The organism is Methylobacterium ajmalii (assembly GCF_016613415.1).
Taxonomy (GTDB): domain Bacteria; phylum Pseudomonadota; class Alphaproteobacteria; order Rhizobiales; family Beijerinckiaceae; genus Methylobacterium; species Methylobacterium ajmalii.
In genome coordinates, this window is the sequence record NZ_JACWCT010000142.1 from 1 (window position 1) to 56,272 (window position 56,272).

Annotated in this window: 49 protein-coding genes, 1 tRNA gene and 4 pseudogenes; 32 read left to right on the forward strand and 22 right to left on the reverse strand. The window is 69.3% G+C overall.

Annotation, left to right across the window (positions count from 1 at the left end):
• The 3 genes from HPY23_RS25915 to fliL all read right to left on the reverse strand — a co-directional run.
• Positions 1 to 500 (reverse strand): DUF6468 domain-containing protein (locus tag HPY23_RS25915; protein ID WP_200649696.1); only part of this gene is annotated, 500 nt, incomplete at its 3' end.
• Positions 501 to 562: 62 nt separating this feature from the next.
• Positions 563 to 1,777 (reverse strand): flagellar motor switch protein FliM, encoded by a 1,215-nt coding sequence (gene fliM, locus HPY23_RS25920; protein WP_091889785.1) that lies wholly within the window; start codon positions 1,775 to 1,777, stop codon positions 563 to 565.
• A gap of 27 nt (positions 1,778 to 1,804) precedes the next feature.
• Positions 1,805 to 2,320, reverse strand: a complete 516-nt coding sequence (gene fliL, locus HPY23_RS25925; protein ID WP_060847290.1) for a flagellar basal body-associated protein FliL — start codon at positions 2,318 to 2,320, stop codon at positions 1,805 to 1,807.
• 281 nt (positions 2,321 to 2,601) lie between these two features.
• Between fliL and flgF the strand changes: the two genes are divergently transcribed.
• From flgF to flgH, 4 genes are read left to right on the forward strand one after another with little or no spacing between them, the layout of a single operon-like run.
• On the forward strand, positions 2,602 to 3,348 hold the full coding sequence (flgF, locus tag HPY23_RS25930; protein WP_060847289.1) for a flagellar basal-body rod protein FlgF: 747 nt from the start codon (positions 2,602 to 2,604) through the stop codon (positions 3,346 to 3,348).
• Between the two features lie 15 nt (positions 3,349 to 3,363).
• Positions 3,364 to 4,155, forward strand: coding sequence for a flagellar basal-body rod protein FlgG (flgG, locus tag HPY23_RS25935; RefSeq protein WP_048431285.1), 792 nt, complete (start codon positions 3,364 to 3,366; stop codon positions 4,153 to 4,155).
• An 8-nt stretch (positions 4,156 to 4,163) separates the two neighbouring features.
• Complete coding sequence (gene flgA, locus HPY23_RS25940; protein ID WP_060847288.1) at positions 4,164 to 5,225, forward strand: flagellar basal body P-ring formation chaperone FlgA; 1,062 nt, start codon at positions 4,164 to 4,166, stop codon at positions 5,223 to 5,225.
• Between the two features lie 11 nt (positions 5,226 to 5,236).
• The gene (gene flgH, locus HPY23_RS25945) at positions 5,237 to 5,983 is read left to right on the forward strand and encodes a flagellar basal body L-ring protein FlgH (RefSeq protein ID WP_091754694.1); all 747 of its coding nucleotides are present in this window, start codon (positions 5,237 to 5,239) and stop codon (positions 5,981 to 5,983) included.
• A gap of 500 nt (positions 5,984 to 6,483) precedes the next feature.
• On the opposite strand, the gene dksA is transcribed toward flgH, so the two are convergent.
• From dksA to HPY23_RS25970, 5 genes are all read right to left on the reverse strand, one after another.
• Positions 6,484 to 6,903: an RNA polymerase-binding protein DksA gene (gene dksA / locus HPY23_RS25950; RefSeq protein WP_060847286.1), complete on the reverse strand. Its 420-nt coding sequence runs from the start codon at positions 6,901 to 6,903 to the stop codon at positions 6,484 to 6,486.
• A 160-nt stretch (positions 6,904 to 7,063) separates the two neighbouring features.
• Positions 7,064 to 8,101, reverse strand: coding sequence for a hypothetical protein (locus HPY23_RS25955; RefSeq protein WP_091889783.1), 1,038 nt, complete (start codon positions 8,099 to 8,101; stop codon positions 7,064 to 7,066).
• A 12-nt stretch (positions 8,102 to 8,113) separates the two neighbouring features.
• The gene (locus HPY23_RS25960; protein ID WP_091889781.1) at positions 8,114 to 9,490 is read right to left on the reverse strand and encodes an MBOAT family O-acyltransferase; all 1,377 of its coding nucleotides are present in this window, start codon (positions 9,488 to 9,490) and stop codon (positions 8,114 to 8,116) included.
• A 112-nt stretch (positions 9,491 to 9,602) separates the two neighbouring features.
• Positions 9,603 to 11,282, reverse strand: a complete 1,680-nt coding sequence (locus HPY23_RS25965; protein ID WP_091889779.1) for a methyl-accepting chemotaxis protein — start codon at positions 11,280 to 11,282, stop codon at positions 9,603 to 9,605.
• A gap of 167 nt (positions 11,283 to 11,449) precedes the next feature.
• Complete coding sequence (locus HPY23_RS25970; protein ID WP_060847282.1) at positions 11,450 to 11,866, reverse strand: flagellar assembly protein FliX; 417 nt, start codon at positions 11,864 to 11,866, stop codon at positions 11,450 to 11,452.
• Between the two features lie 234 nt (positions 11,867 to 12,100).
• Here HPY23_RS25970 and HPY23_RS25975 point away from each other — a divergent pair, with 234 nt between their 5' ends.
• From HPY23_RS25975 to HPY23_RS25985, 3 genes are read left to right on the forward strand one after another with little or no spacing between them, the layout of a single operon-like run.
• Positions 12,101 to 13,216, forward strand: coding sequence for a flagellar basal body P-ring protein FlgI (locus HPY23_RS25975; protein WP_091889777.1), 1,116 nt, complete (start codon positions 12,101 to 12,103; stop codon positions 13,214 to 13,216).
• Positions 13,217 to 13,269: 53 nt separating this feature from the next.
• The gene (locus HPY23_RS25980; RefSeq protein WP_048431051.1) at positions 13,270 to 13,611 is read left to right on the forward strand and encodes a rod-binding protein; all 342 of its coding nucleotides are present in this window, start codon (positions 13,270 to 13,272) and stop codon (positions 13,609 to 13,611) included.
• Entirely contained in the window at positions 13,604 to 14,080 is a 477-nt protein-coding gene (locus HPY23_RS25985) for a hypothetical protein (RefSeq protein ID WP_091753125.1), read from the forward strand. Before HPY23_RS25980 ends, HPY23_RS25985 begins: the two co-directional genes overlap by 8 nt.
• 7 nt (positions 14,081 to 14,087) lie before the next feature.
• Here HPY23_RS25985 and HPY23_RS25990 read toward each other — a convergent pair whose 3' ends face one another.
• Entirely contained in the window at positions 14,088 to 14,426 is a 339-nt protein-coding gene (locus tag HPY23_RS25990; protein ID WP_091889775.1) for a porin family protein, read from the reverse strand.
• Between the two features lie 480 nt (positions 14,427 to 14,906).
• A complete protein-coding gene (locus HPY23_RS25995; protein ID WP_091889771.1) occupies positions 14,907 to 16,112 on the reverse strand; it encodes an iron-containing alcohol dehydrogenase in 1,206 nt (401 codons plus the stop codon).
• A 301-nt stretch (positions 16,113 to 16,413) separates the two neighbouring features.
• Here HPY23_RS25995 and HPY23_RS26000 point away from each other — a divergent pair, with 301 nt between their 5' ends.
• From HPY23_RS26000 to HPY23_RS26015, 4 genes are all read left to right on the forward strand, one after another.
• Positions 16,414 to 17,637: an ABC transporter substrate-binding protein gene (locus HPY23_RS26000; protein WP_060847277.1), complete on the forward strand. Its 1,224-nt coding sequence runs from the start codon at positions 16,414 to 16,416 to the stop codon at positions 17,635 to 17,637.
• A gap of 15 nt (positions 17,638 to 17,652) precedes the next feature.
• Positions 17,653 to 18,243, forward strand: a complete 591-nt coding sequence (locus HPY23_RS26005; protein ID WP_091889769.1) for a glutathione S-transferase family protein — start codon at positions 17,653 to 17,655, stop codon at positions 18,241 to 18,243.
• 110 nt (positions 18,244 to 18,353) lie between these two features.
• On the forward strand, positions 18,354 to 19,256 hold the full coding sequence (locus HPY23_RS26010; protein WP_091889767.1) for a LysR substrate-binding domain-containing protein: 903 nt from the start codon (positions 18,354 to 18,356) through the stop codon (positions 19,254 to 19,256).
• A 111-nt stretch (positions 19,257 to 19,367) separates the two neighbouring features.
• Positions 19,368 to 19,556 (forward strand): hypothetical protein, encoded by a 189-nt coding sequence (locus HPY23_RS26015; RefSeq protein ID WP_091889807.1) that lies wholly within the window; start codon positions 19,368 to 19,370, stop codon positions 19,554 to 19,556.
• A 193-nt stretch (positions 19,557 to 19,749) separates the two neighbouring features.
• Here the strand turns inward: HPY23_RS26015 and HPY23_RS26020 are convergent, their stop codons facing one another.
• The 3 genes from HPY23_RS26020 to HPY23_RS26030 all read right to left on the reverse strand — a co-directional run bounded on the left by HPY23_RS26020 (position 19,750) and on the right by HPY23_RS26030 (position 24,946).
• Positions 19,750 to 21,543 carry a flagellin family protein gene (locus tag HPY23_RS26020; RefSeq protein WP_091889765.1) on the reverse strand — a complete coding sequence of 598 codons (1,794 nt, stop codon included), beginning with the start codon at positions 21,541 to 21,543 and terminating at the stop codon, positions 19,750 to 19,752.
• Positions 21,544 to 21,558: 15 nt separating this feature from the next.
• Positions 21,559 to 23,430: a flagellar hook-associated protein FlgK gene (flgK, locus tag HPY23_RS26025; RefSeq protein WP_091889763.1), complete on the reverse strand. Its 1,872-nt coding sequence runs from the start codon at positions 23,428 to 23,430 to the stop codon at positions 21,559 to 21,561.
• Positions 23,431 to 23,572: 142 nt separating this feature from the next.
• The gene (locus HPY23_RS26030; RefSeq protein WP_091889761.1) at positions 23,573 to 24,946 is read right to left on the reverse strand and encodes a flagellar hook protein FlgE; all 1,374 of its coding nucleotides are present in this window, start codon (positions 24,944 to 24,946) and stop codon (positions 23,573 to 23,575) included.
• A gap of 232 nt (positions 24,947 to 25,178) precedes the next feature.
• Between HPY23_RS26030 and HPY23_RS26035 the strand changes: the two genes are divergently transcribed.
• Positions 25,179 to 25,649 carry a BLUF domain-containing protein gene (locus HPY23_RS26035; RefSeq protein WP_060847271.1) on the forward strand — a complete coding sequence of 157 codons (471 nt, stop codon included), beginning with the start codon at positions 25,179 to 25,181 and terminating at the stop codon, positions 25,647 to 25,649.
• A gap of 57 nt (positions 25,650 to 25,706) precedes the next feature.
• Positions 25,707 to 26,159 (forward strand): response regulator, encoded by a 453-nt coding sequence (locus HPY23_RS26040; protein WP_060847270.1) that lies wholly within the window; start codon positions 25,707 to 25,709, stop codon positions 26,157 to 26,159.
• Positions 26,160 to 26,199: 40 nt separating this feature from the next.
• On the opposite strand, the gene HPY23_RS26045 is transcribed toward HPY23_RS26040, so the two are convergent.
• A complete protein-coding gene (locus HPY23_RS26045) occupies positions 26,200 to 27,813 on the reverse strand; it encodes a peptide chain release factor 3 (protein ID WP_091889759.1) in 1,614 nt (537 codons plus the stop codon).
• Between the two features lie 262 nt (positions 27,814 to 28,075).
• Entirely contained in the window at positions 28,076 to 28,831 is a 756-nt protein-coding gene (locus tag HPY23_RS26050; RefSeq protein WP_060847268.1) for an SDR family oxidoreductase, read from the reverse strand.
• A gap of 200 nt (positions 28,832 to 29,031) precedes the next feature.
• Between HPY23_RS26050 and HPY23_RS26055 the strand changes: the two genes are divergently transcribed.
• The 3 genes and pseudogenes from HPY23_RS26055 (at position 29,032) to HPY23_RS26060 (ending at position 31,240) form a co-directional block, all read left to right on the forward strand.
• A tRNA-Gln gene (locus tag HPY23_RS26055) sits at positions 29,032 to 29,106 on the forward strand.
• Between the two features lie 100 nt (positions 29,107 to 29,206).
• Positions 29,207 to 29,383: pseudogene (locus tag HPY23_RS34145) on the forward strand (DUF6538 domain-containing protein); the annotation flags it as partial.
• A 39-nt stretch (positions 29,384 to 29,422) separates the two neighbouring features.
• Positions 29,423 to 31,240: a site-specific integrase gene (locus HPY23_RS26060; protein WP_167350808.1), complete on the forward strand. Its 1,818-nt coding sequence runs from the start codon at positions 29,423 to 29,425 to the stop codon at positions 31,238 to 31,240.
• A gap of 437 nt (positions 31,241 to 31,677) precedes the next feature.
• On the opposite strand, the gene HPY23_RS26065 is transcribed toward HPY23_RS26060, so the two are convergent.
• The 3 genes and pseudogenes from HPY23_RS26065 to HPY23_RS26075 form a co-directional block, all read right to left on the reverse strand.
• The gene (locus HPY23_RS26065) at positions 31,678 to 32,832 is read right to left on the reverse strand and encodes an IS110 family RNA-guided transposase (protein ID WP_048447862.1); all 1,155 of its coding nucleotides are present in this window, start codon (positions 32,830 to 32,832) and stop codon (positions 31,678 to 31,680) included.
• Between the two features lie 167 nt (positions 32,833 to 32,999).
• A pseudogene (locus tag HPY23_RS26070) lies at positions 33,000 to 33,197 on the reverse strand (recombinase family protein); the annotation flags it as partial.
• A complete protein-coding gene (locus HPY23_RS26075; RefSeq protein WP_048447860.1) occupies positions 33,184 to 33,363 on the reverse strand; it encodes a hypothetical protein in 180 nt (59 codons plus the stop codon). The gene HPY23_RS26075 and the pseudogene HPY23_RS26070, both read right to left, overlap by 14 nt.
• A 306-nt stretch (positions 33,364 to 33,669) precedes the next feature.
• Between HPY23_RS26075 and HPY23_RS26080 the strand changes: the two are divergent.
• Positions 33,670 to 33,903: pseudogene (locus HPY23_RS26080) on the forward strand (transposase domain-containing protein); the annotation flags it as partial.
• A 336-nt stretch (positions 33,904 to 34,239) separates the two neighbouring features.
• On the opposite strand, the pseudogene HPY23_RS26085 reads toward HPY23_RS26080, so the two are convergent.
• The 3 genes and pseudogenes from HPY23_RS26085 to HPY23_RS26095 all read right to left on the reverse strand — a co-directional run.
• Positions 34,240 to 34,413 (reverse strand): annotated as a pseudogene (locus HPY23_RS26085) (histidine kinase); the annotation flags it as partial.
• Positions 34,404 to 34,745, reverse strand: coding sequence for a hypothetical protein (locus HPY23_RS26090; RefSeq protein WP_048447858.1), 342 nt, complete (start codon positions 34,743 to 34,745; stop codon positions 34,404 to 34,406). The gene HPY23_RS26090 and the pseudogene HPY23_RS26085, both read right to left, overlap by 10 nt.
• A 955-nt stretch (positions 34,746 to 35,700) precedes the next feature.
• Positions 35,701 to 36,234, reverse strand: a complete 534-nt coding sequence (locus HPY23_RS26095; protein ID WP_048447857.1) for a hypothetical protein — start codon at positions 36,232 to 36,234, stop codon at positions 35,701 to 35,703.
• 215 nt (positions 36,235 to 36,449) lie between these two features.
• Between HPY23_RS26095 and HPY23_RS26100 the strand changes: the two genes are divergently transcribed.
• From HPY23_RS26100 to HPY23_RS26160, 13 genes are all read left to right on the forward strand, one after another.
• Positions 36,450 to 38,036, forward strand: a complete 1,587-nt coding sequence (locus HPY23_RS26100; RefSeq protein WP_200601882.1) for an ISL3 family transposase — start codon at positions 36,450 to 36,452, stop codon at positions 38,034 to 38,036.
• Positions 38,037 to 38,144: 108 nt separating this feature from the next.
• Positions 38,145 to 39,188 (forward strand): IS21 family transposase, encoded by a 1,044-nt coding sequence (gene istA, locus HPY23_RS26105; protein ID WP_091889757.1) that lies wholly within the window; start codon positions 38,145 to 38,147, stop codon positions 39,186 to 39,188.
• Positions 39,185 to 39,979 carry an IS21-like element helper ATPase IstB gene (gene istB / locus HPY23_RS26110; protein WP_091889755.1) on the forward strand — a complete coding sequence of 265 codons (795 nt, stop codon included), beginning with the start codon at positions 39,185 to 39,187 and terminating at the stop codon, positions 39,977 to 39,979. Before istA ends, istB begins: the two co-directional genes overlap by 4 nt.
• 319 nt (positions 39,980 to 40,298) lie before the next feature.
• Positions 40,299 to 40,535 (forward strand): DUF2171 domain-containing protein, encoded by a 237-nt coding sequence (locus tag HPY23_RS26115; protein ID WP_048447856.1) that lies wholly within the window; start codon positions 40,299 to 40,301, stop codon positions 40,533 to 40,535.
• A 65-nt stretch (positions 40,536 to 40,600) separates the two neighbouring features.
• Complete coding sequence (locus HPY23_RS26120; protein ID WP_048447855.1) at positions 40,601 to 42,946, forward strand: heavy metal translocating P-type ATPase; 2,346 nt, start codon at positions 40,601 to 40,603, stop codon at positions 42,944 to 42,946.
• Positions 42,947 to 43,140: 194 nt separating this feature from the next.
• The gene (locus HPY23_RS26125; RefSeq protein ID WP_048447854.1) at positions 43,141 to 44,055 is read left to right on the forward strand and encodes a cation diffusion facilitator family transporter; all 915 of its coding nucleotides are present in this window, start codon (positions 43,141 to 43,143) and stop codon (positions 44,053 to 44,055) included.
• Between the two features lie 70 nt (positions 44,056 to 44,125).
• A complete protein-coding gene (locus HPY23_RS26130) occupies positions 44,126 to 44,812 on the forward strand; it encodes a ZIP family metal transporter (protein ID WP_091889752.1) in 687 nt (228 codons plus the stop codon).
• Between the two features lie 94 nt (positions 44,813 to 44,906).
• Positions 44,907 to 45,467, forward strand: coding sequence for an MgtC/SapB family protein (locus HPY23_RS26135; RefSeq protein WP_091889750.1), 561 nt, complete (start codon positions 44,907 to 44,909; stop codon positions 45,465 to 45,467).
• Between the two features lie 589 nt (positions 45,468 to 46,056).
• A complete protein-coding gene (locus HPY23_RS26140; RefSeq protein ID WP_091889747.1) occupies positions 46,057 to 47,340 on the forward strand; it encodes an efflux RND transporter periplasmic adaptor subunit in 1,284 nt (427 codons plus the stop codon).
• A 15-nt stretch (positions 47,341 to 47,355) separates the two neighbouring features.
• Positions 47,356 to 50,613, forward strand: a complete 3,258-nt coding sequence (locus HPY23_RS26145; protein WP_048447851.1) for an efflux RND transporter permease subunit — start codon at positions 47,356 to 47,358, stop codon at positions 50,611 to 50,613.
• A 214-nt stretch (positions 50,614 to 50,827) separates the two neighbouring features.
• The gene (locus HPY23_RS26150) at positions 50,828 to 51,244 is read left to right on the forward strand and encodes a threonyl-trna synthetase (protein WP_236012818.1); all 417 of its coding nucleotides are present in this window, start codon (positions 50,828 to 50,830) and stop codon (positions 51,242 to 51,244) included.
• A 356-nt stretch (positions 51,245 to 51,600) separates the two neighbouring features.
• Positions 51,601 to 51,927, forward strand: coding sequence for a hypothetical protein (locus tag HPY23_RS26155; RefSeq protein WP_135419748.1), 327 nt, complete (start codon positions 51,601 to 51,603; stop codon positions 51,925 to 51,927).
• Positions 51,921 to 52,649 carry a class I SAM-dependent methyltransferase gene (locus tag HPY23_RS26160; RefSeq protein ID WP_091889745.1) on the forward strand — a complete coding sequence of 243 codons (729 nt, stop codon included), beginning with the start codon at positions 51,921 to 51,923 and terminating at the stop codon, positions 52,647 to 52,649. The genes HPY23_RS26155 and HPY23_RS26160 overlap by 7 nt, the downstream gene beginning before the upstream one ends.
• A 210-nt stretch (positions 52,650 to 52,859) precedes the next feature.
• Here the strand turns inward: HPY23_RS26160 and flgB are convergent, their stop codons facing one another.
• Positions 52,860 to 53,258, reverse strand: coding sequence for a flagellar basal body rod protein FlgB (gene flgB, locus HPY23_RS26165; RefSeq protein WP_210329328.1), 399 nt, complete (start codon positions 53,256 to 53,258; stop codon positions 52,860 to 52,862).
• Positions 53,259 to 53,474: 216 nt separating this feature from the next.
• Here flgB and tnpC point away from each other — a divergent pair, with 216 nt between their 5' ends.
• Both tnpC and HPY23_RS26175 read left to right on the forward strand, forming a co-directional pair.
• Positions 53,475 to 54,755 (forward strand): IS66 family transposase, encoded by a 1,281-nt coding sequence (gene tnpC / locus HPY23_RS26170; RefSeq protein ID WP_048447848.1) that lies wholly within the window; start codon positions 53,475 to 53,477, stop codon positions 54,753 to 54,755.
• Between the two features lie 288 nt (positions 54,756 to 55,043).
• Positions 55,044 to 55,412 (forward strand): hypothetical protein, encoded by a 369-nt coding sequence (locus tag HPY23_RS26175; RefSeq protein WP_083469526.1) that lies wholly within the window; start codon positions 55,044 to 55,046, stop codon positions 55,410 to 55,412.
• Positions 55,413 to 56,272: the final 860 nt, after the last annotated feature.

Below are 56,272 nucleotides of genomic sequence, written 5' to 3' on the forward strand. Positions count from 1 at the left end.
GCCTGCGGCGGCACGGCGCGCGGCGGCATCTGGACGGCGGCGGGCGCCGCGGTGGGCGCCGACACCGGCGCGAAGGCGGCCTGCACCATGGCGGCCTGGGCGGCCGGCGTCATTCCGGGGTGACTCATCCCGGGCTGGGAGGTCATGCCGGCGGCCTCGCCGGGCACCGAGGCGCGGGCCTGGGCCAGGATGCCGCCGATGCGCGAGAGCACCTCGTCGCCGGCCCGGAGCTGGGTGGCGAGGTCGGCGTTGGTGCGCTCGGCGATGCGCAGGCGCTCGGCCAGGGTGCGGTCGCACTCGGCGAGGGTGCTGCGCAGGCCCGAGATCGCCCGCTCGGCGGATTCGGTCGCCACCATCAGGTCGCCGATGGTCTGGCGCATCGCCGCCTCGTCGCCCTTGAGGCGGGTGATGCGGCGGCCGAGACCGACCGACGTGGCGATGCAGGCGACGAGGAGGACCGCGACCAGGAGGTCGGCCAGGATGCTGACGATCAGGCTCACGACGCGGCCTCGCTCCGGTTTGTCGGCGACGGGATGGACGGGGATGCGGGGACGGGCATCGGCTAGCCGTCCTTGCGGTTCTGCATCGAGGCCTCGAAGGCCGCGAAGGTGGTGCGCGAGCGGCGCAGGGGCCGCGTCACCTGCACGGCGATCGAATCGTCGAGCCGGCCGATCCGCCCTTGCGTCGTCGCCCAGTCGCCGCAGCGCAGGGTGATGAGGTCGGCGGGCTTGGCATCGAACATGATGGTGTCGCCGACCTCAAGCGACAGGACCCGGCGCAGCGGCAGCGACATCTCGTGCAGCACCGCCTCGACCGCGACGTCGGCCTGGAAGATCTCGGTGGCGAGGTGGCCTTCCCAGATGTGGTCGCGGCCGAGCTTCTCGCCCATGAAGCTCTGCAGCAGCAGGTCGCGGATCGGCTCGATCGTGGCGTAGGGAAACAGGATCTGCAGGAGGCCGCCGCGGCCTTCCATGTCGAGCTTGAGGTCGATCAGGATCGCGGCGTTGGCCGGCCGGGTGATGGTGGCGAAGCGCGGGTTGGTCTCGATCCGGTCGATGAGGAAGCGCACCGGCGAGAGCGGCTGGAACGACGCCTCGAGGGCGCCCAGGATGATCTCGACCATGCGGCGCACGAGCTGCATCTCGATCGGCGTGAACGGCCGCCCGTCGAGGCGGATGCTCGTGCCGCCGCGCTTGCCGCCGAGCAGGAGGTCGAGGGTCGAGTAGGCGAGGTTCGACTCGACCGTGACGAGGCCCGAATTCTCCCAGGCGTCGGCCCGGAACACGCCGAGCAGGGTCGGCAGCGGGATCGCGTTCAGGTAGTCGCCGAAGCGCACCGAGGTGATGTTGTCGAGGGTGACCTCGACGTTGTCCTGGAAGAAGTTGCGCAAGGACGTCGACAGCAACCGGATCATCCGGTCGAAGACGATCTCGAGCATCGGCAGGCGTTCGTACGAGACGACGCCCGAATCGACGATGGCCCGGATGCCGCCCGCGCCCGAGGCCGAGAGCTCGCGCAGCGAGAACCCGAGGACCTGGTCGATCTCCTCCTGGTTCAGGATGCGGTCGTTGCCGGCGAGCTCGGGGAGGTTCTCGGTCTCCCCCTCGTCGATCATGTTGGCCCATTCGGCCGCCATGTCGCTCGCCTGGGTGGCGGTGCCCTGCTCAGCGAGCGCCGCACCCCACTCGTCGGCGAGCGAGGCGTCGCCGCCTCCGCCCTGCTCGATCAGGGCGGAGGCCCAGTCGTCTTCGTCGATGGTGTCGTCGGGTCCGGCCACGGAAGCACCAAATCCTGCGAGAGAGGCCTATTGGATGATGAAGTCCTTGAAGAGCACGGCGTCGACCTTGGCGGGGTAGACCGCCACGTTGACCCGCCGCAGCAGCTCCTCGCGCAGGCGATAGGTGCCGCCGGCGGCCTCGAAGTCGCCGACGCGCAGCTCGCGCACGAAGACCTGGAACGTGTCCTCGACCCGCGGCATCAGCGGCTGGATCTCGGCCGCCACCTTGGAGTCCCGCACCTCGAGGGCGACCTTCAGGCGCACGAAGCGCGGCTGGGTCTGCCCGGGCTCGGGCATCAGGTTCATGCTCATCTCGCGCACGTCCATGAAGGCGACCGGCAGCTTCTGCTCGGCGGCCGGCTTCTCGGCATGCGCGGCGCGGCTGCGCATCACCATGAAGCCGCCGCCGCCGGCGCCCGCGACCAGCAGCACCGCCGCGCCGATCACGATCAGCTTCTTCTTGGAGCCGCCGGCGGGGGCGGCGCCGTCCTGGCCCTCCGCCTCGCCGTCGCCGGCCGGCGCATTCTTCGGCTTCCTGGCCATCGCCCGCCGTCCAAATCCTTCGGAATGACCCGTTGCCGGGACAGGGCCGCAGAATGCGAGAAGACGGTTAACGCGCCGTTAAGGCGGCAATTTCTGCCTGGTCGAAACTGCCGGGTCGGCACGAAACGACCCGTCCGGGCCGGCGCTCCGATTAACCAAGCATTTGCCTTAACTGAAGAAATCCCGGTGCCCCGGCCTGGCACGGTGCCTGCGATCACCATCCCGGGTCCGCCGCTGGGGAGCGGGGTGGCCCGCCACCACGCATCGTCGGGGAGTAGCCGGTGCAGAATGCTCAGTTGATCGGGCTCTCGTCCCAGATGGCCCTCGGGCGCGAGCTCGAGGTCATCGCCAACAACATGGCCAACGTCACCACGACGGGCTTCAAGGCGCGCACGACGCGCTTCCAGGAATACCTGATGCCGAAGGCGAGCGCGGAGACCTTCCAGCGCCCCGACCGGCGTCTGTCCTACGTCATCGATTCGGGTACGCCGCTCGACCTGTCGCAGGGGCCGGTCGAGGCGACCGGCAACCCGCTCAACGCGGCGATCCGCGGCGAGGCGTTCTTCGCGGTGCAGACGCCGCAGGGCGAGCGCTACACCCGTAACGGCGCCTTCGAGCTGAACGCGCAGGGGCAGATCGTGACGAGCGACGGCTACCCCGTCCTCGGCGAGGGCGGGCCGATCCAGATCGGCCAGCAGGAGACCGGCCTCGGCCTCGGGCCCGACGGCACCGTGTCGACCAACCAGGGCACCCGCGGCAAGTTGCGCCTCGTCACCTTCGCCAACCCGCAGGGTCTGACGAATGCCGGGTCGAACCTCTATTCCTCGAACACCCCGGCCCAGCCCGCCGGCCCGCAAGGGCGGATCGAGCCCGGCGCGCTCGAGCGCTCGAACGTCCGCCCGGTCGTGGCGATGAGCCGGATGCTGGAGGTGAACCGCACCTACCAGCTCGTCTCCGACACGGTGTCGCGGCTCGATTCCCTGCGCGGCCAGGCGATCCAGCGCCTCGCCGACGTCGGCAACGCTTGAAGGGGAGCCTGAACGATGCGCGCGCTCTACGCCGCCGCCACCGGCATGGCGGCCCAGGAACTCAACGTCCAGGTCATCTCGAACAACATCGCGAACCTGCGCACCACCGGCTACAAGCGCCAGCAGGCGCATTTCCAGGATCTGCTCTACCAGAACCTGCGCCGGGCCGGCACCGCGACCTCGGACCAGAACAACCAGCTGCCGGCGGGCCTCGCCATCGGCTCGGGCGTGAAGACGACCTCGACCGCCCGGGTGATGTCGCAGGGCACCCTGACCTCGACCGAGAAGACCTACGACATCGCCGTGCGCGGCGAGGGCTTCTTCCAGGTCACGATGCCGGACGGGCGCACCTCCTACACCCGCGACGGGTCGTTCGACCTCGACGCGCAGGGGCAGATCGTGACCCGCGAGGGCTACCTGATGAACCCGAACATCACGGTGCCGAACAACGCCACCGCGGTCACCATCAGCGCCTCGGGCATCGTGCAGGCGCAGATCCCGGGCCAGACCGCGCCGCAGAACCTCGGCCAGATCCAGATGGCGCGGTTCGTCAACAAGGTCGGCCTCGAATCGATCGGCGACAACCTGTTCGTCGAGACCCTGGCTTCGGGCCCGGCGATCACCGGCAATCCCGGCACCGACGGGTTCGGCAACCTGCAGCAGAGCTACCTCGAGGAGGCCAACGTCAACGCGGTCTCGGAGATCTCGTCGCTGATCGCCGCGCAGCGCGCCTACGAGATGAACTCGAAGGTCGTGACCGCCGCCGACCAGATGCTCTCCACCACCTCGCAGATGTTCCGCGGATGAGCGCCCCGATGACCCACACGGCTCTTCCCGCCCCCACCCTGCGTTCGCCCGCAGCGCGCCGCGCCCTCCTCGGCGCCGGCATCCTGTCGCGCACCGCGCTGACGCTGGTGGCGCTCGGGTTCCTCACCCTGCCGGTCCTGGCCGTCGAGGTCCCGCGCCTCGCGATCAAGGGCGACATCACCGCCGAGCGCGACGTGATCACCCTGGGCGACCTCGTCTCCGGCGCCCCCCCGGCGCTCGCCCAGAAGGCGCTGTTCCGGGCCCCGGCGCTCGGCACCTCCGGCACCATCCAGGTCCGGCGCATCGTCGAGGCCACCGCCGGCCTCGGGCTCGACGCGCCGGAGAGCGGCGGCCGGCTGCAGATCTCGGTCCAGCGCGCGGCCCGCCGCATCGGCGCCCCGGAGATCGAGGGCGCCGTGAAGGCGGTACTCGCCAAGCAGCGCGGCTTCGACGTCGGCTTCGTCACCATCGCGTTCGACGGCGAGGCCCCGGTCCTGACCGTGCCGCCGGACCTCGTGAGCGCGGTGACCGCCCAGGAGGTCACCTACGATCCGCGCAGCCGCCGCGTCACCGCGCTGGTGGTGGTGGGCGAGCGCCAGTCCTCGCTGCGCGTCGCCGGCCAGGTGGTCGAGATGGCCGACGTCGCGGTGCTGACCCGCGCCATCGCCCGCGGCGAGACCCTGAACGCCGCCGACGTGGCGGTGGAGCGCCGGCCCCGCGACGGCCTGCCGGCCGACATCGCCGCCGACCCGGCCGCCTTCCTCGGCCAGGTGGCGCAGAAGCCCCTCGGCGCCGGCACGGCGTTGCGCGCGGCCGAGCTGACCCGGCCCGACCTCGTCGCCCGCGGCGAGGCGGTGACCATCGTGTACGAGACCCCGGGCGTCGCCCTGGCGCTGCGCGGCCAGGCCCGCGAGGGCGGGCCCCTCGGGGCGGTGATCGGGGTGGTCAACCCGGTCTCCAAGAAGGTGATCCAGGCCACCGTGATCGGCCCCGGCCGCGTCACCGTGGCGCCGATCGTGCCGGTGACGGCGGCGGCCCCGGCCGCCCGCCTCGCCGCGGCCCAGCCGTGAGGAGGCACGCCGTGACCGTCTCCCGCCTCTCGCGCCTCGCCCTCCTGGGTCTCGCCGGCGCGCTGCTCGCCGGCTGCAACACCGTCGACCGCCTCCAGAACATCGGCGCGACGCCGACCCTCTCGGCGATCGACGACCCGACCGCCCAGCCCGGCTACCGCCCGGTGCGGCTGCCGATGCCGGACGTCCAGCCGGTCTCGTACGCGTCGAACTCGCTGTGGCGCACCGGCTCGCGCGCCTTCTTCAAGGACCAGCGCGCCGCCAAGGTCGGCGATCTCGTGACGGTGAAGATCAACGTCACCGACAAGGCCAACCTCAACAACGAGACCAAGCGCTCGCGCTCGAACAGCGAATCGTTCGGGATGCCCAACGCCTTCGGCCTCGAGACCAAGACCAAGCTCCTCGCCGGCATGGACCCGGCCAAGATGCTCGCCACCGACGCCACCACCACCAACGACGGCGCCGGCTCGGTCCAGCGGGCCGAGACCGTGACCACCAACGTGGCGGCGATCGTCACGCAGGTCCTGCCGAACGGCAACCTGGTGCTGGAAGGCCGCCAGGAGATCCGCATCAACTTCGAGGTACGCGAACTGATCGTCGGCGGCGTGGTGCGGCCCGAGGACATCGAGTCCGACAACACGATCGATTCGAGCAAGATCGCCCAGGCCCGCATCGCCTATGGCGGCCGCGGCCAGATCACCGACGTGCAGCAGCCGCGCTACGGCCAGCAGTTCCTCGACGTCGTGCTGCCGTTCTAGCGAACGGTTGCCGGTCCGGCGAAAGGTGCCGTCCCACCCGGACGGTCCCCGAGAATCCCGCACCGGGGGGCACGCTCCCCCCTTGAGTCCCCCGGTCGCGGCGCGGCCCCGGCACTTCCCGCCGGGGCCGCTCTCGTTTCCATGGCCGGCTTCAGCGTGGCCTGAACGCGAACGGCCGGGATGCCGGCTTGCGCCCGGCCCCGGCCGTCGGATCGTCATGCCTAATGGACCAGACCGCGCTGCAGCTCTCCCCTGCAGCAAGGCTGTCCGGGGGGAAACACGAATGCCGCGTCCGCCCGCTCCCTTTTGAGAGAGGGGCCTGGCGATCAATTCTCAGCGAGAATTGTTCCTGGACAGCCCTGCATTCTTGCGGGCGAGCGGCGCGCGAGGAAATCCCGCTGCGCCTGCTCCGTCCCGAATCGGGCTTGCATACCGGCATACCGGCATGGAACGGGCCTGCCCGTGCTCCATTGGGACGCGCGCCTCGGGGGCGCGGAGCCTCAATCGTCCCGGTACACCCGCTCGCGCCGCTCGTGGCGCTCCTGGGCCTCGAGCGACAGCGTCGCGATCGGGCGGGCTTCCAGGCGCTTGAGCGAGATCGGCTCGCCGGTCTCCTCGCAGTAACCGTAGGACCCGTCCTCGATGCGCGAGAGCGCGGCATCGATCTTGGCGATCAGCTTGCGCTGCCGGTCGCGGGCGCGCAACTCGATCGCCCGATCGGTCTCCGACGAGGCGCGGTCAGTCAGGTCGGGATGGTTCTCGTTCTCGCTCTGCAGCGCTACCAGGGTGTCCTGGGCCTCGCGCAGAATGTCTTGCTTCCACCCCTGGAGCTTGCGGCGAAAATACTCTCGCTGACGCTCGTTCATGAAGGGCTCGGCGTCATTGGGGGCATAGCCCTCCTCGATCACGATCTTCGCCATCGCGCCCCTCGGATAACCGATGTTGTCAAGACCGCGGCCGATGTGATGGCCGTGGCCCACTTGGCGCTGCCCTATAATAGAGCCCGCACGCCACCACAATGTCTGAACCTCGGCACGCAAGGAGCGGACCAGGGGACGGCGCCCCCCTGCGGCAAACGTGTCACGGTCGAGGCGCTTCTGCGCCCTCGCCTCGCGGTACCGCGAGGGCGGCGGCGATATCGGCCTCGAGGCGTCGGGCGAGGGGCTGGCGGTAGTGGGTGGCGTCGAAGAACAGGGCGGGGTCGTGCGTCTCGGGCCGATCGCCGGACCAGTCGACCACCCGGCCCCGCGGCGCCACCGCCGCCGCCAGCGCCGCCCGGCAGGCGGCGGAGGCCGCCGCCCGGGGCGTGCCCGCCCGGTCCTGCGCCGGGGCGTGGACCGGCGGAAAGACCACGACCAGCCGGGTCGCGGGATCGAGGCCCCGCGCCAGGGCACGCAGTCGCTCGGCGGCCGGAAAGGCGGGTCCGCCCGAGTTCGGATCGGGGTCGTCCGGCGCGCGCCGGGTGCGGAACCCCTCCCAGCCCGGCCCGTCGGGGGCGCCGAGGGCGAGGTAGTCCGGCTCGTAGTCCCAGTAGCCGTCCGGCGCCGCCCGGCGCGGGGCCTTGCGCGAGGCCCAGCCGATGCGGTTGACCACCTCGGCGGCGACGCGGATGCGCAGGAGCCCGCGCAGGTAGCCGAGGGCGTCGTCGGCGAGCAGCCAGGACGGGAACGGCTTCAAGGGCGGCAGGGCGGGATCGCCGGTGCACCAGGCCGAATCGATCCCGAGCACCAGGGCACGCGCGTGCGGGTGATGGCGCAGGAAGTACCCGGCGACGAGAAGCTGCTCGCCCGGGCCGGTGCCCGGCACGGAGAGCTGCACGAACGGGATCCCGGTCGCCTCGCGCAGGCGGGCCGGGGCGACGAGCTGGATGTGCGAGTTGCCGACGATCGCCGCCGTGAAGGCCGGGTCGCGGCCCCGGCTCGCCGTCGCGGTGCGCGGCCCCTGCGGGCGCACGCCGTCGCGGGCGAGGAGCCGGGGCCGGCCGGTGTCGTAGGGGTCGACCGCCAGCGCCAGGGCGAGGTAGCCGGCGAGCAGGAGGGCGGCGGCGGCCACGAGGGTGACGGCGAAACGCCGCCAGGCGGCGGGTGCGGTGGTCGCGACCGAGGGGTCAGCGCGCATCGGATCGGCCCCTCAGAACTGGAAGTAGATGAACTCGTAGTTGGCGTCGTCGCCGATGCGCAGCAGCACCGCGACGAGGAGCACCGCGAAGGCGACCGCCAGGGCCGGCCGCGGCGGCAGGCGGTGGACCGCCGCCCAGGCGGTCGGGCCGATCAGCGCCACCAGGGCGGCGGGCACGAAGGCCCGCCACTTGAAGCCGTGGCCGACCGGCGCGTGGCCGGCCAGGCCCTTGAACACGGCCATCGCCGCCTCGAAGCTGGTGGCGCGAAACAGTACCCAGGTCAGGGCCACGAACAGGAAGGTCAGGGCCCAGCCCAGCAGCGCCGGCATCGGCAGCCCGGCGCGGCGCCACAGGAGGCCGATCCCGAGCCCGGCGCCGTGCGCCGCCCCCCAGGCGACGAAGGTGAGGCCGGCGCCGTGCCACAGGCCGCCGAGCGTCATCGTGGCGAAGAGCGCGGCGAGCTGCACGGCGAGGCCCCGGCGGTTGCCGCCGAAGGGGATGTAGAGGTAGTCGCGCAGGAAGCGCGACAGGGTCATGTGCCAGCGCCGCCAGAAGTCCTGCAGCGAGGTCGCGCGGTAGGGCACGTCGAAGTTCTGCGGCAGCACGATCCCGAACAGCAGCGCGAGACCCAGCGCCATGTCGGTGTAGCCCGAGAAGTCGAAGTAGATCTGGAACGTGAAGGCGAGCGTGCCCTGCCAGGCGTCGACGACGCTGACCACCTTGCCCTCGGCGGCGGCCTGGAACACCGGGTTGGCGTAGGCTGCGAGCGGATCGCCGAGGAACACCTTCTTGGCGAGCCCGAGGCAGAGCAGCATCAGCCCGCGCCCGATCCGCTCGGCGGCGTCCGGGCGGGCATAGGGCTTCTCGTCGAACTGGTGGAGGATCTCGCTCCAGCGCACCAGCGGCCCGGCGAGCACCTGGGGGAAGAACGCGATGTAGAGGGCGTAGCGCGTGAGGCTCATCTGCGGCGCCCGGCCGGCGCGCAGGTCGGTGAGGTACATCACGTGGTGGAAGGTGAAGAACGAGATGCCGAGCGGGAGCGCGAGGCTCGGCCGGGCGAGGTCGTGCAGCCCCGGCAGGAGCGCGGCGAGACCGGCGAGGAACCCGGCATACTTGAACAGCGCCAGCACCGCGAGGTTGGCGGCGATGGCGAGCGGGATCAGCACGACCGCGCGGCTGTGCCCGAACCGGCGCGCGACGAGCCAGTTCAGCCCGATCGAGGCGGCGAGCAGCGGCACGAAGCGCGGGTCCCACCAGCCGTAGAAGACCAGCGAGAGCACCACGAGGAGCGGCAGGCGCCAGGCCGGGCGGTGCAGGGCGACCAGCGCGTGCAGCGCCAGGGCGACCGGCAGGAAGCCGAACAGGAACGGGAAGGAGTTGAACAGCATCGCGGCCGGGGGTGTCGCAGACCTCTTCGGCGACGCCACGGCCGCCCGTCTTCAAGCGGGCGCCGTTGTGGGAGATCGGGGCAGGTGCGTCAACGGAGGGCCGGCGAGCGGCTCACGCCGCCCGCACCTCGCCGAGGAAGCCGATCACCTCGCGCTGCAGCTCCTCGGCGGAACGCGACATCGCCTGGGCGGCCCCCAGCACCCCGGCGGCCGCGTCCCCGGTCTGTCCCGCGCCGTCGCGCACCGTGGCGATGGACTGCGTCACCGTGAGCGTACCGCGGGAGGCCTCCTGCACGTTGCGGGCGATCTCCTGGGTCGCCGCCCCCTGCTCCTCCATCGCCGCCGCGACGCCGGCGGCGATGGAATCCATCTCGCCGATCCGCCGGCCGATCGCCGCGATGGCCTCGACCGCGCCGCCGGTGCCGGCCTGGATCACGCCGATCTGGGCGGCGATCTCCTCGGTCGCCTTGGCGGTCTGCTCGGCCAGCGCCTTGACCTCGGCGGCCACCACCGCGAAGCCGCGGCCGGCCGGGCCCGCCCGTGCCGCCTCGATGGTGGCGTTGAGCGCGAGCAGGTTGGTCTGGGCCGCGATGCCGGAGATCAACCCGATCACGTCGCCGATCGCGCGAACGCCGGTCGCCAGGGACTGGACCACCGCGTCGGTGCGCTGCGTCTCCTCGCGGGCGGCGACCGCCATGCGGGCGGACAGGCCGACCTGGCCGGTGATCTCCTGGATCGAGGCGGCGAGTTCCTCGGTGGCGCTCGCCACGGTCTGGACGTTGGCCGAGGTCTGCTCGGCGACCGCCGCGACGGTCACGGACTGCCCGGTCGTCGCCTCGGCGGTGGCCGCCATGCTGCCGGCCGCCGATTCCATGCCGGCCGCCGCCGTCGCGACGCCGCGGCTCAGGGCCGTCACCCGGGTCTCGAAGGCCCGCATCAGGCCGTCGAGATGGGCGGCACGGCGCAGCTTGGCGTCGGCCTCCCCGGCGGCGGCCCGGTCGGCCTCGCGCTTGGCGATCAGGGCGTCCTTGAACACCTGCAGGGCGCGGGCGAGGGTGCCGATCTCGTCGCGCTTGCCCCCGTCGGTCACCGCCACCGCGAGGTCGCCGTCCGAGAGGGCGCGCATCTGGCCGGTGATGCGGGTGAGCGGCGTCGAGACGCCGGCGAGCACGATCCAGGCCGCGCCGGCGATCGCGGCGGCGGCCACCAGCATCACCCCGAGGAAGGTCGCCGCCAGGAGGTCGTAGAGGCGGTCGGCGGCGAGCTTGCCCTCGCGGGCCTCGTCGAGCTGCAGGTCGACGAGCTTGCCGACCGCGTCCGAGATCGGGTCGATCGCCGGGTAGAGGTCGCGCGTCACGAAGGCAGCGAGCCCGGCGGCGTCCTCGGCCCGCAGGAGGCCGACGAGCCGCGTCACCGCCGGTTTCGCCGCCGCCATCGCGCCCTCGACCTCGCGGGCGATCCCATCCTCGCGCGGGCTCATCGCCTTGTTGCGGTAGGCCGACCAGTGGGTGTCGACCCGCGCCATCGCCTGCTCGACGTTGCGCCGCGCGTCGGCCCAGGACAGGCTCTCGCCGCGGCGCTTGTGCGAGGTGTCGACGATGTTGACCGCGTAGAGGTCGGCGACCGACTTCAGGTCGCGCAGCGGAACGACGCGGCCGCCGTAGATGTGGTCGACGGCCTCGCGCATGCCGGCGACGCCCCACCAGCCGCCCCCGAGCGAACCCGCGATCAGCCCGGCGAGGACGACGAGAAGCGCGATCAGTCGTCCGCGGATCGTGGTGAGGGCGCGCATCGGGTCGGGACTCCAGTACTGTGCAGGAGCCCTGTATCGCCGTGAATTTTGAAGGAAACCCTAAGTCAATCCGAGAAACATTTCGACACGGACAGGCTGGCGGAAAAGTGGCGTCTCCCGCAACCGTACGTCGCCGGCGCGCCTTGCGCTGGCACCGGCCCCGCCGCTCAGCCGGCCGCGGCCTCGAGCTTGGCGAGCTCGACCTGCGCCCGCAGCTCGATATGGCCGATCAGGTCATCGAGGCGTGGATCGCCGGTATTGCCGCTGCGCTCGGCGAGGCGGCCCGCGATGGCTTTCAGCTCGCTCGCCGCGACCCGCCCGCCGAGCAGCGCCGCCTTGAGGCGGTCGAGCCCGTCGAGGAGGTCGTGGCCGCGCTTGGTCGCCCGGCGGCGGCGGTCGGCGGAGATCTCGTCCTGGCACTGGAGGGTCAGGATCGCGCTCAGGCCCGCGAGCGGCACCGCGCCGCCGGCGCTGGTCGGCCCGCGCGCGCCCTCCATCCCGAGGGAGAACACGCCGCCTGCCGGCAGGGAGCGCGGCCCGGCTCCCGACAGGGGAGCGGCCGCGAGGCGGGTGTCGACACGCATGCGATGGGGTCCGGGTCACGGGTCTTCGGTGTGCGGCATGAACCTCGCCCGGGTATGGTGAACGCCCCGTAAACGAGGCGGCAGATCTTGCCGCCGGGCGAAAACGACCGGGCCCGGATCGACCCCCCGGCGCCCGGCCTGGCAACGGATCGGTAACCTTACCAAAGACTTACGCCTGGGATCGGCGCTGGCACGGTCCTGGCAACGGCACGTTCCGAGTTTCGGGACCCCGTCATGCGCCTCCTCGCCCTCGCCTGCCTCTCCTGCCTGCTGCCCGTCCTGCTCCTCGCGGCCGGCCCCGCCCTCGCCCTGTCGCGGGTGAAGGACCTCGCCAGCGTCGAGGGGATGCGGACCAACCAGCTCATCGGCTACGGCATCGTCGTCGGCCTCAACGGCACCGGCGACACGCTGAACAACGCGCCCTTCACCAAGCAGTCGGTACAGGCGATGCTGGAGCGGCTCGGGGTCAACACCCGCGGCGCCGTGATGCGCACCGCCAACCTCGCCGCCGTGATGGTGACGGCGAACCTGCCGCCCTTCGCCGCGCAGGGCACGCGGATCGACGTCACGGTGTCGTCGCTCGGCGACGCCAAGTCGCTCCAGGGCGGCACGCTGCTGGTCACGCCGCTGCTCGCCGCCGACGGCGAGGCCTACGCGGTGGCGCAAGGGTCTCTCGCCATCGCGGGCTTCCAGGCCGAGGGCGACGCGGCCAAGATCACCCGCGGCGTGCCGACCAACGGCCGCATCGCCAACGGCGCCGTGATCGAGCGCGAGATCGCCTTCAAGCTCAACGAGCAGAAGTGCCTGCGCCTGTCCCTGCGCAACCCCGACTTCACGACCTCGAAGCGGATCGCCGCGGCGATCAACGACTTCATGGGCGCCGACACCGCCGAGCCGACCGACCCCTCCACCGTCACCCTGCAGGTCCCGCCGCGCTACCAGGGCAACATGATCCGGCTGCTCACCGAGGTCGAGCAGCTGAAGGTCGAGCCCGACCAGACCGCCCGGGTGGTGATCGACGAGCGTTCCGGCATCATCGTGATGGGCCGCGACGTGCGGGTCTCCACCGTGGCGGTGGCGCAGGGCAACCTCACCGTCACCATCACCGAGCAGCCCCAGGTGAGCCAGCCGGCCCCGTTCTCCAACGGCGAGACCGTGGTGGTGCCGCGCACCGCGCTCAAGGTCGATGCCGGCGAGAAGAACAAGCTCGCCCTGGTCAAGGAGGGCGTGACCCTGCGCGAATTGGTCGACGGGCTCAACGCCCTCGGCATCGGCCCGCGCGACCTGATCTCGATTCTCCAGGCGATCAAGGCCTCCGGCGCGCTCCAGGCCGACATCGAGGTGATGTGAGCCCGCGCCCGCCCTCCCCTGCCCTTCTCTCCCGACACGAGGTCTGACCCCCGATGCTTCCCCTCGCTTCCCTCGCCGCCTCCGCGGGCCTCGCGGTCGGCCAGGCCCTCGCCGGGGCCGCCGGCTCCGCCCTGCAGGGGGCCAACGCCGACAAGGCGAAGATCCAGAAGACCGCCAAGGACTTCGAATCGATGTTCCTGGAGCAGAGCCTCGACGTGCTCAACCGCTCGCAGGGCACCGACGGCCCGCTCGGCGAGAACGGCACCGGCGGCGGGGTCTACCGCTCGATGCTCAACAAGGAATACGCCCAGTCGATCGTGCAGAGCGGCGGGATCGGCATCGGCGACCAGGTGATGCGCGAGATGCTGCGGATGCAGGGAGGCGCGAATGTCTGAGGCCGCCCGCCCCGCCCCGCTGCGCATCGCCGACCCGGAGGCCGCCGCGCGCCTCGTGGCCGAGACGCTCACCACCATGCAGGCGCTGGAAGCCCTGCTCGCCCGCGAGAGCGACCACATCCGGGTCGGACGGCTCGCCGAGGGCCTGGCCGAGGCGCCGCAGAAGACCGCGCTCGCCGGCGCCTACCTGCAGGGCCTGCAGGCGGTGAAGGCCAACGCCGTGGCGCTCGCCCGCTTCGCCCCCGAGGGCATCGCGGCCCTGCGCGAGGCCCATGGCCGCTTCTCGGACGCGGTGGCGGCCAACCAGGCGGTGCTGGCGACCGCCCGGTCGGTCTCGGAGGGGCTGCTGCGCACCCTGTCGACCGAGCTCAACCGCCACGCCGAACCGAGCGGCTACGGCAGCCGCCCGGCCCCCTCCCCCTACGGCCACCGCCGCAGCGCGCCGCTGGTGCTCTCGCGCAGCCTGTGAGGGCGCCTCAGCGCCCGGTGCCGAGGCGGATATAGGCTCGGGCCGGGCCGTACTCGGTCTGTGTGCGGGTATCGATCGCGACCCGGCCCGACCCGCCGACGACGCCCCGGGCCGCGCCGTCGAGGCCGGCGCCGGGCCGCGCCGGCACCGGCGTGCCGACCTCGGCGCGCACCCGCCCGCTGATCCGCGTGCAGGGACCGCCGGGGACGAAGCGGACGAAGCCCGGTCCCTCGTGCGGGCAGGTCTCGGGCGCCTTCGCGATGGGCAGGTCGCGAATGTCGAGGGCGTGGACCGGCAGGGCCGCCCCGGCGAGGGCGGCCGCCAGGATCATCGATGTCGCGCGCATGAGCCGGGCCTCCCGTTCAGGAGTCAGAGAAGCATGGTGCGGGCCGGTGCGCCAGGGCTTGCGACGCACGCCCACGGGATTGATGAAGTGGCGTCTCACCCACGACCTCATCCTGAGGTGCCGGAGCGAAGCGGAGGCCTCGAAAAAGGGCTCCAGAAGTCGCCGCGATCCCTGGAGCCCTCCTTCGAGGTCAGCCGATCTTTGATCGACTAACACCTCAGGATGAGGCGTGATGATGGGATATTTTGTCCTACTTTTCATTGTCCGACAGATCGATCTAACCTATCTGTCAACATCACTCTACGTCATCCCGGGGCTTGTCGAAAACGAGAACCCGGGATCCACAAACGCCGACGGTGCCGAACGAGGCGGTTGGCGTTCCGCCTCTTCCTGAAATGTCGGCGTTTATGGATCCCGGGTTCCGCTGCGCGGCCCCAGGATGACTCGGAGGGTTTTGGACACGTTGGTCGGACCGAACGACTATGCGACGCAAAGCCCGAAGATCTCCTCCGCCTGCCTCACCGTCATCTTGCGCGCCGCCGGGCTCGCGATGAGCGTGCGGTCGTTGGCGCTCGCCGGATCGAAATCCTTGGCGGCGATGCCGGCATAGAGGCCGGGCACGGCGCGCTGCGCCATCTCGCGCACCCGGTCGTGGGGCAGTTGCCCGGGGGTGAAGCGGGTGGGGAAGCCGATGTCGGCGTAGAGTGCCCGGATCGCGTCGGCGCAGGCGGAAATCATCTCCTGGCGCGACAGGCCCGCGGTCTCGACCTCCAGCGCCTCGGCGAGCGGGCGCACCTTGGCGGGCAGCACCGCGAGGTTGAAGGTGACGACGTGCGGCAGCAGCACCCCGACGCCGTAGGGGTGGGGCAGGTCGAGATGGCCCTCGAGCGGCAGCGACAGGGCGTGGCCGTGGCCGAGGCGGGCGTTGCCGCAGGCGATGTTGGCCATGCAGGAGGCCACCAGGTTGTCCTCCCGCGCCCGGTCGTCGTCGGAGTTGATCGAGGCGCGCAGGGACGCCGCCTGGAGCCGCACCGCCGCGAGCGCCACCGCGTCGGTGAGCGGCGAGGCGATGCCGCTCAAGTAGGCCTCGACGCCGTGGGTCAGGGCGTCGACGGCGGGGAGCGCCGCGACGTGCATCGGCAGCGAACGCAGGGTGACGGGATCGAGGATCGCGGCGTCGGGGAAGCTCAAGGGGCCGCCGCCCAGGAGCTTGAGGTGGCGCACCTCGTCCTTGACGATGGTCCATTGCGACACCTCCGAGCCGGAGCCGGCGGTGGTCGGCACCATGATCATCGGCAGGGCCTTGCGGTCGAACTGCCCGACGCCAGTGCACTCCGCCATGGGCTTCTGGTTCGTCGCCACGATGGCGATGCCCTTGCCGGTGCACATCACCGAGCCGCCGCCGATGCACACCACGCCGTCGATGCGATCGCGCCGCACCCGCTCGCCCTGGTCGTCGATATGCGAGCAGCGCGCGTCGATCCCGCATTCGTCGAAGCGCGAGACGGTGATTCCGGCCTCGGAGAGGGCCGCGAGCGCGTCGGCGTGGAACCCTTGCGCCGAGATCACCGGGTCGGACACGACCAGCACCCGGCTCATCTTCAGGTCGCGGGCGAGCGTGCCGAGGGTGGCGAGCGCCCCGCTCCCCGAGACGATCCGGGTCGGCATGTAGAAGCTGGTGATCATGGGCGTCTCCTCGGGGGCGGGGCGCCTGTCTCCTCGGGCCCTCGCGGTCGTGCCGGCGGTGTCGCTCGGGCGGGAGCGCTCCGTCCAATACAAAGATCGCGCACGAGCCATAGCCGGCGACGATGGCGGAGCGTCACACCCGGGGGCGGGTGCTGCCATATCGCGAAACGATGGCGGGGCGTCGCGCAAACTATTGGACGGCGATCGATCGCATCCGCGATACCGTTGCGATCAACACGCATCGCCCCGACGCCCGAGAACGGGCGCGAGACCGGCCGATGCCGCCTGCCGAGGAAACGCCATGCCCCGCCCGTCCCGGACGCGCCGCCTCGCCGTCGCCGGCCTGCTCGCCACAGCGCTGACCGCCCCGTTCACCGCCCCCGCCTTCGCCGCCGAGACGCCCTTGCGCATCGGCGTGATCGAGGACCTGTCTGGGATGTATTCCGGCAACGGGGGCCCGAACATGGTGCTGGCCGCCACGATGGCGGCGGAGGATTTCGGCGGCAAGGTGCTGGGGCGGCCGATCGAGGTGATCGGCGTCGACCACCAGAACAAGCCCGATATCGGCTCGGGGCTGGCCCGCCAGCTCGTCGACCAGCGCGGCGTCACCGCCTTCGTGCTCGGCGGCGCGAGCTCGGTGGGGCTGGGCGTCCAGGCCTATGCCAAGGAGCGCAAGATCACCACGATGGTGACGGGCGGCTACGCCTCGCAGTTCTCCGGCCCCGGCTGCTCGCCCTACGGCACGCAATGGGTGCCCTCGACGGGCGAACTCGCCAACGCGGTGGCGGGCGCCGTGGTGCAGGGCGGCGGCAAGAAGTGGTATTTCATCACCGCCGACTACGTGTTCGGCCATGGGCTGGCTGCCGACGCCGGCAAGGCCGTGAAGGCCGCCGGCGGCACGGTGGTCGGGGAGATCCGGCACCCGCTCGGCGCCACCGACATCTCGTCGCAGCTGATCCAGGCCCAGTCCTCGGGCGCCGACGTGATCGGGCTGGCCAATGCCGGGCCGGACCTCGTCAACACCATCAAGCAGGCGCGGGAATTCGGCATCACCTCGAAGGTGGTGGCGATGCTGGTCTTCACCAACAACACCGTGGCGCTCGGTCTCGACGCGGCGCAGGGCATCCGCATGGCGGTGAACTTCTACTGGGACGCCAACGAGCCGAGCCGCGCCTGGGCCAAGCGCCTGATGGCCCGCAACGGCAACGTGGTGCCGACCATGGGCCACGCCGCCGCCTATTCCTCGGTGCGCCACTACCTGCGGGCGGTCGAGAAGGCCGGCACCGACGACGCGGCAGCCGTCAACAGGGCCATGAAGGAACTGCCGATCGACGACGGCTTCTACGGCAAGCCGCGCATCCAGGCGAACGGCCGGGTGGTGATGGACATGATGCTCGTCGAGGTGAAGAGCCCGAAGGACTCGAAGAGCAAGGCCGACCTCTACCGCGTCGTCGAGACGATCCCCGGGGACACGCTGTTCACCCCCGCCGACAAGAGCGGCTGCCCCCTGACCACCGCCGGCTGACCGGAAGGCTCCCCGATGAAGCTCTACGCCAACCCGACCTCGCCCTTCGTGCGCCTCGTCCGCATGGCGCTGATCGAGAAGGGCCTGACCGAGCGGGTCGACACCACCTTCGTCGACGCCTGGGCCGACGACGCGGCCTTCCTCGACGCCAACCCGGCCGGCCGCGTGCCGGCGCTGGTCGCCGACGACGGCACGCGGCTGACCGAGGCGCTCCTGATCCTCGCCCATCTCGACGCCGCCGGCACGACACCGGCGTTGCTCGCGGGCGGACCCGCCGCGCTCTCGGCCGCCGGGGTGGCGATCGGGGTGTTCGACGCCGCGGTGGCGGTGATCATCGGCCGCAAGTCGGCGCCGGACTTCGATACCGGTCTCGTCGGCCAGAAGCGCTTCCGCACCATGCGGGAGGGCCTGCGGCGCCTCGATGCGGCCTTCGCCGAGAGCGGAGACTCCTTCGGACTGCCGGCGATCGCCGCGATCACCGCGCTGGACTACCTGGCGTTCCGCTTCCCCGACCGGGACTGGCGCTCGCTCTGCCCCAAGGTCGCGGCCTTCCGCGATGCGCAAGCCGACCGCCCGTCGGTGCGGGACACCGTGCCGCGCGGATAACCCCGAGCCGTCCGCGCCCCATGCCATTCCCCCGAGCCTCGGCTATCGTAGGACCGACGGACACGGTTCCGGCGGCGGCGAGGGCCGGAGGTCAGGGGGAAACCGGCGCGATGGAGCTTCGCCATCTTCGCTACTTCGTCGCGGTGGCCGACGATCTCAGCATCACCCGGGCGGCGGAGCGGCTGAACATCGCGCAGCCGGCGCTCAGCCACCAGATCAAGAGCCTCGAGACCGAGATCGGCACCGCGCTCCTCCAGCGCCTGTCGCGCGGGGTGGCCCTGACCGAGCCCGGCCGCGCCTTCGCGGACGACGCCCGGGCGGTGCTGGCCGCCGTCGACGCGGCCAAGAGCCGGGCGCTACGCATCGCGACCGGCGACGTCGGCGAGATCCGCATCGGCTTCACCTCGTCCGCCTCGTTCCACCCCCTGGTGACCGGGGCGATCCGCGACTACCGCAGCGCCTACCCGGACGTGCGGGTCGCGCTCCTCGAGGAGACGACCGCGAGCCTGCTCGACGCCTTCCGGGCCGGCCGGGTCGACGTCGCCTTCATGCGTCCCGGCGAGGGCGAGGTCGACGACCTGTGGGCCCGCCACCTGTTCGACGAGCCGATGGTGGTGGCGTTGCCCGCGACCCACCGGCTCGCCGGCGAGACCGGCCCGGTCGGCCTGGCGGAGCTGTCGACGGAGGGCTTCATCGTCTATCCGCGCCGCAACGGCCGGGCGCTCTACGACGGCATCATGGCGGCCTGCGCGGCGGCCGGGTTCTCGCCCCGCATCGCCCAGGACGCGCCCCAGCTCGCCTCGGTGGTCAACCTCGTCGCCACCGGCATCGCGCTCGCCGTCGTGCCGCGCTCGATGGCGCGTCTGGCCACCGAGGGCGTGCGCTACCGCGCGATCTCCGGCCCGGCCCCGCGCGCCCCGATGACCCTGGTGCGCCAGCCGGCCCCGGAGATGCCGCACGCGCGGATCTTCACGGATCTGGTGCTGGCGCGGGAAGAGAGGGACGAGGCCTGACGGCGCGGCTGCGTCGCAACGCGACCAACCGGACACCGGCGATTCCTTGGCGAAAGGTCATCTCTTCCGCACAACATGGACAGTCCCGGCATCAACCGAGAGGCCTTCCCGATGGCCGAAGCCGCTCTCGACATCGCCGAACAGCGCAAGCTGATGGCCGAGCAGGCCAAGCTTCAGGCCGAAGCGGCGAAGCAGGAACGCGACCGCATACTCGCTCCCTGGCAGACCATGGCCGCCAGCATGGCAGCGGGCGCGGCGCTCTTCGGGGCCGGGGCCGCCTTCGTCGAACTGATGTCGTGACCCGGATCGTCTCCGTGAGATGCCGACCCTGCTGCGACGGTCGCAGCGGTGCCTCCCCGATGCCCCAGGCCACGACGGCCGCAGGGTGCGCCGCGGACGAGATCCCGTCCGATCTCGTCGCACGGCTCGCAACGCTCGCCCGGGGAATGCCGCCGGCGCGGCGGCGCGGGCGGCGCCCGCCCCTTCCCCGATCCTACAGGTAGTTCGTCAGCGACAGCTTCGCGAGCATCGAGGTCGCCTGGTAGCTCGCCTGGAGCTGGTTCTGCAGGCTGAGGAGCTTGGCCGCCGTCTCCTCGGTCGAGACCGTCTCGACGCCGTCCACCGTCTTCTCGAGCATCGACTTGGTGGCGGTGTTCTGGGTCTTCTGGGTGGCGATCTGGGCCGAGGCCAGGCTCAGCTCGGAGGCGATGCCCTGTACAGAGGGCCGGCCGTCGCCGGGCCGCAGCTGGGCCTGCACCCGGGCCGAGTAGGCGTCGAAGCGGGGAGTGTCGGCCTCGGTGGTGCCGAACGAGGTCGTGGCGAGGACGGCAAGGCCGCTCAGCGTCGCGCGGAAACCCGCCTCGTTGGCCTGGACGCCGATCGCCACCGACTGGTCGCGGGAGACCGGCACGGTCGCGGTCCGGCGCGGATCGACGGACGTGTCGTCGCCCTTGTACCAGATCACGGTGCGGCCGCTCGGGTCGGCGAGGTAGCCAGTGGCGTTGCCGGCGGCATCCGTGGCGACCCGGCGCGGGCTCAGGCCCGGCGAGGACGAGCCGGCGAAGAAGTCGCTCGCCGCCCGGGTGGCGGAGCTCGCCGCGAGGTCGGTCCGGGCGGTGGAATCGAGGGCGCCGGCGAGCGCCGCCGAGAGGTTGGCGGCGGTGGCGGCGGCGGTCGCGCCGATCGCGAAGGAGCCGGCCTGGCTGCCGTCGCCGGCCTTGAGGCTCAGGGTCTTGCTGGTGCCGTCGCGCAGGCCCAGCGTGATCTGGACGCTGTCGCCGGCCTTGAGCCCGGCTCCCACCGTGACGGTGGCCGAGGCCGGATTGCCGCCCGCGAGCGCGGCCGCCGCGCCCGGCGGGCTGGCGCTCTGGGCGCCGACCACGGCTTGGCCGGCAAGCGCCGCGGTGAGGTTCCGGGCGCTCTCGCCCGCATCGGCGCCGATCGCGAAGGTGTCGTCTCCGCTCGTCCCCGCCGCCCGGGCGGTGAGGTTGACGAAGCCCTGGCTGCCGTCGGCGTTGCGGACCGTCACCCGGACGATGTCGCCCTCCCGCGGCTGGCTGGCGAAGGACAGGGTCGCGGTCGAGGGCGTCGCCGCGGTGAGCGCGACCGAGAGGCCGGCCGGGTTCGAGCTGACGACGCTGCCGAGGGTGAAGCCGAAATTCTCCCGCACGCCGGCGGCGGCGCTCTCCGACAGGCTCACGGCCGCGCCCGCGGCCGAGAGGTCGAGCCGGCCGGTCTTCGCCGTGCCGGTGCCGAGATCGGCCGATTGCCGCTCGGCGATTACCGCCTTGACCCCGTCGAGGCCGGTCTCGGCGTCGCCGTCGAGGATGCGGCTCGCGGTCTCCACCGGGGGCCGGTCGGTGACCCGGCCGCCCAGGATGTAGAGGCTGCCGTTGCTCTGGTTGAGGGCGTCGAGGACGCCGCCGAGCTGGCCCGCCGCGCTCTGCTGCAGGGTGGGACGGGCCCCGGCGCCCGAGGCGGCCTGGGCGCCGACGAGGCCGCTATAGGCGGCCGATCCCAGGGTCGCGACCTGCTGCACGCTGGCGGTCGCCAGCGCCACGCGGTTCGCGCCGGTGCCGGCGGCCGCGATGAAGCCGTCGAGGGCGCTGATCTGGGCGCGGGCGCCGAGGCTCTGGGTGCGTCCGGCGCCGAGCCCGCCATAGGTGTCGGCGGTGCGGCCGCTGGAGAGCTGGTTCGAGAGCGTGCCGAGCGACGCCTTCATGGCGACGAGGCGGCGGGTGTTGAGATCGGCGGCGGCGCTGCCGGCCGCGAAGGGGGCGATGGTCATCGCGGGCTTTCCTCGTCAGATCCGGAGCAGGGTGTCGAGCATGTCGCGGGCGGCCGTCAGCACCCGGGCATTGGCGCCGTAGGCGGTCTGGAGCTGGATCAGCTTGGACATCTCCTCGTCCACGCTGACCCCGGATTCCTTGCCGAAGCGGCTCTGGGCCGAGGACAGGGCGATCTGCTGCCCCTCGTCGAGCTGCCGGGCCTCGGCGCTGGCGGCGCCGCGGGCGTCGATCACCGCCTGGGTGAAGCCGACGACCGTGGCGGCGCGCGGGGCGCTGACGCCGCCGATGCCGCTCGCCGCCGAGAAGGTCAGGGTGCGGCTCGTCAGGGCGTCCGCGAGGGCGCGGGGCCGGGCGGTGTCGCCCGAGGCGGTCGTGGCGGCGTAATCCACCATCGTGGCGGAATCCGCCGCGACCGCCGGGTTGACGGCGAGGCGCTGGGCGAAGCCCGTCAGCTGCGAGCCGCCCTCGAAGGAGCCGGTGAACAGCCCGCCGCCGGTCCCGGCATCGACGAACAGCGCGAGCTGGCCGGTGCCGGCCTTGGTGTCGGCGGCGCTCGCCGGCACGGTGACGGAGGCGCTCGCCCCGGTGAGCGCGAGGGCGGCCGGATCCGACAGGATGCGCACCGCGCCGGCCGCGCCGCCGGGCACGCCCGAGACGGCAAAGCCGGTACCGAGCACCTCGCCGATCCGGGCCGCGAAGGTCGCGGGCCCGCCCGAGATGTCGACCGGCACCACGAGGGCGGTCGGGTCGTCGGTGAGGCCGGGGTCGATCGGATCGGGCGCCGCGCCGTTCGTCGGCATCAGGATCAGGTTGCGGCCGACCCCGGCGGCGTTGCGCACGCCGAGGGTCACGGCGTTGCCGGCCTGGAGCCCGGTGAGGTCGATGTCGAACCCCGAGAGGCCGTTCGCGGAGGCCGCGGTGCCGGCGGCAGGCCGGTCGCTCAGCGCCCGCGACAGGCCGCCCGCGAGGTCGTCGAGCTGGCGCTGGGCCTGGACCAGGGTGTCGTCGCGCAAGGAGACCGCGGCGGCGATCGAGCCGGAGCGGATCGCCCCGGTGGCGACGAGGTCGATCCTCGCGCCGGCCGGCGTCGTCGCCGTCACGGTGCCGACCCCGCGGGTCTTCGCATCGCCGGTGTACTGCGCCTGCGCCGTCAGGGCGCCGCGGCCGTCGAAAGCGAGGCTCGCGGCCGCGCCGTGGTCGACGAGCGTCGCGCCCGAGGCGGTGAGCAGGGAGACCGAACCGTCGGACTGCTCGCGCACCGTCACGTCGAGGTATTGCGACAGGGTGTTGATCGCCTGGTCGCGCTGGTCGAGGAGGTCGGCGGTGGCGGGCTCGGTCTTCGAAGCGCCGGCGATCTTGCCGTTGAGCGCGGCGACCCGGGCGAGCAGCGTGCTGGCCGACGAGACCTCGCTGCCGAGCTGCGATTCGAGGCCGCTGCGCAGGTCCTGCACCCCTTGCGCGATGCCCGAGACGGTGGTGGCGACGGTCCTGGCCGCACTCACCGCGCTCGCCCGGGAGGCGGCGGAGGTCGGGTCGGTCGCCAGCGCCTGGAGCGACTGGGTGAAGGCGTTCATCACCCCGTCGAGGGCGGAGGCGGTCCCGGGCGTGCCGTAGAGCGCGTCGAGCTGGCCCTGCACCTTGGCCGAGAGCCCGGTATAGGCCGCCCCGGCGGTCTCGAGCCGCAGCTGCTTGAGCGAGACCGCGTCGAGGGTCCGGTCGATCGCGCCCGTGGCGACGCCGGAATTCCCCAGGGTCGAGACCGGCGTGAGGATGCGCTTGACGTAGCCGGCGGTGCCGGCGTTGGCGACGTTCTGCGAGACGAGGCCGATCGCCGCCTGCGTCACCTGCAGTCCGGCGGTCGCGGTGTTGAGGGCGTTGAGGGACATCGGTCTGATCCGGGTAGGCAGAGGGGGGCCGGGCCACCGCGCCCCTGATCGGGACCGCGCCGCGCTCCGGCTGTTCGCGGGCGGGCCGGACCCGGCCGCGTCGTGCGGCCGGGTCCGGAACGGGATGAGAGGCGAGCCGCCGTCAGCGGATCACGTTGATCAGGTCGGACATCATCTGCTGGGCGGTCGACATCACCCGGGTGTTGGCCGAGTAGGCCTGCTGGGTGACGATGAGCTTCGAGAACTCGCCGGCCGTGTCGGTGTTGGACTGCTCGACGTTGCCGCCGATGATCGTGCCGCCGGCCAGCCCGGTGAGGGGCCCGCCGGATTCCGCCGTCTCGGCGTAGTTGCCGCCCGAGACCGCCTTGAGGCTGTTGGGCGCGTTGAAGCGCGCCACCCCGACCTGCGCCAGCGCCACGCTGTTGCCGTTGGAATAGGTGCCGGTGAGCTTGCCGTCGCTCGTCACCGCCAGCGAGTTCAGGGTGCCGGCGGCGTAGCCGTTCTGCTGCAGGGTGTTGGTCGTGACCTGGCCGGCCGCCGCGCCGTACTGGGTGAGGCCGCCGGTGCCGAAATCCAGCGTGACCGCGCCGAGCTTCGTGCCGTTCACCGTCACGTCCGGGATGCTGAGGCTGGTCCCGGTCGGGGCGGTGAGCTGGCCGCTGCCATTGAAGGAAAAGGCGGTGCCGGCGTTCTTCCAGGTGCCGGCCGAAGTCCCGGTGGCGGTCTGGTCGGCGTAGAACAGGTTCCAGGTGCCGCTGGTGCCGGCCGTGGCGTCGGCCTCCGCGACCTTGGCCCAGCGCAGCTGCATGCTCACCGGGGAGCCGGTGCCCGAATAGGCCGTGAGCTCGCCGCCGCCGACGCTGGACTTGACGAAGGCGTCGGTGTCCGAGGCCGCCACCGACGGGGCGCTCGCCGCGGTGCCGGAGAGCACCCGGGCATCGCCCCCCGGCAGGGTGCCCAGCAGCGCCGAGCCCGAGGCGGTGGCCGGGGTGCTCGGCAGGTTCGCCGCGTAGGAGATGCTGGTCGTGGCCTTGGCCGGCAGGGAGGTGCCGGAGATCTGGATCGGCCCGTTGCCGGTCGAGAGGCCGGTCGCCGGATCGAGGCTCTGCCCGGTCAGGTAGGCGCCGGCGCCGTTGACGAGGTAGCCGTCGCGGTCCACCGCGAAGTCGCCGCGGCGGGTATAGAGGTTGTTGGCCGAGAAGACCGGGCTGCCGCCCGCGTCGCTGCCCTTGGTCTGGACCGTGAAGAAGCCGTCGCCGCTGAGCGCCATGTTGGTGGCGACGCCGGTCGCCGCCACGCCGCCCTGGAGGTTGTTGGTCAGCTGCGAGAACGCTGCGACGCCGCCGGCGGCCTGCTGCTTGGTCGGCCGTTCGGTCAGCATGTCGACGAAGTCGGTATCGATCCGCTTGTAGCCGACGGTCTGCGAATTCGCGATGTTGCCCGAGATGTTCTCGAGGCTGAAGGCCTGGGCCTTGAGGCCCGACACCGAGGTCTGAAGCGCGCCGAAAACGTCCATCTCACCCAGGGCTCCGTTCCGCCAAGGTCATCCGGGGGAACAGGTCCGCAAGCCGCGTGCCACGGGTAAGCCATTGATTTCGTTGAGACGATGCGGAGCGAGGCGGCAAAACCCGCCGGGCGCGGCCGGCGCCGTCCGGCAAAAACTGCCGCGGGACAGGGGCATGACGTTTACGGGCTGTTGAACCTCTTGCCCTTACCTGCATGTCTGGACGGTGCTGGACCCCAGGGATATGCGCACGAGCAAGCGAAGCAGCCTCATCCACCTGATCTACTTCTCGCGGGCCCAGCTCTCCGCCGATCCGGCCGCACGCCTGCGCCAGATCAACGAGATCGCCCGGCACGCGCAGAAGAAGAACGAGTTCTCGGTGATCACCAGCCTGCTGATCGTCGATCAGGGCTATTTCATCCAGATTCTCGAGGGGGAGCGGATGTCGGTGCAGGACACCTTCCAGCGGATCAGCGCGGATTCCCGCCATCGCGACGTGCACATCGTCGAGTGGCGCGAGATCGCCAAGCGGGAATTCGTGACGTCGTTCGCCTACGTGCTGCGCACGCCGACCAACGACGCCCTGTTCCAGAAGGCCAACCTGGCGCCGATGCTCCAGCGCGGCACCCCGAAGTCGAGCACGATCCACGCGCTGGCCCAGGCTCTACAGGCCGACACGATGGCCAAGCAGGGTATCGACCATCTGTTCGTCTAAGTGCCGCCGGGAGCCCCCGACGGCCCGTCATGAAACCCAACCCGCTGGCTGATCCCGATGAGCGAAGCACCCCCGATCCTGATCGTCGACGACCAGGCCAAACTCGTCCGCCTGGTGACCGAGTTGATGAACCGCCTCGGCTTCCCGGAGGTCGAGGGCGTGACCGACGGGCCGCAGGCGCTGGACCAGCTGCGCACCAAGCGCTACGGCCTGGTGATCTCCGACCTCGACATGGAGCCGATGGACGGGATCCAGCTCCTGCGCGAGATCCGGGCCGACGACACGCTGCACAACACGCCGTTCATCCTGACCGAGACCTCGTTCAGCTTCGAGGACATCAACGTCGCCCACCTCGCCGGGGCCGACGCCTTCATCCTCAAGCCGTTCGACCTGTCGCTGCTGAAGACCAAGCTCAAGCAGGTGCTCAACGGCCGGCCGCGCAAGCGCGAGACCCCGGTCGGCCCGCTGTCCAGCCTCAACGTCGATTTCCCGCTGCTCGGCAAGTTCTGAACCCGGCGCCGCCCCGTCCCGGGGCCGCGCCGGACCTCTCTCACGCCCGCCGCTTCTGGTAGTCCTTCACGTCGGTGAAGCGGATCGCCGGCGCCCGGTCCTCCTCGTACTTGAGCGAGAAGCCCGTGGTCGCCATGAAGACCGGCGCCCCGTCGAGGTCGCTCGCCATCGACGAACCGTGCGAGCCGATGAACTTGTCGAGCTCGGCCTGGTCCTGCGCCTCGATCCAGCGGCAGATGGTGAAGCGGGTCGGCTCGTAGTCGATCGGCAGGCCGTACTCGGCCTGGAGCCGCTCCTTGAGCACGTCGAGCTGCAGCGCGCCCACCACGCCGACGATGGCGCCCGAGCCGTCCTGCGGCAGGAAGAGCTGCACCACCCCCTCCTCGGCCATCTGCTGCAGCGCCTCGCGCAGCTTCTTGGCCTTCATCGCGTCGGTGAGCTTGATCCGGCGCAGGAGTTCGGGGGCGAAGCTCGGCACGCCGCGGAAGACTAGCTCCTCGCCCTCGGTGAGCGTGTCGCCGATGCGCAGGGTCCCGTGGTTGGGGATGCCGACGACGTCGCCCGCATAGGCCTCGTCGGCGATCGCCCGGTCCTGGGCGAAGAAGAATTGCGGCGAGGACAGCGAGATCGGCTTGCCGGTGCGCACGAGCCTGGCCTTCATGCCGCGGCTGAGCTTGCCGGAGCAGACCCGCATGAAGGCGATGCGGTCCCGGTGGTTCGGATCCATGTTCGCCTGGATCTTGAACACGAAGCCGGTCATCTTCGGCTCGGTCGGCGAGACCGCGCGGGTGTCGGCGTCCTGGCCGCGCGGCGGCGGGGCCACCTCGGCGAGCCCGTCGATCAGGTCGCGCACGCCGAAATTGCGCAGCGCAGAACCGAAGAACACCGGGGTCAGGTGGCCCTCGCGGAAGGCGTCGAGGTCGAACGGCTTGCAGCCGCCCTCGGCCAGCTCCGCCTCCTCGCGCCAGGTCGCGGCGTCGCCGAGTTCCGGCAGCAGGGTGTCGAAGAGCGGGTCGTCGATCCCCGAGACCGGCACCGTGCCGGCATCGTCCGCCGCGTCGAGCCGGCGGACGCGCCGGCGCAAGAGGTCGTAGGTGCCGGCAAAGCTCCGCCCGCGCCCGATCGGCCAGGTGACGGGGGCCACGTCGAGGGCCAGCGTCTTCTCGATCTCGTCGAGGAGGTCGAAGGGGTCGCGGGATTCGCGGTCGAGCTTGTTGACGAAGGTGACGATCGGGATGTCGCGCAGGCGGCAGACCTCGAACAGCTTGCGGGTGCGCGCCTCGATGCCCTTGGCCGCGTCGATCACCATCACGGCGGAATCGACCGCGGTCAGCGTCCGGTAGGTGTCCTCCGAGAAGTCCTCGTGGCCCGGCGTGTCGAGCAGGTTGAAGACGCAGTCGCCGTACTCGAACGTCATCACCGAGGTGACGACCGAGATGCCGCGCTCCTTCTCGATGCCCATCCAGTCCGAGCGGGTCGAGACGCGGTTGCGCTTGGCCTTGACCTCGCCGGCGAGCTGGATCGCGCCGCCGAACAAGAGCAGCTTCTCGGTCAGCGTGGTCTTGCCGGCATCCGGGTGCGAGATGATCGCGAAGGTGCGGCGCCGGGCGACCGGATCGGCGGGGGCGCGCGGAGCGTCTGTCTGCATCAGCATGGGAGGTGTCTAGCCCGGACCCGGGACTCTGTCGCGGGCCTAAAAAGGGGCCCGGTCATCGGTGAGGAAAGGAGAGCCCCCGGACGGGGACGCGCGGGCACGCGGTGCCCGCGCCGCCTCTCTACCCCAAGCCGGCGCCGCAGGGCCAGAGGCTCAAGGGCCGAGTGCCGTCCGGGACCGGAACGCTCCCCGGCCCGGACAGCCCCTCGCTCGCAAGCCCCTGCCACGAGAGCCCCTGCTGCGAAGGCCCCCTGCCCTCGCCTCAGCCGCGGCCGATGAACGGCATCTTGGTCGCCATCACGGTCATGAACTGCACGTTGGCGTCGAGCGGCAGGCTCGCCATGTAGACCACCGCGTCGGCGACGTGCTTGGCGTCCATGGTCGGCTCGGGCCGCGTCGAGCCGTCGGGCTGGGGCACGCCGGCCTGCATGCGCACGGTCATGTCGGTGGCGGCGTTGCCGATATCGACCTGGCCGCAGGCGATGTCGTGGGCGCGTCCGTCGAGGGAGGTCGAGCGGGTGAGGCCCGTGATGGCGTGCTTGGTGGCGGTGTAGGGCGCCGAGAACGGCCGCGGCACGTGGGCCGAGATCGAGCCGTTGTTGATGATGCGGCCGCCGCGCGGCTGCTGCTTCTTCATCAGCCGGAACGCGCCCTGGGTGCACAGGAAGGCGCCGGTGAGGTTGGTGTCGACCACCGCCTTCCAGGTCGCGACCGGCAGTTCGTCGAGTTCGACCGGCGGCGCGCCGATGCCGGCATTGTTGAACAGCACGTCGAGACGGCCGAACGTCTCCTCGATCCGCGCAAACAGCGCGGCCACCGAGGCCTCGTCGCCGATGTCGGTCGGCTGCGCCAGCGCCCGCCGGCCCTTGGCCTCGATCTCGCCCGCCACCGCCTGCAGCGGCTCGGGCCGGCGCCCCGACAGCACCACGTCGTAGCCGGCCTCCGCCAGCCCGAGCGCCACCGCGCGCCCCACCCCCGACCCGGCCCCGGTCACCAGGGCGACCTTCTGCGTGCTCATCGCGCCTCTCCTCCCCCACTCGTCGCGCCCGCCGTTTCGCCGGCCTGTGCGCCCCTGCCGGCATACACGAGCGGACGTGAGCCCGACAGGCCCTCCCCCGCGCCGACCGCCGAGCGGCATCGCGACGGCAACGCCGGAACCGCCCGACGCCCCGGTTGCCAGCGCGAGCCCGCCCGGCTATGGAAGCGCCAGCCGCGCGTTGGGGCGTCGCCAAGCGGTAAGGCAGCGGTTTTTGGTACCGCCATTCCCAGGTTCGAATCCTGGCGCCCCAGCCAAATTCCCCCGTAAGTCTCTGAATTCGAACGATTTCCCGCTGAAGCGGGAGGCGTCGGCACACATCGGTGTTGCACATGCGTGTCTCACACGAGGTGTCCGGTGCCGGCTATCGCTCATGCTTACAGGCGCGGTGGGAGCTATTCCTGGCGCCGCCGGATCCCGCTGCCGCTGATCCGATTCTGCCGTTCCAGGCAGCTCGTGGTAAGCCTAGGCACGCGCGACCCAGCCAGGGCACGCTTCCTCGCGAGCCAGCTCACGGCTCATTCCGATCAGCTTTTTCATCGCGCCATGAGCGAGCCCGAACCCGATCTCATCATGAGCCGCCGCCAGCTCGACGGCATCTTTCGCGAAAGCCTATTGGCCCACCTCGAAAAACTCGACCGGATCGCTGCGGCAGAACGTGCAGAACCGGACTTCGATCCTGAGGCGAGCCGGCGTGCCGATCGGCGTATGGGATGGATCCTGCGTATCCTTGGAGCGCGCGGCGCGGCAGCGACCATTGATACTCCGTTGGCTGATGAGATGCGTCGCGACGGGCTGAATGACCTCGACATTGAGGAAGCACGGGCGACGCTGGCCGCGATGGTGCGCCAGAACGGCCACCTGATGCCTCGCGCTCGGCTGGAAGGGCTGCTCGCAAACCAAGCGGTCGCACCGACCATGACTAACTTGTCTCTAGCTCAGGAGATTGCCTTCCGCGGTATGTCCGCGGCGGCCTTTGCAACTGAGCGCCGCTACGATGGTCTTCGGATCGAAGAGGTCACACTGCGCGACGCGATCCTGCTGAGGGAAGCGCAGGTGCCGCCGGAGGCCACAGGCTCGACGGCAACCGTGAGTACAGCTCGTTCGCAATCAAACGCTGATGCCGTCCCTCAAATGCCGACAGGCGTTGCAATCGTGTCAGCAAGCCCGGACCTCGCGCTGGATACGACGGACCAAGAGCCTCATCAGAAGGGGATGCATCCAATCATAGCGTTCGGGGAGGCGATGATCGCCGGGCGCGCTCGTGACGAAACCTGGGATGCAAAAACACAGCACCAGGCGCGTCAGATTTTTGCCCTGTTCGCCAAGCTACTCGTCGAGAACGGCCTCATCCGTGTGACTGATCTTCGGCAGAGCCATTTTGCCGAATTAGTTGATCTTTTGCGGTCCGTCTCGCCGTCGTATGGTAAGAGCCCTCGTGATGCCGAACGCAGCACTGCCGAACTGCGTGAGATTGGCGCCAAGCTTCCAACCAACAAACGAGGCATCGTCGGGGATACCATCAACCGTCACCTGACTTTCCTCGGACAGCTTGTAACATTTCTCAAAGCGCAGGGCCTCGCGATTGATGCGAGCATCGATCTCGCGCTCCTTCGCGCCCGCAAGCGGGACAGGGCACGTAACCGGCGACCATCTCTTAGCAACGACGATGTTGCGGCGATCTTCCGACTGCCCTGCTTCACAGGCTGTCGTTCGTGGCGCGATCCGTTTACCACCGGCGATCAGGTATTCCATCGCGCTTTGTACTTCGCAATTATTTTACTCTATTATACAGGCGCGAGACGAGAGGAAATTGCAGGACTTCATGTCGACGACGTGGAGGAGGCAAGCGGGATTGCATACCTTGCTTTTCGATTCAACGAAACGCGTCGTCTTAAGAACGTTCAATCTATTCGGTTTGTCGCTTTGCACCCAGAGGTGCTCCGCCTCGGGTTTTTGGACTACGTCAAAGCTGTTCGCGCACTCGGATACGGACTCGTGTTTCCGGATCTAAAATCGCCAAACTCAAGCTCGCCGCTCGGCGATCGCCTCTACGATGAATTTAGCAGCGGACTTCGAAAAGCGATCTCAAACGAAGCAGAACGTAAAAAGGTCATCCACTCCTTCAGACATTCGCTCGGCAACAATCTTAAGCAAGCCCGCGTTCACACGGAAATCAGAGCCGACATCCTTGGACACGCCGGGTCCGGTGAAACAGACGAGCGTTATTGCGATCCGACAGCTCTGGCATTGATGCTGGAGGAGCTGAAAAAGGTTCCAGCGGTCACCAACCATCTAGCGCAGAAGCCAATACAGCTGCTCCCGTGGGTCTCCGCAAAAGAGCGGCCGCCATTCGCAAGAGCCCGCAGACGCTCCATCTCTCGGGGATAAGTGGGCCCGGCAGGACTCGAACCTGCAACCAAAAAAGCTATTGCTGCCAGCGCTCTAACGAGCGTCCACGCGTACAGGTTATGCAGTTTGTGCGGGAGCTGCAAGACGGAGCGCCGGCACTTACGTTTGAAGGTGCCCGCAGCGCGGCCGGTCCTTCATCCAAACTCTCGTATGAGGCATTTCCGCAAGGGGGTCGGTGATCGACGTTTCGGACGGGCGGGGGAGCCGGGATGTCGTGCGAGCGCCGGGCTCGCGGATCCACTCGTGTCCGGCGGAACAGAACGTTCCTGACCAAGATGCCTCATGCGAGGCGAACCGGCTGAAGGCGGCGGGACCCATCTTTGGCGACGGCAGCAAACCCCGTCGAGCTCCGGTCACACGCCTGCCCCCACTCGTCCGACATGCCGTGGACCGGCCCGGCGGACGAACCTTGATCCTCAGGCCGCTTTCAGGCGCGCGCCCTCTGGAACCAGCCCGGTGGCGAGATAGCGCCACAGGGCGACCAGCAGCTTGCGCGCCAGCGCCACCGCGGTGATCTTGCGGATGCGCCCGCGTCCGGTGCCGAACCGCTCGACGAACCAGCGGGCGAGCCCGCTGCCCGGCTGATAGCGCAGCCACAGCCACGCCAGCTCGACCATCGACTTCCGCAGGAGTGGGTTCCCGGCCTTTGAGATGCCCTGGTCGCGCTGTCGGTCGCCGCTGGCGTACGGGTTCGGCGTGAGCCCGGAATAGGCGGTCATTTGCTTGCGGTTGGCGAACGGCTGGTACAGCGCCTCGCGCACCAGCACCGTGGCCAGCTCGGTGCCGATGCCACCGAGCCGGGCCAGACGCGCCACCTTCTCGGCGTCGGCGTCCGTGACGGCCGGATCCGCCACGGCGGCATCGCGCTCGGCCTCGGCGGCCGCAACCTGTTCGAGCACGAGTTCCAGCCGCCGGAACTCGCGCTCGATCTCGCCGCGCAGGCGCTGAGGCAGGTCGCGCCCGTCGCCGGTGCGCACCTCCTTCAACCGCTCCCAACGGTCGCGTCGCAGCGGCTGGAACGTGTAGACGCCCTGGGTGGCGAGCAGGCCCTTGATCCGGTTGACGTGCTGCACCCGCTCCGCGATCAGGCGCTGGCGCTCGCGATGAGTGCGCCGCGCATCCTCGCGCTCGACCGAGGGCACCTGCACCATGCGGCAGGCGGCGTGATCGCCGCGGCACCACGCCATCAGGGCCCGGAGCAGCATGGCCGCGTCGAGCCGGTCGGTCTTGGCCCGTCGCGCGCGGCGGTCGACCTGGAGGCTGCCGGGATCCATGACGAAGCAGGTGATTGCCTCGGCCGCGAGGCGGCGCTGCAGCCAGAAGCCGTCGTATCCGGCCTCGTAGCCGAGGATGATCGCGACCTCTCGGCCGGAGCTGCGCTGTTCGCGAGCCTGCAGGCGGCGCAGCAAGGCGAGCAGGCCCTCCACGTCGCCGCCGCTCACCCGGTGTGCAGAGGTCTTCCCGCTCGGGACGGCCTGGGCGGCCAGGAGCCATGCCGACTTGCTGAGTTCCAGCGTGACGAACACAGCAACCTCAGGCAGGTTTGTCTGGATCTGTTCACGATCAAGCATGGCCAACTCCGGTCCAAGGTCAGAGAACCGGAGAGTGATCCAATCTCCAGCTCCCTGCATGGTATCTTTGGCCATTCATGCGGCGTGGCAGAGCGCGTAGGCCCAGGGCGCTGGCAAACGGAAGCGGGGCTTTGTTCGGGCGCGTCGGCGCGGTGATGTTGCTAAAGTCCGCTCGCCGACCGGCCGAGATCATCGTCGATGACCTCGACGTCGACAAAGCCGCGCTGGCGGGCGACATCGACCAGATTGTACTGGCGCCGTTTGCTCTCGAGATTGGTCATGACCTGGGATTGCGTCGACTGCCGCACATAGACGACCGCCGTTCGCTTCAGGATGGCTGGCGGGAGCAGCTCAGCGCTCGTCATCGTCAAGCTCCTCGACGCCGAGGCCGCCGGCCTGCATGAGGATCTGCGCCAGCATTGCGACGACCGTGTCGCGTTCCTGAGCGCTCAGGCCCTCCAGCCCGTCCTGTTCGAAGAGGAAGCTGATCTGCCGATCCGGCACCGCGGCCGGCCGCTTGAAAGGTTCCATCCTGTGCCTCCGGAACGATGCCGACATCGCTCCGGAACTTTGCGGGGCTGTCTGCCCCACTCAACAGCCGCGCCAGCTCGATCAGCGCCGTGACATCGACGCGCGGAGACCCGGACGTCATGCCGGCGCAGTGAACCGGGTCGAACATCCATCCGGCCATGACGATCACAACGCCGGAAGGCGCTTGCACCAGGAGAATCGGGCCGTACGTCCGCTGCTCGACCCGGCGCACCAGCACCTTCCGGCCGGAATGGGGGTGCCCGCGATAACGAACCTCCGCTTCCTGCCCGACATGGGCAGAATGAACGGGTGATGGCGGTCGGGCGCAAGAACTACCTGTTCGCCGGTTCAGATGGCGGCGGAGCGCGGTGGGCCGTCATCGCTTCTTTGATCGAGACGGCCAAGCTCAACGGCGTCGAGCTCTATGCCTACCTCACCGACGTGTTGACCCGGATGAGCAGCGGTCATCCGGCCCGAGATCTCGACGTACTCCTGCCTTGGAACTGGTCGACCGCCGTCAAACCGGCAGCAAACGTGTGAAAGCCTGACGCTTACCATCGTTACCCTCCTGGATCGGAAGGAAACGTCCGGGGCCGGGGATCCAATCCATGCCCCTGACGGAATCCCATGGGCCGGACCTTGGGCTCGGCACCGACGCGCCACGCCCGCGACCGTTCGTGAGCCATCACATGACCGACCTCCCGAGGCCGACACCGGGCCCGGCGTTCATGGACAGAACCGCCCAGCATGAGCTGGCGAGGGGATCTGAGCCGCGTCGGCTCAGTCGCGTGGATGCCCTGCCCGACCGTCGGCGTGCGATTTGGGCTCGGGCGGACCCCGAGGCGGACGGCTGGCCGGTCCCGCGGGAGAGCCCCTTCACAGGAACTTGAGCGGGTCCTTCTCGGGCGGGGGCGGGGCCACGTCGGCCCGGTTCCACCAGCCGCCGCCGAGCGCCACGAACAGGGCGGCGGTGTCGGCGTACTGGGTGGCGCGCGCGCCCGCCGAAGTGACCAGGGCCGAGAGGTAGCCCTGCTGGGCGATCAGCACCTGGACACGGGCCGCTCCAGGTTCGAGGCGTCAACGTCGGCTTCAAGGCCATACACGAACGGGCCGCTCTGCCAAGCATACCCGCCGAACAGGCCGCCGAGCGCGGTGGTCGCATCGCGCCCGGCATCGTTGCGGCCCGTGGCATCCCCGGTGCGGAATTCCGGCACCGAACGGCGGCCGATCATGCCGGAACCGAAGCCGAAGCTGCCGAAGGCGTCACCGGCGCTGCCCTGCCATCCGATATAGCCGCCCGCCCAGGCACCGAAGGAGGGCAGGTGCGTCGCGTCGTGTGGCGTCGGCGTGGCGAGATTGGCCCCGTGGGCGCCGGTGGACACGCCAGCGAGCAACGTCGCAACCCCTGCACCTGCGCGGAGGCGTCCTGCGGCCTGTCTCCACCGGCTCATCGTGCCGCCTCCACATGCGTGAACCGAACCCGGACTAGCGATGCGGTGACCAGGACACGATGCGGCATCCGCCCAAACTTGGCCGCGCTGCTAACCATGGACGAGCGGCTTCGTGCAAGCCCGCCGCCGGGTTCGGGTTGAGCTGACGACCCCGGCCGATGAGATAGCCACGCGTACCACCGAGGTAGACACCGCCCTCACGCCCCTCGCCACGCCTATGGAGCGGGACGGGGAGAGGCCGAACTTCCAGAATTCAAGCGGCATAGCGTGTGGGTTGCTCGCAGCGACGGCAGCCATGCCGCTCTTCCCATCGGCCGTAATCACGACTGCGAACCCGCGTGCGGGCGAATGGGGCGACATTCGAAACGCATCGTGGTCGTGCGCGCGATCGATCGTTCCCCGAATGCCGCGGGTTCGGTCAGGGGCGCGTCACCGCCGAAACAGGCGGCAATCTCCGGGTGCGCCTGTTTTATCGACGGCCGATGACGGTTCGATGCCACTTGTGAGCTTCTCGGCTGCGCAGCACAGCTGGCGCGGGGCGACCGGTACGGGCGCCACCCCCCGGCCTCGAAGCCTGCGCTGGAGGGCGTGCGTGGCGTCCATGTCGTCCCGTCCGGGATGATCCCGGCGGGACAGGTTTGCGGGAACCGGCTTGCTCTCGAAAGGAGGACGGGGCCCGCAGGTCGGCCGATCGTCGTCCGCTGACGAAGCCCACTGCGGCGCACCGCTCATGAAGCCCCGGGCTCAGGCCGCATCGTCATGTCCGGGCACCAAGGCGGCGATTGTCCGATCAAGGCCGCATATGGCGTCGCACCGAGCCCGATTATCTCGGCGGTTTGTGGATCGGCCGCCATCGTAGGCCCGGTGCGGATGATCGCGACCTGCTTCACGGGGTCTGCCCGAGGATTAGGTCCGACGCGTGCCGGGAGGCCGGGTGGCCTGTGGCCGCCTGGTGGGCGACCGAGCACGCCTCGTAGTGGTCGCCCCTGGCCAGCATGGTCAAGCGCCGCTCGCCGGGAACAGCCTTCCTGACGGCCAGGAGCGCGCGTCCAGACGGCCACGACACAGTCTCGGCACCCGGCTCGGTTTGCGGCTGACCGTACCGCCGCACGCCCTCCCGGTAGATGGCCTCGTAGCGCGACGGCAGTTCGGCCTCCGAGAGCGGACGGCTGAGCCAGATGACCTGCTGCAGGCCCTCGTCCCGGCAGACTTCCAGGATGACCTCGTCCGTATCGATGCCCGCGGCCAGCGGACGGTCGTGGAAGTAGGTCAGCGCCGTGATGTTCGCTTCGCGGTCGACCATCGAGGGCTTCGGCACCGTGTCGACGGGTCCCCAGGACAGGCCAAATGGGGCTTCCTGAGCATGGGCTCCGTGCAGGCAGCCGAGCCAAAGCAGGGTCGACAGGGCGCTGCGTCTCATCGTCGTCTCTCCCTCCGTTGATCCGCGACGTCCCCGCACGTCGTCGCTGGCGCGCGACTGAATCATGGATTGCGATCTCGAGCGGCTCTTCCGGACCGAGCACGATGTAGGCGCCGATGTGAAACTGGCTCTCCCGCGTTTATGGTGCAGCCGGGCGGCGAGTCACGGGGCCGCACGGATCATGAACATCAGGACCGCCCTCCACATCTGAGCCGGTGTCCAAACGCCTGCTGCCCCTCATCCCCGCCGGTCTCGTGGTCGATCAGGTCGACCACGAGCCTGACCAGATCATCATCCGCACCCATCTCCGCGCGACGGCTGCTGCCTGCCCAGGATGTGGAGAGACCTCGGCCAGTCCCCATTCGCGCTACACCCGCACCCTGGCCGATCTCCCGTGGCAGGGTCGGCGCGTCGTCATTGCGGTCCAGACGCGGCGATGGCGTTGCCCGCAGCCATACTGCCCGCGCCATGTCTTCGCCGAGCGCCTCGCCGGCGTTGCTCAGGCCGGCGCACGCCGCACTCACCGCCTCGGCGACCTTCAGCACCACCTCGGTCTCGCACTCGGTGGTGAGGCCGGCGCACGCCTGGCGGGGCGCATCGGCCTGCCGATCAGCCCCGACACGCTGCTGCGCCTCGTGCGAGGTCGTGCGCCCGCGCAGGCCGAGCGCGCACCGCGGGTGCTAGGCATCGACGATTGGGCCTGGCGGCGTGGTCAGCGCTACGGCACGATCCTGTGCGATCTGGAACGAGGCCAGGTCATCGACCTGCTGCCCGACCGCGAGGCCGCCACCGTGGCCGACTGGCTGCAGCGGCATCCCGGCGTCGAGGTCGTGGCTCGTGACCGCGCCGGTGCCTATGCCGATGGTGTGCGTCGCGGCGCCCCCGGGGCGGTCCAGGTCGCGGATCGATGGCATCTGCTCTGCAACGGCTCGCAAGCGCTGGTGCAGGTGCTCGATCGGCACCGCGGCGAGTTCTCCCGTGTCGCGCGAACCATCGTGAGCCGAGCCGCAGCGGAAGCGCCGCCGGTCGAACCCCGTCCGGCTACCAAAGCGCAGCAGCGACAGCGGCAGGGTCAGGCGGACCGGGAGTCCCGCTTCCAGCATGTTGCCGCCCTGGCTCGGGACGGCCAGGGCATCCGCGCCATCGCGCGCGAGACTGGGCTGTCGCGGAACACGGTACGGCACTGGCTGCGAGCCGGTACGGCGCCGACCTGGCACAAGGGCGAACGGGCGCGGATCATCGATCCCTTCGTGCCCTACCTCGTGCGGCGGCTCGACGAAGGCGAGAGCAACGCGACGCAGCTTTGGCGCGAGCTGCAGGCCTCGGGCTTCCGAGGTGGCGTGATGAGCGTCCGGCTCTGCGTTGCTGCTCTCAGGGGCGGCCCGCCGCGGACGCGACCTGCACCTAATCCAGTCTGGCGGCGCCCGTCGCCGCGGCGGGCGGCGCGGCTTCTCCTGAACAACGATGAGCATGGCGAGATGGACGGGCGCTTCCTCGATGCTCTGGTGGCCGCCGTCCCCGAGATCGAGCGTGCGCTTGCGGAGGTGAAAGCGTTCACGGTGATCGTGCGGGAGCAGGATCAGGCCGGGTTCGGTGCGTGGCTGGATCGCTGTCGCGATGGCCCGCTGAGCGGCCTGGCGGAGGGGTTGAGGCGGGATCGGGCCGCCGTGGAAGCTGCGCTCGCGCTGTCCTGGAGCACGAGCCCCGTCGAGGGACAGATCAACCGCGTGAAGACGCTGAAGCGGACGATGTACGGTCGGGCCAAGCTCGACTTGCTGCGTGCCCGGGTGTTGGCAGCGTAACCGCTACGGCTGCACCACAAACGCGGGAGAGCCGTGAAACTGACCCAGTCGCCGACTGAACCCTGACCCAGGCCGTAGGCTGGGCTCCTTCTGCGGGAGGAGGCCCGGATGGTGGGTGAGGAGGCAGCGTTGGAGATCCGGGTGTTGCATCGGCACGGGAAGGGCATCCGCGAGATTGCCCGCGCGACGGGTCTGTCGCGCAACACGGTGAGGCGCTACCTGCGCGACGAGGCGGCGGCGCGCTACAAGGGGCGGCCGCCCCGACCGGGCAAGCTCGATCCGTTCAAGGGCTACGTGGTGGAACGTCTGGCGGCTGCGGCGCCGGAGCGGATCCCGGCCAGCGTGCTGCTCGTCGAGTTGCGCGAGCGGGGCTATGCGGGCGGCTACACGATGCTCAAGGAGTTCGTCGCCGGCCTCGCGCCGGCGCCGACCCCGCAGCCGGTGGTGCGCTTCGAGACTGCGCCGGGCGAGCAGATGCAGGTCGACTGGGCGGTGATGCGGCGCGGCGCCGACCGTCTCTCGGTGTTCGTGGCAACGCTGGGCTGGAGCCGGGCGGCCTACCTGGAGTTCGTGACCGACGAGCGCCTCGAGACGCTGATCGCCGCCCACGAGAACGCCTTCCTGGCCTTCGGGGGCGTGCCGCGCGAGGTGCTCTACGACAACATGCGCACCGTGGTGGTGGAGCGGAACGCCTACGGTCGCGGGCGTCATCGCTTCCAGGCCGGCTTCCTGGACTTTGCCCGCCATTGCGGCTTCCGGCCCCGGCTGTGCCAGCCCGGACGGGCGCAAACGAAGGGCAAGGTCGAGCGCTTCATCCGCTACCTGCGCGGCAGCTTCTACGTGCCGCTGGCCAGCCGGCTGGGCCAGGAAGGGCTGGTGCTCGATCGCGAGGCGGCCAACCTGGCGGCGGGTCGCTGGCTGCGCACGGTGGCCAACCAGCGGGTCCATGCCACGACCGGCGCGGTGCCGGCCGAGCGCCTGGACGTGGAACGGACGCAGTTGCAGCCGGTGCCGCCGCCCTATGGCGGCCGCTCGGTGCGCCAGATCAAGGCCCCGGCGGTGCCGGCTCCCGCCCACCCGGTGGTCGGGCTGCAGCACCCGCTGGCGCTCTACGACGGGCTCTCGGGCCTGATGACGGGAGAGCCGGCATGAGCGACCTGCAGCATGCCCGCCTCGCCGAACTCTGCGGCGAGTTGCGCCTGCAGGCGGTGCCCGCGGCCTACGGCGCGCTCGCGCAAGCGGCATCCGAGCGCGACACGCCCTACGCCGTCTTCCTGGAGGAGGTGCTGCGCGCCGAGCGCGAGGCCCGGCGCACCCGGGCACGGGAGATGTTCGCCCGGGTGGCGGGGTTCCCGGCGGTGAAGACGCTGGAGGGCTACGACTTCGGCTTCGCCACCGGAGCGCCGCGGGCGCAGATCCAGGAACTGGCCAGCCTGGCCTTCGTGGAACGGGCGCAGAACGTGGTGTTCCTGGGTCCGTCCGGCGTGGGCAAGACGCATCTGGCGATCGCGCTCGGCTACCTGGCGACGCAGCGCGGGATGAAGGTGCGCTTCACCAGTGCGGCGGACCTGGTCCTGACGCTGGAGACGGCGCAGCGCCAGGGTCGCCTGAAGGAGGCGATGCACCGGGCGGTGAACCTCTACCGGCTGCTGATCGTCGACGAGATCGGCTACCTGCCGTTCGCGCGCGAGCAGGCGAACCTGTTCTTCCAGGTGGCGGCCAAGCGCTACGAGCGGGGCGCGATGATCCTGACCTCGAACCTGTCGTTCGGGGCGTGGGACCAGGCGTTTGCCGGCGACGCGGTGCTGACGGCGGCGATGTTGGACCGGGTGCTGCACCATGCCAGCGTGGTGACGATCACCGGCGAGAGCTACCGGCTGAAGGACAAGCGGCGCGCCGGACTGGTGGCGCGGCCAGTGCGGGAACCAGACGTTCCTGCGTGAGGGGTGGGTCAGGTTACGATCGGCGACAAACCCAAAGGTGGGTCAGACTTCAATCGGCGTTGACAACGAGACCCCCCGCGGGAATACTCCGAGATCATCGATGTTGGGCTCGAGCACGACTGTGCGCAACCATTCCTTGCAGCGCTGGTTCTCTCGTCGCTATCCCCGGTTCCAGGGCGAGACGGTGTTCTCATCGGCCTCGAACGGTATCGGACTTGCGCCGAGAGCTGCCGGAAGATGGCCGCCTAGCGCGCGAGGCGCTCGTCGAGCGTCTCCCCTCATACCATGTGTCAGCCGTCTCAGGTCGAGGAGATACGTCATGATCGATGCAAGCCAGATCAAAGAGCACATGGAGGTCAAGGCGTCCGATGGGCACCATGTCGGCACCGTCGACCACATGCAGGGATCCGATCAGATCAAGCTGACCCGGAACGATCCGGCCGCGCACGGCGCGCATCACCTCATCCCGCTCGCCTGGGTCGAGCGCGTCGACGCGCATGTGCACCTCAGCAGGTCGAGCCAAGAGGTCATGACGCAGTGGCAGAGCCAAGGCTGAGACCGACCGCTCCTTGCTCCTCTAGCGGCTAAAGGTTCTAGGCTGCCGGGGAGCAGGAGGATCTCATGACGGGACACAGTGCGGACGCCGCGCGCGAGAACGGTTCGACCTTCACCTGGAAGGTCGAGGGGATGGATTGCGCCAGCTGCGTCGGCAAGATCCAAACGGCGTTGGCCAAGTTGCCGGGCGTCAGCGACGTCAGGGCTTCGACGATCACCGAGACCCTGACCGCCACGATCGATCAGACCCAGATCTCCTCAAGGACCGTCGAAAAACGCGTGGCCGGCCTCGGCTACACGCTCACGCGCAAATTGCCGCCATCCCTCACTTCCGGTCCCGAGCACGAGCTGCTCGGCCGCCGCGATGCGAACGCAGCACACGGCTGTGGTGAGCCGGGCTGTGACCAGGACGAGCAGGCACCCCTGACGGCGGCAGACCAGCATGACGGCGTTCTCGCAAAGCAAGGGCACGCACATGGCGAGAGCGCTGACAGGCCTTGGTGGCAGGCCAGCAAGGGCCGTCTGGTCCTGTTCACCGGCGCCATGCTCGCCCTGGCTTGGACGATCAAGCTCAGCGTTCCCGCGCTGGCCTTCTGGGCATTCGTGGGCGCGACGCTGGTCGGGGTCACGCCGGTCGCCCAGCGCGCCATCGCGGCCGCGCGCGCCGGCATGCCGTTCACGATCGAGATGCTGATGTCGATCGCCGCTGCCGGCGCCCTGTTCATCGGCGCCGCGGAGGAAGGCGCCCTCGTCGTGTTCCTGTTCGCGGTCGGCGAGGTGCTGGAGGGCGTGGCGGCCGACCGAGCCCGCGCCGGCATCCGGGCGCTCGGCGAACTCGTCCCGAAAACAGCGTTGGTCGAGGAGAACGGCATCGCCCGAGACGTGCCGGCCGCCTCGCTCACGATCGGCCAGACAGTGCTGGTGCGACCGGGCGATCGCATCCCGGCCGACGGCGTCATCCTCTCCGGCACGTCCGGCATCGATGAGTCTCCTGTGACGGGGGAATCCTTCCCGAGCACCAAAGGGGCGGGGGACGGCGTCTTCGCGGGCTCGATCAACCGCGAGGCGGCACTCCGGGTGCGCGTCGCCAAGGCCGCCGAGGATAACACGATCGCGCGCATCATCCGCCTCGTCGAGGAGGCGCAGGAGGCGCGCGCGCCGACGGAGCGCTTCATCGACCGCTTCTCGCGCTGGTACATGCCGCTCATCGTCGGCCTCGCCCTCCTCGTCGTTCTGGTGCCGCCGCTCCTGTTCGGGGGGGCTTGGTCGACCTGGGTCTATCGCGGGCTCGCGCTCCTGCTGATCGGCTGCCCGTGCGCGCTCGTGATCTCGGTGCCGGCCTCGATCGCATCGGCCCTGTCGGCCGGCGCGCGCCGCGGCTTGCTGATGAAGGGGGGCGCCGTGATCGAGGCGGCGGCGAATACGCAGGTCATCGCCTTCGACAAGACAGGCACGCTGACCGAAGGAGCGCCGCGGGTGACGGACGTCGCGGTCTATTCCGGTAGCGAGGCTGAGGTGCTGCGGCTGGCTGCGGCCGTCGAGACCGGATCGAACCATCCGCTCGCCGTCGCGATCGTGGAGTGGGCCAGGACGACGGGCTGCCGGATCCAGCCCGCCGACGGGGTCAGGGCCGTTCCGGGTCAGGGCGTGACCGGCTCGCTCGGCGGGCAGGAGATCTTTCTCGGTGCTCCGCGCTTTGCCGAAGGCGGTACGACCTGGCCGGCCGGGGCGAGCGAGCGGAGCGCCGCGCTTGAAGCGGAGGGCAAAACCGTCACGGCGCTCGTGGTGGGCGGCCGTTTGGTGGGGCTGATCGCCCTGCGCGACGAGCCGCGTCTCGACGCGAAGTCGGCTCTTGCAGCCCTACAGGATCTCGGCATCCGTCCGATCATGCTCACAGGCGACAACGCGCGCACCGGTGCGGCGATCGCGAGCGCGCTCGGTCTGGAGTTCCGCGCCGAGCAGATGCCCGATGACAAGGTCGCGGTGATCCGGGCGCTCGGGGTGGGGGGCCGGGTCATGATGGTGGGCGACGGTATCAACGATGCACCTGCACTGGCGGCGGCGAGCGTGGGTATCGCCATGGGTTCGGGCACCGACGTGGCCCTGGAGACCGCCGACGGCGCGCTCCTGAGGAGCCACACCTACGACGTCGTGGAGATGATCCGCTTGGCGCGGGCCGCCATGGCCAACATCCGCCAGAACATCGCCGTCGCGCTGGGGCTCAAGGCGGTGTTCCTGGTCACGAGCGTGCTCGGGCTGACGGGCTTGTGGATCGCCATCCTGGCCGATACGGGGGCCACCGTGATCGTCACCGCGAACGCGCTGCGCCTGCTCGGGTTCTTCGGTTCCGGCGGCACGCAGGGCGGGGGCGACACGGCGCAGCCGAGCGAGGCTCTCGAGCCCGCGGCGTGAGCGCGTGCGTCCCTGCCCCGCAGTCCGGGCTCATCGCTGGAGGAGCGGCGGTTGGGCCGGTTCGCTGCCCCGAGGAATGCCGGCGCCGCGGCGAGCCATCAGGCCGTGATCGTCAGGGTGTCGACGCATCTTTTTGCTCCGCCGCCCGCGTCACCGGGACGCTGTGATCGTCCGCTCAGGAAAGAGGAACCGGAATGGGTGCAGGGCATGATCATGGAGCAACCCTCGGCGGCTCGGCCGCGGGGCGGCACCGCGGGCGCTTGGTCTGGGCGCTCGGGCTGACCCTGACCTACATGGCCGCCGAGGTGGTCGGCGGCTTGCTGACCGGCAGCCTCGCGCTCCTGGCCGATGCCGCCCACATGCTCACCGACGCAGGAGGTCTTGCGCTGGCACTCCTGGCGATCCGCTTCGGCGAGCGGCCCGCGACGCCGCAGCGGACCTACGGCTACCTGCGCGCGGAGGTGCTCTCGGCGCTGGCCAACGCCGTCGTGCTCCTCGTCCTCACAATCTACATCCTCTACGAGGCCTACCGCCGCTTCGTCGACCCGCCCGAGGTCATCGGCGGCCCGATGCTGGCGGTGGCGACCGTCGGCCTGGTGGTCAACCTGATCAGCATGCGCCTCCTGTCCGGCGGCTCGTCGGAGAGCCTGAACGTCAAGGGCGCCTACTTCGAGGTGCTCTCCGACATGCTCGGCTCGCTCGGGGTGATCGTGGCGGCGGTGATCGTGATGGTCACGGGCTGGCGGCTGGCCGACCCGATCGTGGGAGCCGGCATCGGCCTGTTTATCGTGCCGCGCACCTGGAGTCTGCTCAGCCAGGTCACCCATATCCTGCTGGAGGGCACCCCGCCCCAGGTTGACGTCGTGCTGCTGGAGCGCCGCTTGGCCGAGATCCCAGGCGTGGCCGGCGTGCACGACCTGCACGTCTGGACCATCACCTCGGGTCTCGACGCGATGAGCGGGCACTTGGTGGTGCCTGGGGCGGGTGACGCCGCCCGCGTGCTGCGCCACGCACGGCAGATCCTGGCGGACGAGTTCAAGGTCGATCACGTCACGATCCAGATTGAGGATGCGGCGCTTCGAACCGAGGAAAAGGCTCTGCGCATCTGAGGGACCTGAGCCGCTCGGCCTCCGCCGCCGATGGTGTGTCCCCGTCGCAATCCAGGAATACGGAACTTCGATGTCAGCTTGGGCCTACACGCTCATCCCAGCCCTCGCGACGGTACTAGGGGCCGCCGTCGCCGCCGTGCGTCAGCCTGGCCCGGCGGTCACCAGCGCCGTCCAGCATCTCGCCGCGGGCGTCCTGTTCGCCGCGGTCGCGGGCGAGATCCTGCCCGACCTCAAGCATCAGCAATCCCCGATCGCGGTGATCGTCGGCGGAGCCCTCGGTGTCGCCCTGATGCTCCTGGTCAAGCGCCTGGGAGAGAAGGCGAAGGGGTCGACCGGGCTCATCGCGACGGTCGGGATCGACATCCTGATCGACGGACTCGTCCTCGGCATCGGCTTCGCGGCCGGGGCGAAGCAGGGCCTGCTGCTGACGGGCGCACTCACGCTCGAGGTACTGTTTCTCGGGATCGCGGTCGCCTCCAAGCTGAAGCAAACGAGCGGCTCTGCGGGACGCGTGGTCGGTACCGTGGCCGGTCTCGCGCTCCTGCTGCCGGTGGGTGCGCTCCTGGGCACGCCGGTCGGTGCGCTGCCCGGGCCCTATCTCGCCGGCTTCTTCGCCTTCGCGCTCGTCGCGCTACTCTATCTCGTCACCGAGGAACTGCTCGTGGAGGCGCATGCCGTACCCGAGCAACCTTGGACCACCGCGATGTTCTTCATAGGTTTCCTCGGCATGCTGGTGATCGAGGAGATCGCCACTTGAGGCGCGCCGGCTCGCGCATCGGCGATCATGCTGAGGGCTGCCTGCGCCTATGGGGCGCACCGCGTAGTGCTATCGAGAAAGAACCGTCACGCCGATGAAGCTCACGGCCTTCAGCCTCTGGGAGGTGGCATCCCACCTCATCGATCTCGCGATCGCCTACGCCCTCGCGGCACCGATCGGGTGGGACCGCGAGCAGGAGGAGCGCTCGGCCGGCATCCGCACCTTTCCCCTCGTCGCGGTCGCCGCCTGCGGCTTCGTGCTGGTCGCGATCCGCGTGCTCGGTGCGGACTCGACGGGCCAGGCCCGCATCCTGGAAGGTGTGATTACGGGTGTTGGCTTCATCGGCGGCGGGGCGATCCTGAAGCATGCCGGGCGTGCCTCCGGCACCGCGACCGCCGCCAGCCTGTGGGCCACGGGCGCGCTCGGGGCGGCGGTGGGCTACGGGCTCTACGACATTGCGGCTATCCTGAGCCTCGTCACCTACCTGACGCTGCGCTACCTTGTGCCGTTGAAGCGGGCTGCGCGCCGCAGCGGAGATGAGCGGGACGAAGCTGATCCTGACGAGGCGGATGGACCTGCGGCGGCTCAGATCTCAGCCGGCTCGCGAGATCAGCCCGTGTCCGCAAGGCCAACGCGCTTCGAGCCAGAGTGTTGAAGTCACGCCACGACTTTGAGAAATCTCGATCTTCCCGCGAACCAAACCTTGTGTCCGGGTGCTGCCGATCGTAGATGAGGCTGCGATGGTCGTATTGCGGCATTCATGGATGAGTGGACCGGCGCGTCCTTGGCGTGCCGTCTTCGCTTGCCTTGTCGCGCTTGTGCTCGCGTTGTCCATCGTCGCCTCCGGCTCTTCCGCATCGGCAAGCCCGCTGCACAGCGACGGCGTGCTGCCGCTGTCATCGCAGCTGGCTCCGGGCGAACCAGGCTCGGACGACACATCTGGCGTAGGCATCCTGCTCCACGCCCACTGCGGCTGTCATCAGGTGATGCGGGCTGAACCAGTCGCGTTCGAGCCGGCCCGGATCGCGGATCGGATCGTTTACTCGATCCAGGTCGAGCCGGTCGCCTCCCGCCCTGCCCCCCCGCTTCGCAGACCACCCAGGGCCTAACTCGTCCCGTCGCTGAGGCGGATTGTGGTCGCTCGCGCCTTCTCCGGGTGCTGAGCGTTGGGGTCATGTGAGATTCGGGACTTTGGCCGCACGTCTTCGCAGCCGACTCCCAGAGGCCCGAGCTAGGTCAACGTCATGCGTGCGTTTCTTATTCTGATTGTTCTGGCAGTGGGTGTCGCGATCGGCGGTGCCGTCCCGCGCGTGTCTCAGGTCATCCAGGGAGCCTTGGCGGCGACGGGCCTGATGAAGACGGAGCCCGTTCCGGAAAACCCAGCGGCTCCGAAGGCCGAAGCCGAGAAGCCGGCCGGCGAGAAGGCGGAGGACCATGCCGCCGAGGGGCAGATCAAGATGTCGCCCGAGCAGATCACCAACCAGGAGATCGCGGTCGCATCGGTCGAGGGCGGTGTGCTCTCACGGCACCTGATGGCGCCCGGCACAATCACGCCGGACATCGACCGGGTCGCGCGGGTCCCCGCCCGGGTCGTCGGCACCGTAGCGGAGATGCTCAAGCGTCTGGGCGATCCCGTGAAGAAGGGCGAAGTCGTCGCCGTCCTCGACAGCCGCGAGGTGGCAGATGCCAAGAGTGAGTATCTGACGGCATCGGTGCGCGCCGAGTTGGAGAAGACCAACTACGACCGGCAGCAGGCGCTCTGGGATAAGCGGATCTCAGCCGAGGCCACGTTCCTTCAAGCACGAGCTACCTATTCCGAAACGCAGCTGCGCCTGAACCTAGCCCGGCAGAAGCTCTCCGCTCTGGGGCTCAACGCGGATGAGGTTGCGGCGGCGCAGAAGCGGGATGAGGCTACCCCGAACCAGTCGAGCCTGCGTCGATACGAGTTGCGCTCGCCGCTGACTGGACGCGTCGTTGAGCGCAAGGTCGACGTCGGGACGACGGTGGGCGGTCAGGGTGACCCGGCCGACCTCTACACAGTCGCCGACCTCTCCACAGTCTGGGTAGAGCTCGCGGTGCCGACCACGGATCTCGCCAAGGTTCGGGAAGGCGCGGAGGTTCTGATCGCCCCCCGAGACGAGGATGCGGGCCAGCGGGCAAAGGGCAAGATCATCTTCGTCAGCCCGATCCTGAACGCTGAGACCCGCTCGGCCCGCGTGATCGCGGCGCTGCCCAACCAGGATTTCAGCTGGCGGCCGGGCACCTTCGTCTCGGCCGAAATCCAGGTCGGCCAGGACAGCGCCAAGGTGAAGGTGCCCCGCGACGCACTCCAGAGCATGGGTAATGAGAAGGTCGCCTTCGTGCGCACCGCGGACGGCTTCGAGCGACGTGATGTCAAAACGGGCAAATCGGACGATGAGTCGGTCGAGATTATTGCCGGTTTGACCCCGGGTGAGGAGATCGCCGTTAAGAACACCTTCCTCCTCAAGGCTGAGCTCGGCAAGGGCGAAGCCGAGCACCACGACTGAGACGGGACGCTCGCCATGATCAGTCGCATCCTCGACTTCTCGGTCCACCAGCGCTGGCTCGTGGTGCTGCTGTCGCTGCTCGCCGCCGGCTTCGGTGTGTTCTCGCTGACCAAGCTGCCCATCGACGCGGTGCCGGACATCACCAACAACCAGGTGCAGATCAACACGGTCGCGCCCTCCTACTCACCCGTCGACATCGAGAAGCAGGTCACCTACCCGGTCGAGACCGCGCTCGCTGGCATCAAGGGGCTCGAATACACCCGCTCGCTGTCGCGCAACGGCTTCTCGCAGGTCACCGCCGTCTTCAACGAGAAGCTCGACATCTACTTCGCCCGGCAGCAGGTCGCCGAGCGCCTCAACCAGGTCAAGAGTGACCTGCCGCCCGGGGCCGAGCCGCAGATGGGCCCGGTCTCGACTGGCCTGGGCGAGATCTACATGTGGACAGTGAACTACAAGAAAGCCGGCGAGAAAGCGCCCGTCCTCGACGGTAAGCCGGGCTGGCAATCCGACGGCAGCTACCTGACCCCGGAGGGGCAGCGCCTCACGACCGAGCTGGAGAGATCAGCTTATCTCCGCACGATCCAGGACTGGATCATCCGCCTTCAGATCAAGACCGTCCCGGGCGTGGCCGGCGTCGACGGCATCGGCGGCTACGAGAAGCAGTACCACGTCCAGCCCGATCCCGCGAAGCTGACCGCCCTCGACCTCTCGTTCGGCGACGTCGCCCGGGCGCTCCAGGCCAACAACGCCAACCAGGGTGCGCGCTACCTGGAGGACAACGGCGAGGGCTATGTCGTGCGCGCGGCCGGACGCCTGGAGAGCATGGACGAGATCGCCAACGTCGTCGTCACCACCCGCGGCGGCGTTCCGGTGCGCATCCGCGACATCGCCGAGGTGCGGATCGGACGTGACCTGCGCACCGGCTCGGGCAGCGAGAACGGCCGGGAAGTCGTCGTCGGCACGGCCCTGATGCTGATCGGCGAGAACAGCCGCACGGTGGCGGCGGCCGTCGACGCCAAGATGAACGAGATCCGCAAGTCGCTGCCGCCCGGGATCGAGGTGCAGACGGTCCTCAACCGGACGCTGCTGGTCGAGGCCACCATCAAGACGGTGGCCCGGAACCTCGCCGAGGGCGCGACGCTCGTCATCGTCATCCTGTTCCTGCTGCTCGGCAATATCCGAGCCGCCATCATCACGGCGCTGGTCATCCCGGTCGCCATGCTGATGACCATGACCGGCATGGTCGAGGCGAAGATCTCGGCCAACCTGATGAGCCTGGGCGCCCTCGACTTCGGCCTCATCGTCGACGGCGCCGTGATCATCGCCGAGAACTCGCTCCGGCACTTGGCGGAGAAGCAGCACGAACTTGGGCGCAAGCTGGAGCTCGAGGAGCGGCTCGCCACGGTGCGGGCCTCGGCCGAGGAGATGATCAAGCCGTCGCTGTTCGGGCAGGCCATCATCATCCTCGTCTACGTGCCGCTCCTCACCTTCACGGGCGTCGAGGGCAAGATGTTCGAGCCGATGGCGCTGACCGTCATCATCGCGCTGGTCGCGGCCTTCGTTCTCTCGCTCACCTTCGTGCCGGCCATGATCGCCATCGTGATCACCGGCAAGGTCACCGAGACGGACAACCTCATCATCCGGGGGTTCAAGGCGGCGTATCGCCCGGCCCTGGCCGGGGCTGTGCGGGCCCCGATGGCGTTCATCCTAGGCTCGCTCCTGCTGCTCGCCGGGGCCGGCGTGTTGTTCACCCGGCTCGGCGCGGAGTTCATCCCGACGCTCGACGAGAAGAGCATCGCCATGAACGCGCTGCGCATCCCCTCGACCTCGCTGTCCCAGTCCCAGGCCATGCAGCTCAAGATCGAGCAGGCGGTCTCGAAGTTCCCGCAGGTGGCCTACGTTTTCTCGAAGACGGGTACGGCCGAGGTCGCCTCCGACCCGATGCCGCAGAACTCCTCGGACACCTTCGTGATCCTCAAACCCCAGGAGGAGTGGCCGGACCCAGAGTTGTCCAAGGCCGAGCTGCAGGAGCAGATTGAGAAAGCCGCCGGCGCCTTGGCCGGCAACGTGTTCGAGTTCTCGCAACCGATCCAGCTGCGCTTCAACGAGCTCCTGGCCGGTACCCGTGGCGACCTCGCCGTGAAGGTGTTCGGCGAGGAGTTCGAGCCGATGCTCAAGGTGGCCAACCAGATCGCGGCCATCCTGAAGGGGACGGCGGGCGCCGAGGACGTCAAGGTCGAGCAGACGCAGGGCCTGCCCTTCCTGGAGATCAGGATCAACAAGGCTGAGGCCGCGCGCTTAGGCCTCAGCACGGGGGCGATCCAGGAGGTGATCGGCGCGGCGATTGGCGGGCGGGAAGCCGGCGTGGTGTTCGAGGGCGACCGGCGCTTTCCCATCGTGGTGCGCCTGACCGACAAGGTCCGCGAGGATCGCGAGGCGCTGGAGAACCTGCCCGTCGCGCTCCCGCCCGGCCCGAACGGGCGGGCCGCCTCGGTGCTGCTGAAGCAGGTGGCGAGCTTTTCCGTCACGGAGGGGCCGAACCAGATCAGCCGCGAGAACGGCAAACGCCGCGTCGTCGTGACCGCCAACGTGCGCGGGCGCGATATCGGCTCGCTCGTGGCCGAGGCGCAGGCCAAGGTTGCGCAACAGGTGCAGCTGCCGGCCGGCTACTATGTTGCTTGGGGCGGGCAGTTCGAGAACCTCGCCTCGGCCCGGCAGCGCTTGATGATCGTGGTTCCGGTCTGCTTCTTCCTGATCTTCCTGTTGCTCTATTCGGCGCTTGGCTCACCGCGGGACGCGCTCCTGGTGTTCAGCGCGGTGCCCCTGGCGCTGACCGGCGGCATCGCGGCCTTGTGGCTGCGCGGCATGCCGTTCTCCGTCCCGGCCGCGGTGGGGTTCATCGCCCTGTCGGGCGTGGCGGTGCTCAACGGCCTCGTGATGCTGACCTTCATCAAGCAGCTCATCGCCGAGGGGCGGCCGAAGCGCGAGGCGATCCTGGAGGGCGCCATGACCCGATTGCGGCCCGTGGCGATGACCGCTCTGGTCGCCTCGCTCGGGTTCGTGCCGATGGCCTTGGCTACTGAGACGGGGGCTGAGGTGCAGCGGCCGCTCGCCACCGTGGTCATCGGCGGCCTGATCAGCGCGACCCTACTGACGCTTATCGTGCTGCCGGCGCTCTACGCGCGCTTCGGCGGCAAGGAGACCCCGAAATCCTCCGTGAAGGACGCGACCAGGGATCGCGCCTATCCGCCGCTCAGGCCGGCCGCGGAGTGAGGCGATCATGTCCCCTCAGAAGCCCCTACGTCTTGGGCGAAGTCACAGATCCGGTCCGGACCGTGCCGCATCAGAAGGCCGGGCGGGTTCGAGAGGGATCCGCCCCATCTTCGCGATGGCACTGCTCTCGCTGGGCAGCACGGCCTTGGCGCAGGCCGCGGAGGCTCCATTTGGGTTGTCCTGGGGGCCTGTGACGACGGTGCCGAAGCCGTCTATGGCGGATCGGGAGGCCAACATCACGGCCCTGTTCTACTTTCATGGGCAGCCGCCGGCTTCCGGGCCGGACACGCAGCAGGTCGTCCTTGAGATCTGCCGGGACGAAGGCCTGCAGCAGGTCATCTGGGTCAGCCGAGACTTCCCGGAAGCCGAACTCTCCGCACGCTACGAGCCCATCTACCAGGAAGGGGTCCGGCGCCACGGCGAACCCGTCAAGGATGGTAGACCGGAGACTGTGGTCTGGTCCGGCGGACACACGCTCCTGGCAGTTCGTTCCGTCGATGGCGGCCGCAAGCGGCTGATCATGATCGCCACCGGCGATCAGTACGAAAAATGCTCCGCGGCGCACGAAGCCGGCGCGGGCCATCCTGCCACCGTTCACACCTCCGCCTTGCACAAGGCGACGACCCCATGATGCCTATGCCGCCTCGCCGAACCGGTTCGCATGCCCCGAGTTCGCAGAGGGAGGACGATTGCCACCTCCAGAGCGCATTGCTCGTGCCAGACGGGCTGCCGGTGAGGCATCGGCCCGTTGCCATGGGATTAGCCGCGCTGACGGCGATCGGGGCAGCGGCCATCTGCGTTCGGGCCGAGACGCTGGAGAGCGCTCGTGCGGGTCTACAGTGTCAATCCGCAGGCCAATACGGGCTGCGCGGGTGTGCGGGCGACCGACGAGACCATGGCCTGGGTGCGGGCAGGCTACCGCCCGACCGTGGCCGTCCAGGCCGGCATAGGGGTTTCGTCGGCGGAAAGAACCTGGCCGGCAGGGGCTTGAAGCAGACCACACGTCCGAGTGGGGCGGCGCTCACCGTAAACCAAACCCTGTTCAACGATGTTCAGATCGGCAACAGCAGCCGGCGCGCGGAGTCAAACGTGCTCAGCCAGTGCGAGACCCTGCGCTTCACGGAGTTACCCCGCTGTTCAACGGGCACAGGCTTATTCGATCAGGTCAAGGATCTCTGGACGGCGTGCGACCGACGGATGGCTGCCGAGGAGCAGAGCAAGGTAATGCAGGCCAAGGTCGAGAGGCTGGTCTCGGACGCCGGCGTTGAAATTTGCTCCGATAGAGCGCCCTTCTCTGCCCGACGGGAATGCTGAAGGTGCAGGCTGGCAAGAGCACGACAGGCTTCTTGTATGCCAAGAGCCAAACCGATCTCATACACACTCAGGTGTCGGCCAGCCGGCAAGTCCGTGGCCAATGGCTCTCGGGGACTTTCCGCATGCTGGTCGATGCCTGTCTTCTGGATGACCCAAAATGGTATGTCCCACTTTCGGAGGCACTCGTACCAAGGCCCGGCGAATGCATTCTCGACTGTGGCCCTGGAAGCGCCTTGCGCGCATTGTATTATGCGGATCGCTTCCCAGACACCGAATTCACTGCGGTGGAGTTCAATCGGCGTCGGATCGCGAAAGCGTTCAAGCGCGCATCTAGCATGAACTTACCCAACTACAAAGCTATGACGTTCGAGGATGCGAGAAGAACGCCGTTCAGTGCAGGTCAGTTCGACAAGGCCATGTTGGTTCTCAATTTACATGGTCTTGAACCGGAGGACAAAATCAATAACTTGCGAGAGCTTCGTCGGATCGTTCGAAGGGGCGGCATCGTCTTAGCGGCGGACATCGACCGGCCGAAGGCCTCGCGAGAAGATGTGATCTTGCGAATCACCCAGCTGCTCTATGGTGCGGAGGCGACCAGATCCCATACGTCGGGGACATGGCCGAAGTTCCTGTCGGAGGCGGGCTTCACGGGCGTGCGCCGCGTATCGGAGCATCCCATCTGGATCGGCCGAATGGCCCTGGTCCGCAGCCGGAAGCAGTGAGATCATGCAGTCGAGCAGGTGAACGCTTCAAAAGGATACCGTGCGAGTTCAATCATGGCTGGAAGGTAGGCTCTGGTTTCGTCTGGTTGCCTCTCGCCGATGAGCCTGACTCGCATCACGCACTCGGCTGCTGCGTTCGTCGCGCAAGTTTATCCGCTGGTCATTCAGAAAGCGCTTGTCCAGATTTGTGGGAAAGATAAGAAAAGATCGTCAGGAGCCCTTCAGACTCAACATCAACATGCGGTCGAATGCCTTCGTGATCGCTATATTCAGGGAATGGTCTCGGCTGACCTCGCTGGCCTTGAGCATTTCCTGCTCGAGGCTGACGGAGCTTGAGGTCGAAAGCGCGTCCCAGGCATCGGAAGCCTTGATCTTCGTTGCGCTAAATGGTGGGTCTGCTGCGTTCAGGTGGCCGCTTGCTGTCGTCGACAGGCTAGCCGTAGCCGTGCGGGCCATGACTTCGGCGAAGGGCAGGACGTCACGCGCTTTGTAATCCGGTGTATTCGCGTTGGCGACATTGCCAGCAATCATGGACTGACGGACCGCAAGGTAGCGAGCCTGCTGCGACACAAGATCAAAGAGATAGACGCCTGTCACTTCAAACTCCAATCCGCATCTCCGGGACTTCAAGGCCTATGAGTGCAGCCTTGTCCGAAGCTGGCGAAGCTTGGTGCGAGTGGCAGCCCTGGTGGAGTTTGCCGATGCGCCTTGAAGGTAATTACCCACGGGGTATGTCCGGGCGCGAGTTGGCGCGTGCCGCTTCGCCTCGCATCGCGTGGACCTCACCCTCTTGCGCAGGTTGGATTTCGCTGATTCCTTCGTGGGATGGGCCGCAGCGATCTTGAGCGGTTGAGCCGCGAGGAACTGATCGAGCTGGTGCTGCGGCTGCAGCGACCGGAGAAGACCTCGCGCACCTCCTCGAAGCCGCCGGCGACCGATCACAAGGACCGGCGCGAGCAATCCAGGCCCGGTGGCGCCAAGCCTGGTCACGAGGGTCACAGCCGCGTCATGACCGACGATCCCGATGCGGTGGTCGATCATCGCCCCGACCGCTGCTCGTGCTGCGGTGGCGCTCTTCACAGGGAGCTGTCGGCCGAGGTCGTCAGCCTGTCTGAGCGGATCGAGCTGCCGGAGGTCGCACCGGTGGTGACGCAGCATCGGCGTCTTGCCGTGCACTGTCCGTCCTGCGGAGCACGGATGGTCGCGCCGGTGCCGGAGGCGGCGCGCGACACCCCGTTCGGGCCACGGCTGCATGCGGTGGCGACCTATCTCAAGACCTTCCAGGCGCTCTCCTACGAGCGGCTGCAGGCGGCGCTGTCCGACCTGTTCGGACTGAGGCTCAGCCAGGGCGGCCTGATGAACCTGCTCCGCCGTGCGCAGGGCCGCTTCCATTCCGGTCGCGAGGCCGCCGTCGCGATGCTGCGCCGTGCCGCCGTCGTTGCGTCGGACGAGACCGGCGTGGGCATCCAAGGCAGCAACGCCTACCACTGGGTCTTCCACTCGACTGACGCGGTGGTGCACACGGCCTCCCCGACGCGGGGCGCCGTCGTGGTGCGGGCGATGATGGATGGGCACCGGCCCTCGGTCTGGATCTCGGACCGCTACACCGCCCAGCAGGGCCATGCGGCCCAGCACCAGACCTGCCTCGCCCATCTCGCCCGCGACGTCGCCTACGTCGTCGAGACCAGCGACGACCCTGTGCCCTGGCGCCTGCAACTCTGGCTGCAATCCGTGTTCGCGCTGGCCGAGCGCGTCACCGACTTGGCCACTTCGACGCGGGCCGCCAAGCGCCGAACTTTGGAGCGGCAGCTCGGCGCCATCCTCGCCGAACCAAGCCGCTGCGACCTGACGCGCGGTCTGCAGGCCAAGATCGGCCGCGCCCGCGACCAACTTCTGGTCTTCCTCGCCCATCCCGGCCAGGTCGAGCCGACCAACAACGGCTCGGAACGGCTGCTGCGCCCGACCGTCGTCCAGCGGAAGATGACCAACGGCTACCGCGCCATGTGGGCCGCCGAGGGCGAAGCCGATATCCGAACCGTCGTCGATACCGCACGCCTCACAGGCGCCAGCCCCTTCGGCACCATCCTCAAGACCGTCGGCGCCTGAACACAGCCACTACGGGCGTGAGTAATTACTGCCGTGGAGAACCTGTCCCATAGCGCGTCCCTCCATGCGGCATCAGTTGTATCACCACACAGCGGGACCAAACATCTCTAGTGAGCCGTTGCGATGCCATCGCCTCGACGGCCGATCGTTCGTGGGAAGGTCTTGACGTAGATATTACGGTTGAGGCGCTACGGTATGCCGGGGCGCTCGAGCGGGGCTGGGCAAAAACCTGGGCCGGGGCGGGGCGCTTCGGTTGACGTTCGATGAACGCCACTTCAAGATCATGAGATGAACCGAACGAGTATTCCGATCCTGAGCGTCACGTCGGCGATTGGCATTCTGTTATCAAGTCCTGCTACGGCCGATACCGTCAAGATCGTTGGCCTTGGCGCCTCGACCTGCGCCCACTTCAATCAGGAGATAGGAGAAAATCCTGCGCTTCAGCGTGATTACTTCGCATGGGCACAGGGCTTCATGAGCGGAGCGCTTATCCGGGCTCCTCAGGGCGTGGACGAGGGACTTGATCTCACGCCTCCATCCTTTCCGCTGCAGGAGCAAGTAGATTTCCTGCGAGCCTTCTGCGCCAAAAATCAGGACCAGGACTACATGGACGCGGCGCGCGCTTTATATCGCCGCCTCCGTGGTCCAAAAACTTAGTTTCAGCTCGCAGGTATTGGATATTTTGATGCACCGGTACCAAGCTTGTTTTTACATCGCGTACGCGGCGCGGGCAATATCTGCCGACTTCCCGATCAGCCGTCCTCAGTGACGCTCTTCATGGTGCGTGCTACGTTCGTGACCTTCACGACGCTCCTCGTGGCGCCCTTCCCGGCGCTCTTGGTGGCCGCCATCGCGGTGCTCCTCCACGACGTGGGGCCCGTGTGAGCCTCCCGGCACCTGCACCCCGCCTGGATTGACGTCAATGTGCTGAGCCATGGCTGCCGCCGGTGCGAGCGTAAGCGCTGCGGTCAACAGCAAAACCGTAGGCATTTTCATTGTCATCACGACCTCCCTTAGTCTTAGCCGCGAGCACTAACGCTCAAGTTCGAATTGGGATCCCGATCCTCACTGACGCCGAGCGGATATCCCGATACACTCTGGATTACGGCGAGGACCTAGCAGGCGCCTCCGTGACGTCGGCAGTCGCGACGATGCTGGGCGGCCGTGCCACGTTTTCACCGGACGCTCCCCGCTCTGCCTTGTTCCGGGGCGCTCTCATCAACACCGGCTCGGTCGCGCCGACCGTGGCGCGCATGGTCCGCTTGGGAGCGAAGCAGGGTCAGTGGCCCTGTCCTCCGTAACCGCCATGGCCGCCGGAGGAGCGTCTGTGACCTCCTCCATACCCAAAGCCGCGACCAGAACCTCCATGGCGGCCGTAAGAGCGTCCATGGCCCCCGGAATAGCCGGGCCGACCGAAGCCGCCGTGGCGGCTGTAGGATCCGCCGTGCCCACGGGATTGGCCATAGCCATGACCCTGAGCGGCGGCCGGGTCCGACAGCGACACGAAGCCGATACCG

Coding starts and splice junctions, on each gene's coding strand:
- HPY23_RS25980 (WP_048431051.1), top strand. CDS start 13,270: ATGCTTCCCCTCGCTTCCCTCGCCGCCTCCGCGGGCCTCGCGGTCGGC.
- HPY23_RS26065 (WP_048447862.1), bottom strand. CDS start 32,832: ATGCTTGATCGTGAACAGATCCAGACAAACCTGCCTGAGGTTGCTGTG.
- istA (WP_091889757.1), top strand. CDS start 38,145: ATGGTGGGTGAGGAGGCAGCGTTGGAGATCCGGGTGTTGCATCGGCAC.
- HPY23_RS25970 (WP_060847282.1), bottom strand. CDS start 11,866: ATGCGTGTCGACACCCGCCTCGCGGCCGCTCCCCTGTCGGGAGCCGGG.
- HPY23_RS26160 (WP_091889745.1), top strand. CDS start 51,921: ATGCTGAAGGTGCAGGCTGGCAAGAGCACGACAGGCTTCTTGTATGCC.
- dksA (WP_060847286.1), bottom strand. CDS start 6,903: ATGGCGAAGATCGTGATCGAGGAGGGCTATGCCCCCAATGACGCCGAG.
- HPY23_RS26060 (WP_167350808.1), top strand. CDS start 29,423: ATGAGCCGCCGCCAGCTCGACGGCATCTTTCGCGAAAGCCTATTGGCC.
- HPY23_RS26075 (WP_048447860.1), bottom strand. CDS start 33,363: ATGGAACCTTTCAAGCGGCCGGCCGCGGTGCCGGATCGGCAGATCAGC.
- HPY23_RS26150 (WP_236012818.1), top strand. CDS start 50,828: ATGGCGGATCGGGAGGCCAACATCACGGCCCTGTTCTACTTTCATGGG.
- HPY23_RS26120 (WP_048447855.1), top strand. CDS start 40,601: ATGACGGGACACAGTGCGGACGCCGCGCGCGAGAACGGTTCGACCTTC.
- HPY23_RS26130 (WP_091889752.1), top strand. CDS start 44,126: ATGTCAGCTTGGGCCTACACGCTCATCCCAGCCCTCGCGACGGTACTA.
- HPY23_RS25965 (WP_091889779.1), bottom strand. CDS start 11,282: ATGCGCGCCCTCACCACGATCCGCGGACGACTGATCGCGCTTCTCGTC.
- fliL (WP_060847290.1), bottom strand. CDS start 2,320: ATGGCCAGGAAGCCGAAGAATGCGCCGGCCGGCGACGGCGAGGCGGAG.
- HPY23_RS26050 (WP_060847268.1), bottom strand. CDS start 28,831: ATGAGCACGCAGAAGGTCGCCCTGGTGACCGGGGCCGGGTCGGGGGTG.
- HPY23_RS26040 (WP_060847270.1), top strand. CDS start 25,707: ATGAGCGAAGCACCCCCGATCCTGATCGTCGACGACCAGGCCAAACTC.
- HPY23_RS26175 (WP_083469526.1), top strand. CDS start 55,044: ATGAACCGAACGAGTATTCCGATCCTGAGCGTCACGTCGGCGATTGGC.
- HPY23_RS26045 (WP_091889759.1), bottom strand. CDS start 27,813: ATGCTGATGCAGACAGACGCTCCGCGCGCCCCCGCCGATCCGGTCGCC.
- HPY23_RS26115 (WP_048447856.1), top strand. CDS start 40,299: ATGATCGATGCAAGCCAGATCAAAGAGCACATGGAGGTCAAGGCGTCC.
- HPY23_RS25955 (WP_091889783.1), bottom strand. CDS start 8,101: ATGCGCGCTGACCCCTCGGTCGCGACCACCGCACCCGCCGCCTGGCGG.
- HPY23_RS26000 (WP_060847277.1), top strand. CDS start 16,414: ATGCCCCGCCCGTCCCGGACGCGCCGCCTCGCCGTCGCCGGCCTGCTC.
- HPY23_RS26145 (WP_048447851.1), top strand. CDS start 47,356: ATGATCAGTCGCATCCTCGACTTCTCGGTCCACCAGCGCTGGCTCGTG.
- HPY23_RS26005 (WP_091889769.1), top strand. CDS start 17,653: ATGAAGCTCTACGCCAACCCGACCTCGCCCTTCGTGCGCCTCGTCCGC.
- HPY23_RS26010 (WP_091889767.1), top strand. CDS start 18,354: ATGGAGCTTCGCCATCTTCGCTACTTCGTCGCGGTGGCCGACGATCTC.
- HPY23_RS26020 (WP_091889765.1), bottom strand. CDS start 21,543: ATGACCATCGCCCCCTTCGCGGCCGGCAGCGCCGCCGCCGATCTCAAC.
- HPY23_RS25990 (WP_091889775.1), bottom strand. CDS start 14,426: ATGCGCGCGACATCGATGATCCTGGCGGCCGCCCTCGCCGGGGCGGCC.
- HPY23_RS25985 (WP_091753125.1), top strand. CDS start 13,604: ATGTCTGAGGCCGCCCGCCCCGCCCCGCTGCGCATCGCCGACCCGGAG.
- flgA (WP_060847288.1), top strand. CDS start 4,164: ATGACCCACACGGCTCTTCCCGCCCCCACCCTGCGTTCGCCCGCAGCG.
- flgK (WP_091889763.1), bottom strand. CDS start 23,430: ATGTCCCTCAACGCCCTCAACACCGCGACCGCCGGACTGCAGGTGACG.
- HPY23_RS26140 (WP_091889747.1), top strand. CDS start 46,057: ATGCGTGCGTTTCTTATTCTGATTGTTCTGGCAGTGGGTGTCGCGATC.
- HPY23_RS25995 (WP_091889771.1), bottom strand. CDS start 16,112: ATGATCACCAGCTTCTACATGCCGACCCGGATCGTCTCGGGGAGCGGG.
- flgG (WP_048431285.1), top strand. CDS start 3,364: ATGCGCGCGCTCTACGCCGCCGCCACCGGCATGGCGGCCCAGGAACTC.
- HPY23_RS26135 (WP_091889750.1), top strand. CDS start 44,907: ATGAAGCTCACGGCCTTCAGCCTCTGGGAGGTGGCATCCCACCTCATC.
- HPY23_RS26125 (WP_048447854.1), top strand. CDS start 43,141: ATGGGTGCAGGGCATGATCATGGAGCAACCCTCGGCGGCTCGGCCGCG.
- HPY23_RS26095 (WP_048447857.1), bottom strand. CDS start 36,234: ATGAGACGCAGCGCCCTGTCGACCCTGCTTTGGCTCGGCTGCCTGCAC.
- HPY23_RS26015 (WP_091889807.1), top strand. CDS start 19,368: ATGGCCGAAGCCGCTCTCGACATCGCCGAACAGCGCAAGCTGATGGCC.
- HPY23_RS25975 (WP_091889777.1), top strand. CDS start 12,101: ATGCGCCTCCTCGCCCTCGCCTGCCTCTCCTGCCTGCTGCCCGTCCTG.
- tnpC (WP_048447848.1), top strand. CDS start 53,475: ATGGGCCGCAGCGATCTTGAGCGGTTGAGCCGCGAGGAACTGATCGAG.
- HPY23_RS26035 (WP_060847271.1), top strand. CDS start 25,179: ATGCGCACGAGCAAGCGAAGCAGCCTCATCCACCTGATCTACTTCTCG.
- HPY23_RS26030 (WP_091889761.1), bottom strand. CDS start 24,946: ATGGACGTTTTCGGCGCGCTTCAGACCTCGGTGTCGGGCCTCAAGGCC.
- HPY23_RS25960 (WP_091889781.1), bottom strand. CDS start 9,490: ATGCTGTTCAACTCCTTCCCGTTCCTGTTCGGCTTCCTGCCGGTCGCC.
- istB (WP_091889755.1), top strand. CDS start 39,185: ATGAGCGACCTGCAGCATGCCCGCCTCGCCGAACTCTGCGGCGAGTTG.